Annotated in this window: 48 protein-coding genes (2 of these 48 running past the window's edge); 30 read left to right on the top strand and 18 right to left on the bottom strand. The window is 67.3% G+C overall.

Going from position 1 to position 57250, the window contains the following annotated elements; all coding sequences use genetic code 11:
- Window positions 1–3481: the 5' portion of a transglutaminase family protein gene (locus AC23D4_RS06825; RefSeq protein ID WP_472888099.1), read on the bottom strand. The gene continues 110 nt to the left of window position 1, outside the view; the window shows 3481 of its 3591 coding nt (coding positions 1–3481); its start codon is at window positions 3479–3481; its stop codon lies off the left edge, out of view.
- A gap of 117 nt (window positions 3482–3598) precedes the next feature.
- Here AC23D4_RS06825 and AC23D4_RS06820 point away from each other — a divergent pair, with 117 nt between their 5' ends.
- From AC23D4_RS06820 to AC23D4_RS06805, 4 genes are all read left to right on the top strand, one after another.
- The gene (locus AC23D4_RS06820) at window positions 3599–6124 is read left to right on the top strand and encodes a DNA internalization-related competence protein ComEC/Rec2 (RefSeq protein ID WP_472888100.1); all 2526 of its coding nucleotides are present in this window, start codon (window positions 3599–3601) and stop codon (window positions 6122–6124) included.
- Between the two features lie 78 nt (window positions 6125–6202).
- Window positions 6203–7642, top strand: a complete 1440-nt coding sequence (locus tag AC23D4_RS06815) for a circularly permuted type 2 ATP-grasp protein (RefSeq protein WP_472888101.1) — start codon at window positions 6203–6205, stop codon at window positions 7640–7642.
- Between the two features lie 3 nt (window positions 7643–7645).
- Window positions 7646–8608, top strand: coding sequence for an alpha-E domain-containing protein (locus AC23D4_RS06810; RefSeq protein WP_472888102.1), 963 nt, complete (start codon window positions 7646–7648; stop codon window positions 8606–8608).
- Between the two features lie 45 nt (window positions 8609–8653).
- On the top strand, window positions 8654–9520 hold the full coding sequence (locus AC23D4_RS06805) for a transglutaminase family protein (RefSeq protein ID WP_472888103.1): 867 nt from the start codon (window positions 8654–8656) through the stop codon (window positions 9518–9520).
- Here AC23D4_RS06805 and AC23D4_RS06800 read toward each other — a convergent pair.
- The 5 genes from AC23D4_RS06800 to AC23D4_RS06780 form a co-directional block, all read right to left on the bottom strand.
- Complete coding sequence (locus tag AC23D4_RS06800) at window positions 9511–10104, bottom strand: DUF2062 domain-containing protein (RefSeq protein ID WP_472888104.1); 594 nt, start codon at window positions 10102–10104, stop codon at window positions 9511–9513. The two genes, AC23D4_RS06805 and AC23D4_RS06800, sit on opposite strands and share 10 nt — an antisense overlap.
- Before the next feature lie 111 nt (window positions 10105–10215).
- A complete protein-coding gene (gene mltB, locus AC23D4_RS06795; protein ID WP_472888161.1) occupies window positions 10216–11280 on the bottom strand; it encodes a lytic murein transglycosylase B in 1065 nt (354 codons plus the stop codon).
- Window positions 11281–11327: 47 nt separating this feature from the next.
- Entirely contained in the window at window positions 11328–13334 is a 2007-nt protein-coding gene (locus AC23D4_RS06790; protein WP_472888105.1) for a transglutaminase TgpA family protein, read from the bottom strand.
- 98 nt (window positions 13335–13432) lie between these two features.
- The gene (locus tag AC23D4_RS06785) at window positions 13433–14446 is read right to left on the bottom strand and encodes a DUF58 domain-containing protein (RefSeq protein ID WP_472888106.1); all 1014 of its coding nucleotides are present in this window, start codon (window positions 14444–14446) and stop codon (window positions 13433–13435) included.
- Window positions 14447–14484: 38 nt separating this feature from the next.
- Window positions 14485–15405: an AAA family ATPase gene (locus tag AC23D4_RS06780; protein WP_472888107.1), complete on the bottom strand. Its 921-nt coding sequence runs from the start codon at window positions 15403–15405 to the stop codon at window positions 14485–14487.
- Between the two features lie 26 nt (window positions 15406–15431).
- Between AC23D4_RS06780 and AC23D4_RS06775 the strand changes: the two genes are divergently transcribed.
- The 3 genes from AC23D4_RS06775 (at window position 15432) to AC23D4_RS06765 (ending at window position 18590) form a co-directional block, all read left to right on the top strand.
- Entirely contained in the window at window positions 15432–16385 is a 954-nt protein-coding gene (locus AC23D4_RS06775) for a histone deacetylase family protein (RefSeq protein ID WP_472888108.1), read from the top strand.
- On the top strand, window positions 16378–17163 hold the full coding sequence (locus AC23D4_RS06770; protein WP_472888109.1) for an enoyl-CoA hydratase: 786 nt from the start codon (window positions 16378–16380) through the stop codon (window positions 17161–17163). Before AC23D4_RS06775 ends, AC23D4_RS06770 begins: the two co-directional genes overlap by 8 nt.
- 131 nt (window positions 17164–17294) lie before the next feature.
- Window positions 17295–18590, top strand: a complete 1296-nt coding sequence (locus AC23D4_RS06765; protein ID WP_472888110.1) for a mechanosensitive ion channel family protein — start codon at window positions 17295–17297, stop codon at window positions 18588–18590.
- A gap of 12 nt (window positions 18591–18602) precedes the next feature.
- On the opposite strand, the gene AC23D4_RS06760 is transcribed toward AC23D4_RS06765, so the two are convergent.
- The 3 genes from AC23D4_RS06760 to AC23D4_RS06750 all read right to left on the bottom strand — a co-directional run bounded on the left by AC23D4_RS06760 (window position 18603) and on the right by AC23D4_RS06750 (window position 21521).
- Window positions 18603–19898, bottom strand: coding sequence for a TRAP transporter large permease (locus AC23D4_RS06760; RefSeq protein ID WP_472888111.1), 1296 nt, complete (start codon window positions 19896–19898; stop codon window positions 18603–18605).
- The gene (locus AC23D4_RS06755; RefSeq protein ID WP_472888112.1) at window positions 19895–20404 is read right to left on the bottom strand and encodes a TRAP transporter small permease; all 510 of its coding nucleotides are present in this window, start codon (window positions 20402–20404) and stop codon (window positions 19895–19897) included. Before AC23D4_RS06755 ends, AC23D4_RS06760 begins: the two co-directional genes overlap by 4 nt.
- Before the next feature lie 100 nt (window positions 20405–20504).
- On the bottom strand, window positions 20505–21521 hold the full coding sequence (locus AC23D4_RS06750; protein WP_472888113.1) for a TRAP transporter substrate-binding protein: 1017 nt from the start codon (window positions 21519–21521) through the stop codon (window positions 20505–20507).
- A gap of 364 nt (window positions 21522–21885) precedes the next feature.
- Between AC23D4_RS06750 and AC23D4_RS06745 the strand changes: the two genes are divergently transcribed.
- The 4 genes from AC23D4_RS06745 to AC23D4_RS06730 all read left to right on the top strand — a co-directional run bounded on the left by AC23D4_RS06745 (window position 21886) and on the right by AC23D4_RS06730 (window position 26538).
- Window positions 21886–22635, top strand: a complete 750-nt coding sequence (locus tag AC23D4_RS06745) for an electron transfer flavoprotein subunit beta/FixA family protein (protein ID WP_472888114.1) — start codon at window positions 21886–21888, stop codon at window positions 22633–22635.
- 37 nt (window positions 22636–22672) lie between these two features.
- Window positions 22673–23605 carry an electron transfer flavoprotein subunit alpha/FixB family protein gene (locus AC23D4_RS06740; protein WP_472888115.1) on the top strand — a complete coding sequence of 311 codons (933 nt, stop codon included), beginning with the start codon at window positions 22673–22675 and terminating at the stop codon, window positions 23603–23605.
- 72 nt (window positions 23606–23677) lie between these two features.
- On the top strand, window positions 23678–25468 hold the full coding sequence (locus tag AC23D4_RS06735; protein WP_472888116.1) for an acyl-CoA dehydrogenase: 1791 nt from the start codon (window positions 23678–23680) through the stop codon (window positions 25466–25468).
- An 89-nt stretch (window positions 25469–25557) separates the two neighbouring features.
- Window positions 25558–26538, top strand: coding sequence for an NAD(P)H-dependent flavin oxidoreductase (locus AC23D4_RS06730; RefSeq protein ID WP_472888117.1), 981 nt, complete (start codon window positions 25558–25560; stop codon window positions 26536–26538).
- Window positions 26539–26606: 68 nt separating this feature from the next.
- On the opposite strand, the gene AC23D4_RS06725 is transcribed toward AC23D4_RS06730, so the two are convergent.
- On the bottom strand, window positions 26607–28916 hold the full coding sequence (locus tag AC23D4_RS06725; protein ID WP_472888118.1) for a penicillin-binding protein 1A: 2310 nt from the start codon (window positions 28914–28916) through the stop codon (window positions 26607–26609).
- 134 nt (window positions 28917–29050) lie between these two features.
- On the opposite strand from AC23D4_RS06725, the gene AC23D4_RS06720 reads away from it, so the two are divergent.
- Window positions 29051–32110: a transglycosylase domain-containing protein gene (locus tag AC23D4_RS06720; RefSeq protein WP_472888119.1), complete on the top strand. Its 3060-nt coding sequence runs from the start codon at window positions 29051–29053 to the stop codon at window positions 32108–32110.
- Here the strand turns inward: AC23D4_RS06720 and AC23D4_RS06715 are convergent.
- From AC23D4_RS06715 to AC23D4_RS06695, 5 genes are all read right to left on the bottom strand, one after another.
- Entirely contained in the window at window positions 32062–33873 is a 1812-nt protein-coding gene (locus AC23D4_RS06715) for a 7TM diverse intracellular signaling domain-containing protein (RefSeq protein WP_472888120.1), read from the bottom strand. The two genes, AC23D4_RS06720 and AC23D4_RS06715, sit on opposite strands and share 49 nt — an antisense overlap.
- A gap of 159 nt (window positions 33874–34032) precedes the next feature.
- On the bottom strand, window positions 34033–35334 hold the full coding sequence (locus AC23D4_RS06710) for a TRAP transporter large permease (protein ID WP_472888121.1): 1302 nt from the start codon (window positions 35332–35334) through the stop codon (window positions 34033–34035).
- Complete coding sequence (locus AC23D4_RS06705; protein ID WP_472888122.1) at window positions 35331–35831, bottom strand: TRAP transporter small permease; 501 nt, start codon at window positions 35829–35831, stop codon at window positions 35331–35333. Before AC23D4_RS06705 ends, AC23D4_RS06710 begins: the two co-directional genes overlap by 4 nt.
- Before the next feature lies 1 nt (window position 35832).
- Window positions 35833–36822 carry a TRAP transporter substrate-binding protein DctP gene (gene dctP / locus AC23D4_RS06700; RefSeq protein ID WP_472888123.1) on the bottom strand — a complete coding sequence of 330 codons (990 nt, stop codon included), beginning with the start codon at window positions 36820–36822 and terminating at the stop codon, window positions 35833–35835.
- A gap of 55 nt (window positions 36823–36877) precedes the next feature.
- Window positions 36878–37336, bottom strand: a complete 459-nt coding sequence (locus AC23D4_RS06695; protein ID WP_472888124.1) for a type II 3-dehydroquinate dehydratase — start codon at window positions 37334–37336, stop codon at window positions 36878–36880.
- 174 nt (window positions 37337–37510) lie between these two features.
- Between AC23D4_RS06695 and AC23D4_RS06690 the strand changes: the two genes are divergently transcribed.
- Window positions 37511–38302 carry an IclR family transcriptional regulator gene (locus AC23D4_RS06690; protein WP_472888125.1) on the top strand — a complete coding sequence of 264 codons (792 nt, stop codon included), beginning with the start codon at window positions 37511–37513 and terminating at the stop codon, window positions 38300–38302.
- A gap of 92 nt (window positions 38303–38394) precedes the next feature.
- On the opposite strand, the gene gntR is transcribed toward AC23D4_RS06690, so the two are convergent.
- Window positions 38395–39420: an HTH-type transcriptional regulator GntR gene (gene gntR, locus AC23D4_RS06685; RefSeq protein WP_472888126.1), complete on the bottom strand. Its 1026-nt coding sequence runs from the start codon at window positions 39418–39420 to the stop codon at window positions 38395–38397.
- A 181-nt stretch (window positions 39421–39601) separates the two neighbouring features.
- Here gntR and AC23D4_RS06680 point away from each other — a divergent pair, with 181 nt between their 5' ends.
- The 17 genes from AC23D4_RS06680 (at window position 39602) to AC23D4_RS06600 (ending at window position 56048) form a co-directional block, all read left to right on the top strand.
- Window positions 39602–40135, top strand: coding sequence for a gluconokinase (locus AC23D4_RS06680; protein ID WP_472888127.1), 534 nt, complete (start codon window positions 39602–39604; stop codon window positions 40133–40135).
- Between the two features lie 3 nt (window positions 40136–40138).
- On the top strand, window positions 40139–40645 hold the full coding sequence (locus tag AC23D4_RS06675; RefSeq protein WP_472888128.1) for a TRAP transporter small permease: 507 nt from the start codon (window positions 40139–40141) through the stop codon (window positions 40643–40645).
- Window positions 40642–41919, top strand: coding sequence for a TRAP transporter large permease (locus AC23D4_RS06670; RefSeq protein ID WP_472888129.1), 1278 nt, complete (start codon window positions 40642–40644; stop codon window positions 41917–41919). Before AC23D4_RS06675 ends, AC23D4_RS06670 begins: the two co-directional genes overlap by 4 nt.
- A gap of 73 nt (window positions 41920–41992) precedes the next feature.
- Window positions 41993–43009 carry a TRAP transporter substrate-binding protein gene (locus AC23D4_RS06665; protein ID WP_472888130.1) on the top strand — a complete coding sequence of 339 codons (1017 nt, stop codon included), beginning with the start codon at window positions 41993–41995 and terminating at the stop codon, window positions 43007–43009.
- Window positions 43010–43101: 92 nt separating this feature from the next.
- Window positions 43102–43947: a shikimate dehydrogenase gene (gene aroE, locus AC23D4_RS06660; protein WP_472888131.1), complete on the top strand. Its 846-nt coding sequence runs from the start codon at window positions 43102–43104 to the stop codon at window positions 43945–43947.
- A 172-nt stretch (window positions 43948–44119) separates the two neighbouring features.
- Window positions 44120–45439 (top strand): enoyl ACP reductase FabMG family protein, encoded by a 1320-nt coding sequence (locus AC23D4_RS06655; protein WP_472888132.1) that lies wholly within the window; start codon window positions 44120–44122, stop codon window positions 45437–45439.
- A 176-nt stretch (window positions 45440–45615) separates the two neighbouring features.
- Window positions 45616–46272: a class I SAM-dependent methyltransferase gene (locus tag AC23D4_RS06650; RefSeq protein ID WP_487623713.1), complete on the top strand. Its 657-nt coding sequence runs from the start codon at window positions 45616–45618 to the stop codon at window positions 46270–46272.
- A gap of 36 nt (window positions 46273–46308) precedes the next feature.
- Complete coding sequence (locus AC23D4_RS06645) at window positions 46309–47088, top strand: hypothetical protein (protein WP_472888134.1); 780 nt, start codon at window positions 46309–46311, stop codon at window positions 47086–47088.
- Window positions 47089–47105: 17 nt separating this feature from the next.
- Window positions 47106–48107 carry a diacylglycerol/lipid kinase family protein gene (locus AC23D4_RS06640; RefSeq protein WP_472888135.1) on the top strand — a complete coding sequence of 334 codons (1002 nt, stop codon included), beginning with the start codon at window positions 47106–47108 and terminating at the stop codon, window positions 48105–48107.
- Window positions 48104–48901 (top strand): metallophosphoesterase family protein, encoded by a 798-nt coding sequence (locus AC23D4_RS06635; protein ID WP_472888136.1) that lies wholly within the window; start codon window positions 48104–48106, stop codon window positions 48899–48901. The genes AC23D4_RS06640 and AC23D4_RS06635 overlap by 4 nt, the downstream gene beginning before the upstream one ends.
- 449 nt (window positions 48902–49350) lie before the next feature.
- Entirely contained in the window at window positions 49351–49752 is a 402-nt protein-coding gene (locus AC23D4_RS06630; protein WP_472888137.1) for a GreA/GreB family elongation factor, read from the top strand.
- Between the two features lie 74 nt (window positions 49753–49826).
- On the top strand, window positions 49827–50705 hold the full coding sequence (locus AC23D4_RS06625; RefSeq protein ID WP_472888138.1) for a universal stress protein: 879 nt from the start codon (window positions 49827–49829) through the stop codon (window positions 50703–50705).
- Between the two features lie 7 nt (window positions 50706–50712).
- Window positions 50713–51585 (top strand): hypothetical protein, encoded by an 873-nt coding sequence (locus tag AC23D4_RS06620; RefSeq protein WP_472888139.1) that lies wholly within the window; start codon window positions 50713–50715, stop codon window positions 51583–51585.
- 451 nt (window positions 51586–52036) lie between these two features.
- Window positions 52037–53437 (top strand): DUF2868 domain-containing protein, encoded by a 1401-nt coding sequence (locus tag AC23D4_RS06615; protein ID WP_472888140.1) that lies wholly within the window; start codon window positions 52037–52039, stop codon window positions 53435–53437.
- The gene (locus tag AC23D4_RS06610) at window positions 53430–54863 is read left to right on the top strand and encodes a GTPase/DUF3482 domain-containing protein (RefSeq protein ID WP_472888141.1); all 1434 of its coding nucleotides are present in this window, start codon (window positions 53430–53432) and stop codon (window positions 54861–54863) included. Before AC23D4_RS06615 ends, AC23D4_RS06610 begins: the two co-directional genes overlap by 8 nt.
- Window positions 54864–55087: 224 nt before the next feature.
- Window positions 55088–55633, top strand: a complete 546-nt coding sequence (locus tag AC23D4_RS06605) for a DUF4256 domain-containing protein (RefSeq protein WP_472888142.1) — start codon at window positions 55088–55090, stop codon at window positions 55631–55633.
- 16 nt (window positions 55634–55649) lie between these two features.
- On the top strand, window positions 55650–56048 hold the full coding sequence (locus AC23D4_RS06600; protein WP_472888143.1) for a DUF1801 domain-containing protein: 399 nt from the start codon (window positions 55650–55652) through the stop codon (window positions 56046–56048).
- 4 nt (window positions 56049–56052) lie between these two features.
- Here AC23D4_RS06600 and AC23D4_RS06595 read toward each other — a convergent pair whose 3' ends face one another.
- Together AC23D4_RS06595 and pgi are read right to left on the bottom strand one after the other, a co-directional pair.
- On the bottom strand, window positions 56053–56430 hold the full coding sequence (locus AC23D4_RS06595; protein WP_472888144.1) for a methylglyoxal synthase: 378 nt from the start codon (window positions 56428–56430) through the stop codon (window positions 56053–56055).
- Window positions 56431–56545: 115 nt separating this feature from the next.
- A protein-coding gene (pgi, locus tag AC23D4_RS06590; RefSeq protein ID WP_472888145.1) for a glucose-6-phosphate isomerase crosses the window boundary here: on the bottom strand, window positions 56546–57250 show its end. Its footprint extends 885 nt past the window's final position; the window shows 705 of its 1590 coding nt (coding positions 886–1590); the start codon falls outside the window, past its right edge — the gene reads right to left on this strand; the stop codon is at window positions 56546–56548.

Raw genomic sequence — 57250 nt, 5'->3', positions numbered from 1 at the left:
TTTCGGCCTCGTAGGCGTTGATCGGGAAGGTGTCGTAACTGCGGCCACCGGGGTGGGCCACGTGGTACTGGCAGCCACCCAGCGAGCGCTGCATCCAGGTGTCCACGATGTCGAAGGTGAGCGGCGCGTGCGCGGGAATCGACGGGTGCAGCGCCGACGGCGGGCTCCAGGCCTTGTAACGCACGCCCGCGACGAATTCGCCCACGGTGCCGGTGCTCTGCATCGGAATGGCGCGGCCGTTGCAGGTGATGACATAGCGGCTGTCGTTGTAGCCACTCACGCGCACCTCGATGCGCTCCAGCGACGAATCGACGTAACGCACGGTGCCGCCGGGCGCGCCTTCTTCGCCCATCACGTGCCAGGGCTCCAGCGCGCTGCGCAGCGTGAGCTCGATGCCGCGCGCCGAGACCTCGCCCACGAGCGGGAAGCGGAACTCGAAGTGCGGCTCGAACCAGGCCATGTCCAGCGGGTAGCCGAAGTCGGTCAGGTCGGCCAGCACGTCTTCGAAGTCCATGCGGATGAAGGTCGGCAGCACGAACCGGTCGTGCAGCTCGGTGCCCCAGCGCGTGAGCTTGCCGCTCCAGGGTTTCTGCCAGAAACGCGAGACCAGCGCACGCAGCAGCAGCTGCTGGGCGATGCTCATGCGGGCGTGCGGCGGCATCTCGAACGCGCGCAGTTCCAGCAGGCCCAGGCGGCCGGTGGGCGAGTCGGGTGAGAACAGTTTGTCGATGCAGAACTCGCTGCGGTGCGTGTTGCCGGTGACGTCGATCAGGATGTTGCGCAGCGTTCTATCGACCAGCCACGGCGGCATGAAACTGTCGCCCCCACGCTCCCCCGCTGCGCGAGGTCCGCTGCCCCCCGAGGGGGCTGCCCCGCCTTGGGGCGGCCCGGCGGCGGGTCCTTGCCCGTAGCGGCTGCTTTGTTTGGCGATTTCTTGCAGTGCGATCTCCAGCTCGTACAGCTGGTCGTTGCGCGCCTCGTCCACGCGCGGCGCCTGGCTGGTCGGGCCGATGAACATGCCGCTGAACAGGTAGGAGAGCGACGGGTGGTTGTGCCAGTAGGCGACCAGGCTGCCCAGCAGTTCAGGGCGGCGCAGGAAAGGCGAGTCGGCCGGCGTGGCGCCGCCGAGCACAAAGTGGTTGCCACCGCCGGTGCCGGTGTGGCGGCCATCGGTCATGAACTTCTCGGCGCACAGGCGCGTCTGGTGCGCGGCCTCGTACAGGAACTCGGTGCGTTCGATCAGTTCGTCCCAGCTGCTGCTGGGGTGGATGTTGACTTCGATGACGCCCGGGTCGGGCGTGACCTGCAGCATCTTCAGGCGCGGGTCGCGCGGCGGCGGGTAGCCTTCGAGCACGATGGTCATGCCCAGCTTCTCGGCCGTGTCTTCCACCGCGGAGAGCAGATCCAGGTAGTCTTCGAGCCGCTGCATGGGAGGCATGAACACGTAGAGGTGCTGCGTCTTGCCGCCACCGGCTTTTTCGGCCTTGGGGCCGTTGGCGCGGTGCGGGTCGCGCGACTCGACCACCAGCGCGGTGCGCGTGAGCCAGGCGGCCGATTCGTGGCGCTGCGGGAACCTGGACGACAGCGCCTGCGCGGGCGCGGCGCCCGGGCCGGGCTGGCCAGGACGCAGGCCGTCGATGGCCGGGCCGGGGGCATCAAAGTCCATGCCCTGCATGGACACCATGCCACCTTCGGCAAAACCACCGCCCACCTGGTGCGGCGAGACCTGGTGTTTCACGGTGGCGCCGCGCGGCAGCGGGTCGCGCGCGGTGTGCGGGTCCTGCTCGATGTGGTAGGGGTAGTCGGCCGCCGAAACCCAGGGCAGGGAGTCCAGCGGCAGGCGGTAGCCCATGGGCGAATCGCCGGGCACGAGGTACATGCGCTCGTCGCGGAAGAACCACGGGCCGGTGGACCAGACGGTGCCGGAAACGCGGTGGTAGCTGCTCTTGCCGTTGCTGGAAGGCTGTCCGGTGTCGTTGGCCTGCAGCGGCAGCACGTAGCCCACGGTGGCGTCCAGCCCCTGCGTGAAGACGCGGCGCAGGCGCGCACGCTCCAGCTCGTCGTCGAGCTTGGCGTCGAACGGATCCACGTTCACCGGCAGGCGGCATTCGCGCCAGAGGAAATACCAGGTGTCCTCGTAGCCGGGCGTGATGAATTGTGTGGACACGCCCAGCTTGCGCGCGAGGGCCTGCGTGAAGCGGCGCGCGTCTTCGCTGTCGTATGCCGCCACATCGCGTTCGTCGGCCAGCAGGGCCGGGTTGTTCCAGCAGGGCTGGCCGTCGGCGCGCCAGAAGATCGAGAGCGCCCAGCGCGGCAACTGCTCGCCGGGATACCACTTGCCCTGGCCCATGTGCACGAAGCCGCCGTGGCCGTATTGCTCGCGCAGGCGGCCCAGCAGCTCGGTGGCATAGCCACGTTTGGTGGGGCCGAGCGCGTCGGTGTTCCACTCGGCGGCGTCGCGGTCGGTCACGGCCACGTAGGTGGGTTCGCCGCCCATGGTGAGGCGCACGTCGTGTTTCACCAGGTCGGCATCGACCTTCTGGCCCAGCGTGACCATGCTGGCCCACTGCTCCTCGGTGTAGGGCTTGGTCACGCGCGGCGATTCGTAGACACGTGTCACGCCCATGTGGTGCTCGAAGGTGACTTCGCACTTGTCCATGGCGCCTTCCACCGGCGCCGCGCTGGACGGCTGCGGCGTGCAGGCCAGCGGGATGTGGCCTTCACCGGCCAGCAGGCCGGAGGTGGGATCGAGCCCGATCCAGCCGGCGCCGGGCAGGAAGACCTCGCACCAGGCGTGCAGGTCGGTGAAGTCCTTCTCGGGGCCGCTCGGGCCGTCGATGCTTTTCACATCGGGCGCGAGCTGGATCAGGTAGCCCGAGACGAAGCGCGCCGCTAGGCCGAGGTGGCGCAGCATCTGCACCAGCAGCCAGCCGGTGTCGCGGCAGGAACCGCTCTTGAGCTTGAGCGTTTCTTCGGGTGTCTGCACGCCCGGCTCCATGCGGATGGTGTACGAGATGTCGCGCTGCAGCATCTGGTTCACGTCGACCAGGAAGTCGATGGTGCGGCGCTTCTTCAGGTCCACCTGGGCGAGGTAGGCCTTGAGGTCTTCGGTGAGCGGCGCGGTGGCCAGGTAGGGCGCGAGTTCCTGCAGCTGCGAGGCGTCGTAGCTGAACGGGAATTCTTCGGCGCGCGGCTCCAGGAAAAAGTCAAAGGGGTTGTGCACCGCCATCTCGACCACCAGGTCGATCGTGACCTTGAACTCGGTGGTGGGCTCGGGGAACACCAGGCGGGCCTGGTAGTTGGCAAACGGGTCCTGCTGCCAGTTGATGAAGTGGCCCGCCGGTTCGATCTTCTGCGAGTACGACAGCACCTTGGTGCGGCTGTGCGGTGCGGGGCGCAGGCGTACCACCTGGGGACCGAGTTTGACCAGGCGGTCGTACCGATAATGGGTGATGTGGCTCAGGGCAACATGAATGGCCATGCTGGTGTCTTTCAACAGGGGGAAGAAAACGATGGGTCCGCGGACGAGAAAAGGGTCGTCGCGGCTTGCTGCCATGCTAGCAAGTCTTGCGCCACGGCTGTGTGACAAAGCTGCCCTGTGCGGGCCCAGGGTACCGGGCTGAGCATGGCGGGCCTGGCGTTGGCCTGGTTGCCTGGGTGGGTGTTCGGGGTTGCCTGGCAGTTGCAGCAGGTCGCGCTCTGGCCTTGGCAGGGGTACGGGGGGCAGCTGTTCGCCAGTGGGCTGCTGATGGCCTGGCTGCTGTGGCGGGGCTCACCGGGCGGGCGTCGGTCGGCGTGGGTCCTGGTGCTGGCGATGGCGGCCGGTGCCTGGGCGGGAGCGGGCCTGACCGGCCTGCGCGCAGCGCACTTTGCATCGCAGGCGCTCGACCCGGCCCTGCAGGGCCTTGACATCGAAGTCACCGGGCGCATCGCCTCGATGCCACAGCGACTGGCCGACGGTGCGCGTTTCGAGCTGGCGGTGGAGTCCGCCGCCCGCGACGGCCGGCCGGTGCGCTTGCCCCCTTTGCTGCAACTGGGCTGGTTCAGTCGGGCGGGGTCCAAAGGCGATGGGGCTGCCCCCGGCCCCGACTGGCGCGCGGGGGACCGCTGGCGTTTCAGCGTGCGTTTGCGCAGTCCGCACGGCAACGCCAACCCGCATGGTTTTGACCGCGAGCGCTGGCTATGGGAAAACGGCATCGGCGCCACCGGCTACGTGCGCAACGGACCGCGCGACCCGGTCCCGCAGTATCTGGGGGGCAGCAGCTGGTACCCGCTGGAGGCGGTGCGTCAGACGGTCGGCGAGCGCATCACCGGCCAGGTGGCCGACCCCCGCAGCGCTGGTGTGCTAGCGGCCCTCGTGGTGGGCGATCAGAGCGCCATCGAGCGCGCCGACTGGGACCTCTTTCGCACCACCGGCGTGGCCCACCTCATGAGCATCTCGGGTCTGCACGTCACCATGTTCGCCTGGCTTGCGATCTGGCTGGTGGGTGGCCTCTGGCGCCGTCTGGCGTTTGTCTGGCCGCGAGCCCTGCTGGCGGTGCCGGTGCCGTGGGCCGCCGGCTTCGGTGGCGTGGCGCTGGCGGCGGCGTACGCCCTGTTTTCGGGCTGGGGCGTGCCCTCGCAGCGCACCGTGCTGATGCTGGCCGTTGTGGTGGGCTTGCGCCTGCTGGCCCGTCAATGGCCGTGGCCCGTGGTCTGGCTGGTTGCCATGGCCGCGGTGTTGCTGCTCGATCCCTGGGCGCTGCTGCAGCCCGGTTTCTGGCTCAGTTTCGTGGCCGTGGCGATCCTGTTTGCGACCGACCCGGGGCGGCGAGTGCGCTTTGAAGCGGCGCCGTTGACCGGGCACGAGGCACCCACCCGCACCCGGCGGTTCATGGCTGCGGCGCTGGGCATGCTGCGCGAACAATCGGTGGTGACGGTGGCCCTGGCGCCGCTCTCGCTGTTGCTGTTTGGCCAGTTTTCGCTTGTCAGCCTGGTGGCCAACCTGCTGGCGATCCCGTGGGTGACGCTGGTCATCACGCCGCTGGCGATGCTGGGGGTGGCGGTACCGGCCTTCTGGGATCTGGCCGCGCTGGCGGTGCAGGGGCTGGGCGTCTGGCTGGCCTGGCTGGCGCAATGGCCTTCTGCCGCCGTGTTCCGGCCCATCCCGCCGCTGCCGCTGGCGCTGGCCGGTGTGGTCGGCGGCGCCCTGCTGGTGATGCGCTGGCCCTGGGCCACCCGGCTGGCCGGACTGGTGCTGTTGTGGCCGGTGCTGACCTGGCAGCCGCCGCGCCCGGCGCCGGGGGAGTTTGATGTGATGGCGCTGGACGTGGGGCAGGGCAGTGCGGTGCTGGTGCGCACGGCCGGGCACAGCCTGCTGTACGACACCGGGCCGCGTTATTCACCCACCAGCGACGCCGGGCAGCGCGTCGTGGTGCCGCTGCTGCGCGCCCTGGGTGAGCGGCCCGACACGGTGGTGGTGAGCCACCGCGACAGCGATCACGCGGGCGGCTCTGCCGCGGTGCAGGCCGAATGGCCCGGGACCCGCTGGTTGTCGTCCTTCGATGCCGACCCGGCCCGGCGCTGCACCGCCGGCCAGCGCTGGAGCTGGGACGGGGTGGACTTCGAGATCCTGCACCCGTCCCCCGAAGACTTCGGACCCGACGGCGCCGGGCGCCTGTCGAGCAACGCGATGTCCTGTGTGCTGCGGGTGGGTCATGCACGGCAGAGCGTCTGGCTGAGTGGCGATCTCGACGCCGATCGGGAGACCCGGCTGGCGCTGGCGCGTCCGGACCTGAGGGCGAACCTGCTGCTGGCGCCGCACCACGGCAGCCTCACGTCCAGCAGCCCCGTGCTGCTCAACACGCTGGCGCCGCAATGGGTGCTGGTGCAGGCGGGTTACCGCAACCGATTCAACCATCCCGCGCCCGCCGTGCTGGAGCGCTACCGCCAGCGGGACATGCGCTGGGTGACGACACCCGAATGTGGTGCCGCCACCTGGCGCAGCGACGCGCCCGACACCGTCCATTGCCAGCGCGAATCGGCGCGCCGGTACTGGCACCACCGTGGCGACGCCAGCCCGGCGGCCGAACCGGCGCTGGAGCCGGTGCCCGAAGGCGATCACGCTTCCGTACCCACGCACTGAAAGATGCACCTGTTTGGGGCTGCAAGTGGTGTTTCTGGCCCAGTCCTTGCTAAGCTGTCATCAGGAGAAAAAAAGCCTATGAGCCGACCCATGTTTGACGAAATGAATGCCACGCCCACCGAGGTGCGGACGCACTATGAAAGCTACGCTCGCTGGCTGGCGCAGCAACCCCCGGAGGTGATGGCCGCTCGCCGGGAAGAGGCGGAGATGATCTTTCGCCGCGTCGGCATCACCTTCGCGGTGTACGGCGCCAAGGACGAAGACGGCTCCGGTACCGAACGCCTGATCCCCTTCGACCTGATTCCCCGCATCATTCCCGCGCACGAGTGGCGCAGCATGGAAGAAGGTCTGGTGCAGCGTGTGAGTGCGCTCAACCGCTTCATCCACGACGTCTACCACGAGCAGGAAATCATCAAGGCCGGCATCGTACCGGCCGACCAGATCTTCCAGAACGCGCAGTTCCGCCCGGAGATGATGGGCGTGGACGTGCCCGGCGGCGTGTACTCGCACATTTCCGGCGTGGACATCGTGCGTGCGCCCAACGCTCAAGGTGAGGGCGAGTACTACGTGCTCGAGGACAACCTGCGTGTGCCCAGCGGCGTGAGCTACATGCTCGAAGACCGCAAGATGATGATGCGGCTCTTCCCCGACCTGTTCGGCCAGAACCGTGTGGCGCCGGTCGCGCACTACCCCGACCTCCTGCTCGAAACGCTGCGTGCGGTGAGCCCGGCCACCACGGCCGAACCCACCGTGGTGGTGCTCACGCCCGGCATGTACAACAGCGCCTATTTCGAACACGCCTTCCTCGCCCAGCAGATGGGCGTGGAGCTGGTCGAGGGGCAAGACCTGTTCGTCAAGGACAACTTCGTCTACATGCGCACCACCAAGGGGCCGCGCCGCGTGGACGTGATCTACCGCCGCGTGGACGACGATTTTCTCGATCCGCTGGTGTTCCGCCCCTCGTCCACGCTCGGCTGCGCCGGCCTGCTGGGCGTGTACCGCAGCGGCAACGTGACCATCTGCAATGCCGTGGGCACCGGCATCGCTGATGACAAGTCCATCTACCCCTACGTGCCCAAGATGATCGAGTTCTACCTCGGCCAGAAGCCGATCCTGAACAACGTACCGACCTTCATGGGGCGCAACCCGGATGACCTGAAATACATGCTTGACAACATGGCCGAGCTGGTGGTCAAAGAGGTGCACGGTGCCGGCGGCTACGGCATGTTGGTGGGGCCGGCGTCCACCAAAGCCGAGATCGAAGAATTTCGCGCCGTGGTGAGGGCCCATCCCGGGGGCTACATCGCACAACCCACGCTGAGCCTGTCGACCTGCCCGACCTACGTGGAAAGTGGCGTGGCGCCGCGCCACATCGACCTGCGGCCCTTCGTGCTGAGTGGCAAGGAGGTGCAGATGGTGCCCGGCGGCCTGACCCGCGTGGCGCTGAAAGAAGGCTCGCTGGTCGTCAACTCGTCACAGGGTGGCGGTACAAAAGACACTTGGATACTTGAGGACTGACACATGCTTTCACGCACCGCCGATCATCTGTTCTGGATGTCGCGCTACACCGAGCGCGCCGAAAACACCGCGCGCATGCTCGACATCAACTACCAGACCTCGTTGCTGCCGCAATCCGCTGCCGTGGCGCAGGTGGGCTGGGAAGGCCTGCTGGTCATCAGCGAGCTGATGCCCACCTACACCGCCAAGTACGGCAAGGACATCACGCCGCGAAACGTCATGGACTTCATGGTGCGCGACGAGTCCAATCCGTCGAGCATCGGTTCCTGCCTGCGCGCAGCCCGGGAAAACGCCCGGGCCGTGCGCGGCGCGCTGACCACCGAGCTTTGGGAGACCCAGAACGCCACCTGGCTCAAGCTGGCCGGTTACCTCAAGACCAAGGATTTCGAGCGCGATCCAGGCGCGTTCTTCGAATGGGTCAAGCACCGCTCGCACCTCTCGCGCGGCGTGGCCGTGGGCACCATGCTGCAGGACGAGGCGTTCCACTTCTACCGCATGGGTTCGTTCCTGGAGCGGGCCGACAACACGGCGCGCCTGCTGGACGTGAAGTTCCACGCGGTGCAGAGCGACTTCTTCGGTGCCGCCAGCGAGGAGGATCAGGAGTACGACTTCTACCACTGGAGCGCGATCCTGCGCTCGGTCTCCGGCTTCGAGGTCTACCGCAAGGTCTACCGCGACGTGATCACGCCCGAACGCGTGGCCGAGCTGCTGATCCTGCGCCCCGACATGCCGCGCAGCCTGGCCGCCAGCATGAACGAGGTGGTGAACAACCTGGCCGTGGTGGCCAACGATGCCTCGGGTGAAACGCTGCGCCGCGCCGGCAAGCTCAAGGCCGACCTGCAGTACGCCCGGATCGACGAGATCCTCTCCAACGGGCTGCACGCCTTCCTGACGCAGTTCCTCGACCGCGTGAACGAGCTCGGCGGCCGCATCAGCCAGGACTTCCTCGTTCCAACGGTGCATTGACGTGGACAGGTACCATGCGGGTCCCCGGTTGTATCGGGTGCCCGCATGAAACTCGTCATCCACCACAACACCCGTTACCGCTACAGCCTGCCGCTGCTCTACACGGTGCAGACGCTGCACCTGTGGCCGGTCAGCAGTGCCTGCCAGACCGTGGAGTACTGGGAGATCCGCACGCCCGGCACCCTGCACGGTCAGCCCGACACCGAAGGCAACCGCGTGCACAGCTTCAGCCTGGTGGCCCGGCCCGAGCAGAACCTGCGCGACAACAGCATCTCGGCCATGGGCACGGTGGTGACGCATGGTGTGGCCGAGTTCACCGACCCGCCGGCGCTGCCGCACCCGTCCTTCTACCTGCGCTCCACACCCCTGGCCGAGCCGCACCCGCGCATGGCCATGTGGGCGCTGCAAACGGTGCCTGCGCTGATGGCCGCGCGTGTGCGCGGCGATCTGCCCGGCGTGGCCGATCTCGTGGCACTGGCCAGCGCCGTGGCCGACAAGGTGCAGTACCGCAAGGGCCGCACCGACGTGGAGACCACCGCGCTCGAGGCGTTTGACTGGGAACTCGGTGTGTGCCAGGACCAGGCACACGTGATGGTGGCGGTGTGCCGCAGCATCGGCTTGCCGGCGCGCTACGTGAGCGGCTATTTCTACGCCGCCAACGAACCCGACCTCGCCAGCCACGCCTGGGCCGACGTGTGCCTCGATCCAGCGACCCGCCGCTGGATCAGCCTGGACGTGACCCACCGCTGCCCGACGGATCAACGCCATATCCGCCTGGCCGCCGCCACCGACTACACCGCCTGCCTGCCCGTCAAGGGCCTGCGCCGCGGGGGGGGTGACGAAACCATGACGGTGGACATCCGCATCGGGCCCTGGGCCGACACGGACGACCCGGGCCGGACTCAGGGCTGATCGGTCGACGGGTTCAGCCGGGTGACACGGGCCTTCAGGCGGCGCGAACGGCTCCAGCGCACGCGCAGGATCCAGATCGCGCTGATGATGAAATACACCGCCAGACCGCTCAGGGTGGCCACGATGGCCAGACCCACCACCAGCGGTTTGCCCACCGTGGACAGGCGCCGCATGGCGCCGTCCAGACGGTCCTTCCAGCCTTCGGCCTGCTGTGTCTTCATGGCCCGCTCCAGCAAGGCGCTGGCCTGGACCTCGGTCAATTGCGGCTCACCGAGCACGGCCTTGCCCACACGGTAGGACCCGTAGTACACCGGGCCAAACGTCACCGGGTTGGTCACCAGGGTGCTGGCCACCGCCATCGGCAGATTGGCCCGCAGGATGATGGCGGCTGCAGCCGACAGGGGCATTTGCGCCACGGGTACCAGGAGCCCGAAGAAGATGCCGAGTGCCAGCCCCATGGCAATGCCCTTGCGGCTGAAGTGCCAGAGGCGGGGGTGGTGCAGGGTCGGCCCCATCCAGCGCAACCAGCGGTTGTTGCGGATGCTGTCGGGGGAGGGCAGCCAGGCCTTGAGGCGTTTTTTCATGGGGCAGTACGGGGGGCGAGCCGGCGGGGACAGATCATCTGGTCAGAGCCGGCAATTTCAATATTGTTTCATGCGCCAGCCGTTGGAACGTGCTGCTGCCGGGCCACCCCATCAGCGCCAGGGCAACCCGGCCTCCACCGTCTCACCGAGCTCGATCACCGCCAGGGCGTAGTAGCTGCTCCAGTTGTAGCGGGTGACGGCGTAGAAATTGTCGGTGCCAGCCACGTAGCTGGGCGGATTGGCCCCGTTCTGCAGCTCGACCAGGGCGAGTTTGCCGGTGTGTTCGAGCGCCTCACCTTCGAGCACGGCGCCCTTGGCCGTGAAGCTCGGCACGCTGAAGCTGGGCAGGATGTCGGGCGCGAGCAGGGTGTCCAGATCGGTCGCTTCGCCCGCGAGCCTGACGGGGTAGTGGGTGGGCACGCCGGGCAGCCAGCCGAAGGACTTGAAGTAGTTGGCCACGGACCCGATCACGTCGCTCGTGCTGTTGAACAGGTCGATCCGGTCGTCTCGGTCGTAGTCGATGGCGTATTTGGCCCAGCTGCTGGGCATGAACTGGGGCCAGCCCATGGCCCCGGCGTAGCTGCCGCGCGTGGTCTGCGGGTCCATGCCGGTGCGGTGCGCCAGGCTGAGGAATTGCTCCAGCTCGGCGCGGAAAAACTCGGTGCGGGCCTGGGCGCGGGGGTGGCTGGACGGAAAGTCGAAAGCCAGCGTGGTCAGGCTGTCGATCACGCGGAAGGTGCCGGTGTGGCGGCCGTAGAGCGTTTCCACGCCGATCACGCCGACGATCAGGCTGGCCGGCACGCCGAATTCGGCCTCGGCCCGCTCCAGCGCCGCGCGGTTGTCTTGCCAGAACCGCCGGCCGGCTTCGATGCGGGTCGGTTCGATGAAACGGGCACGGTAGCCGGCCCAGTTTTTTGGGGTGCCGCTGGGCGCGGGGGTCATCAGACGCACCACTTGGGGCAGGTGCTGGGCCTGACCGATCTGCTGCCGGACCCAGTCGGGGTCGAGGTCGCGCCGCTGCGCCAGGTCGGTGGCAAAAACCATCGCGGCTTCGTGGTCCGCGTAATAAACGCTGGGCGCGACCACCGGGGCCGAGGATGCCGGGCGCCGTTTGGCGGTGCTGGAAGCCGACGCCCCTGCCGGCAGCAGGAGCAGGCTCAGCGCGAGCCCGGTCAGGGCACCGTTGCCGAAACCACCAGACACCGAAAACACAGACTTGAAGATCAACAGGAGTCCTTATTGGGCCAGGCAAGCTGGCGGAATTCGCGTTGCAGTGTAGCCAGCGTTGCGGCGGGCTGGCTGCTGTAGCGCTGGGCTTCCAGTCGCAACAGCCACTGGCACACACCGCGGGCAAATTCCGCATCGCCAAAATGACGCTCCACCAGCCGGGCGAGTTCACGCGGTGGTGTGTGGTCGCCGCTGTCCAGCCCCAGGCGGCGCAGGCGCTGGCGGCTGCGCTGCAGCAGGCGCAGCCAGGGGTCGTGTTGCTGGCGCTCCCAGAGCGTCCAGCCCGCGCCGGCCAGGCTCACCAGCACCACCACGCCGATCAGCACGTAGGCCAGATCGGACCAGCTCGGGTTGTTGAAGCCCAGGTTTTTCAGCAGGTCGAGCTGCTTGCCCTGGGTGTAGTTCAGCACCCACTGGTTCCAGCGGTTGTTCACCGCTTCCCAGAAGGCGCGCATCTGGGCCGTGAGCGTGGGGCTGAGGTTGCGGATGGCCCCTGCGATGGCACCTTCGGGCGCACGCAGGCGCTCCAACGAGCCGATGCGGCCCGGCGATACGGCCGAGGTCGGATCCACCCGCACCCAGCCCTGGCCCTGCAGCCAGACCTCGGCCCAGGCGTGGGCGTCGCGCTGGCGCACCGTCCAGTAGCCGTCCACGGCATTGAGTTCACCACCCTGGTAGCCGGTGACGATGCGCGCGGGAATGTCCATCGCGCGCATCAGGATCACGAAGCTGCTGGCGATGTGCTCGCAAAAGCCTTCGCGTCTGTCGAACCAGAATTCGTCGGCGGTGTGCTGGCCGTAGACGCCGGGATCGAGGGTGTAGGTGTAGCCGCCGGTGCGCAGGCGCTCCATCACGGCGTCGATCAGCGCGGCGCTGGACTGCGGCCCGGTGCCGTGCTCGCGGCGCAGCGCCTGTGCCAGTGCCAGCGTGCGCGGGTTGTACCGGCCCGGCAGTTCGATGTGGTCTTGCAGGGCCACCACCGGGGTGAGCGGGCCGTGGCGGAAGTTCACGTAGCTCTCGGCCCGGTAGCGCAGCAGCGTGTCCACGGGCCGCAGGGTGAGCCACTGCAGGTCGCTGTTCATGCGCGCGCGCGTGCCCGGCACCTCGGGGATCTGCGTGGCGGCTTCCAGCACGAACAGCCAGGGGCGGCGGTTCGGTTCCATGGTGACTTCGTAGCGCACCGGCGCGCCTGAAACGCTGAGGTCGCTCGGCAGCGCCATCGAGGCCGGAAATCCCGAACGCAGCGCGCGCCATTCGATACCGTCGAAGTCGCTGAGCACCGGGCCGCGGAAATACATCTGGCCCTGGGGCGGTGGTGCGTCGTCGAACCGGACACGCAGCGCGATGCCCTCGTCCAGCACCAGTTCGGTGAACTGGCCCACCCGCATGCTGCTGGAGAGGCCGCTGCGGCCGGTCTCGTCCTGTCCGGGCATGCCCCACAGTGGCGACAGCCGGGGGAACAGCAGGAACAGCACCAGCATGATGGGCGCGCCCATGGCCGCCATGCCCGCGGCGATGCGGGCCGCCTGGGCCAGGGGCGGGCGGCCCACCGGCATGTGGGCGTTGACCAGCGCGGTCAGCAGACCCAGCAGCGCGATCAGGATGCCGGCGGCGGTGAGCAGCGACTGCGAATAGAAAAAATGCGTGAGCAGGGTGAAGAAAGCCAGAAAGAACACCACGAAGGCGTCGCGCCGTGCTCGCAGCTCCAGCGTCTTGAGCGCCAGCAGCACCACGATGAGCGTCACGCCCGCATCACGCCCCAAAAGGGTGCGGTGTGTTGCCCAGGTTGCACCCAAAGTCAGGGCCAGCAGGCCCACGCGCCAGATCCAGCCGGGCAGGGGCAGGCCGCGCAGGGCCAACGTGGTGCGCCAGGCCAGCACGCCGGCCGTGAGGGCCGTGCACCACCAGGGGATGTGGCCCACCTGCATGGCCACCACCCATGCGATGACGGCGAGCAGGAACAGCGTGTCGCGCGTGTCCCGGGGCAGAGACGATGCCCCCACGCTCCACCGTTGCGCGGGTCGCTGCCCCCCGAGCGGGCGGGTTTCGCCTTGGGGCGGCCCGGCAGCGAAACCCTTTGCTTCGTCGTTGCGAGTCGTCTTCAGCACAGCGCCAGGGCCTCCAGGCAACGGGCTTTGTGAACCGGGCCCTGGTCCGGCGCCATCTCGCGCCCGGGCAGGCGCAGGCCGTAGTCCAGCTCCAGGTGATCGGCCATCAGCACCCAGGCCGTCAGGCGCGAGAGGCGCGCTTCCAGGTCGACGGCGCCGGTGTGCGCGACATCCAGCCAGAGCTGCTGGCGCTGGGTGGACAGGGCGTCGCGGCTCACTAGATCGTCGCGCCCTGCCGCGAAGGCCTGGGCGGCCTTCTTCCAGACCACGGTTTTCTGCGGGTCACCGCGCCGGTAGGCGCGCACGCCGTCGAACTCACCGGTGCTTTGCACGCGCGCGCTGCCCGAGCTGCCGGCCTGCGGTTCGCCGGGAGGGAGCGGCGGCGGGTGGATCTCGGTGGCCGGGTACACCAGCACTTGCGCGGCCGGGCGCCAGACGGTCCAGACGCGGAAGGTGCCGAGCGGGAAAAGGGTGAGCGCGGTGAGCGGTGGCAGCTCGTGCAGGCCGCGGCGGGATGTCGCCCACGCCACCTGCAGCACCGCGCTGCCCCGGGCGGGCACGTCGGTCCAGGCCAGGTGGGTGTCTCCCGGTCGGCTGTCGGCGATCACCCCCAGGCCGATGCCGTAGCGCGTCCGCGGGCGTTCGCTGACGAGGCGGATGTCCAGCGCCACCGCCTGGCCGGCGTGCACCGGTGCGGGTGCAGCCAGGTGCAGCGTGAGTCCGCGCAGGTTGCTGTGGCACACGTGCATGCCCACCACGGCGCTGCCGGCGAGCAGGAAGGTGAGCAGGTAACCCAGATTGAGCTGGTAGTTGATGCTGCCGACCAGCAGCACCAGCAGCGTGATCCCCAGCATCCAGCCCGCGCGCGTGGGCAGGATGTAGACGTTGCGCTGGGTCAGCGTGAGCGTGTCGGTGCGTGGCGCGCGGCTGTGAAACCAGCGCTGGAAGCGGCTGCCCAAGTGGCGCAGCGGGTGGCGCCACGCGGGTGCGGTCCCCGACGGGGGCATGGGTGGCGATGTGGTGTTCACTGGCCGATGCCGTGCAGTCAGGGCAAAGGGGTGGCTTCCACCATGGCGCGGACTTGTTCGACCGCGCCTCGGCCAGCGTCGCTCACCGGTATGAGCCGGTGCGCCACTGTCTGCGGCAGGATGGCGGCGATGTCGTCGGGCGCCACATAGTCGCGGCCGTTCAGGAAAGCCTGGGCCTTGGCCGAACGCACGACCGCCAGAGCCGCGCGGGGGGACAGGCCCTGCGCAAACCAGCGGCCCGAGCGCGTGGCGGCGACCAGGTCCTGCAGGTATTCCAGTACCGGTTCGGCGGTGTGCACGCTGGCCACCGCCTGCTGCAGCCGCGCCAGATCGGCTGGCGTCAGCACCGGCTGCAGTTTCTCCAGCATGCCGCGCCGGTCCTGGCCGCGCAGCAGCTCGCGTTCGGCGGCCCGGTCCGGGTAGCCCAGCGAGAGCCGCATGTGGAAACGGTCGAGCTGCGACTCGGGCAGGGCGTAGGTGCCGAGCTGGTCGTGCGGGTTCTGGGTGGCGATCACGAAGAAAGGTTGGGGCAGGGGACGCGTGGCGCCTTCCACCGTGACCTGCTTCTCTTCCATGGCTTCGAGCAGGGCGCTCTGGGTCTTGGGGCTGGCGCGGTTGATCTCGTCGGCCAGCAGCACCTGCGCGAACACCGGACCGGGGTGGAACACGAAGCCCTCGCGGCCGCGTTCATAGATCGACACGCCCACCAGGTCGCTCGGCATCAGGTCGGCGGTGAACTGCACGCGCGAAAACTGCAGGCCGAAGGAGCGCGAGAGCGCCTGCGCCAGCGTGGTTTTGCCGACGCCGGGCACGTCTTCGATGAGCAGGTGGCCACCGGCCAGAAGGCAGGCCACGCAGTCGGAAATTTGGGGAGCTTTTCCCACGATCACCGTGTTAAGCTGATTCAGAAGTTGGTGGATTTTTTCGTCGGCGTGCATGCCGTGAACCTTAACGTAAAAATGTGATGAGCCAGGCAACAGGTTATTTCACCCACAAGGATTGCTGGAGACACGAAATGGGCGCGGGACACCCCGAGTGTCCGGCGCGGCTCGACGCCATCGAAGACCGTCTGCTCATCACCGGGCTCGACGCCGCGCTCGATCGGCGCGAGGCCACCGCCGCGTCGCTGGCCGATCTGGAACTCGCGCATGGTCGCATGCACCTCGCGGCCCTCCGGGGCCTGTCGGACGGCCTTCGTGACGAAATTGCCGCGGGCGGTCCCTCGCATGCGCAGGTCGATCCCGATACGTCCATCAACATCCACTCGTGGGACGCGATCCTGATGGCCGCAGGCGCTGCCATCGACGCCACCGACGCGGTGATGGCCGGCGAACTGGCCAATGCCTTTTGTGCCGTGCGCCCGCCAGGCCACCACGCCACGCGCAACCAGGCCATGGGCTTCTGCTTCGTCAACAACGTGGCCGTGGCCGCCAAATACGCGCTGGAGCGCCACGGCCTGAAACGCGTGGCCATCATTGATTTCGACGTGCACCACGGCAACGGCACCGAAGACATCGTGGCCGGTGATCAGCGCATCCTCATGTGCAGCTTCTACCAGCACCCGTTCTATCCGGTCTGGGAGCATTCGACGGCCGCCAATCTGGTGAACCTGCCGGTGCCGGCCTACACCAAGGGCATGGACGTGCGCGAGCTGGTCGACATGATGTGGCTGCCCCGGCTGGACGCCCACAAGCCGCAGATGATCTTCATCAGCGCCGGCTTCGACGCCCACCGCGAGGACGACATGGGCCAGATGGGTCTGGTGGAAAACGACTACGCCTGGATCACCCAGCGCATCAAGGAAGTGGCGCAGCGCCACAGCAAAGGCCGCATCGTGAGCTGCCTCGAAGGCGGGTACGACCTGAGCGCGCTGGCGCGCAGCGTGGAAGCGCATCTGAGGGTGCTGGCCGATGTCTGAAACCATGTCCCCCGAGCTGCTGTTGACGCACCGTGATGCGCGCGGCGTGCACACGCTCACATTGAACGCACCGCGCAGCTTCAACGTGTTGAGCGAAGCCATGATGGGCGCGATGCAGGCCGCACTGGACGCGGTGGCGGCCGACCCAGGTGCGCGCGCCGTGGTGATCGCTGCCAACGGCCGCGCCTTCTGCGCCGGGCACGACCTGAAGGAAATGAAGGCCAGGCCCGAGCTGGCGTATTACCAGGCGCTGTTCGCCACCTGCTCGAAGCTGATGATGGGCATCCGCAAGCTGGAGGTGCCGGTGATCGCGCGGGTGCAGGGCCTGGCCACGGCGGCGGGCTGCCAGATGGTGGCGCAATGCGACCTGGCGGTGGCCGTGCAGGAAGCCACGTTTGGCGTCAACGGCATCGACGTCGGCCTGTTCTGCGCCACGCCCAGCGTGGCGCTCTCGCGCAACATGCTGCCCAAGCAGGCCATGGAAATGCTGCTCACCGGCGACTTCATTTCGGCCGACGAAGCGAAGGCGCGTGGCCTGGTGAACCGGGTGGTGGTGGCCGACGCGCTCGACGCCGGCGTGGCCACGCTGGTCGACCGCATCGTGGCGAAACCGCGCGAGGCCATCGCCATGGGCAAGGCGCTGTTCTACCGCCAGCTGGAAACCGGCATGGAGTCGGCCTACCAGCTCGCGGGTCAGACCATGGCCTGCAACATGGCGCACGACGTGGCGCAAGAGGGTGTGCAGGCCTTCATCGAGAAGCGCTCGCCGAACTGGTAGGCCAACGTTGCTCGCTCGCTGTGCGCAGCCGCACAACCCCCCGTAAGCAACACCCGCGGCCCGTCCTGAACCTGTCGACGGGCGGTTCCGCGGTGTTCTGGGAAAAGACTTTTCTTTTTCAGTGACAACGCATGACATCGACTGTTCCGCTCTCCCCCACGCCACCCCCCATTGATGACATGCAGGCCTGGCTCGCCGGCTTCACCCAGTTCACGGTGTGGTTCGAGTTTGCCGCGCTGGTGATCTGTGTGCTCCTGGCCTGGGCCTTCACGGCGGTGTTGCGCCGGGCGCTGGGCATGCGCGAGGAGCGCTCGTCGGTGATGTTTGGTCGCAGCCTGATCGATGGCGTGATGTTCCCGTTGCTGTTGTTGACACTGGGTTACATCGCGCGTTCGCTCTTGCTGGTCTACATGCCTCTGGCGGTGTTCAAGGTGGCCATTCCGGTGCTGGTTTCGCTGGTGGTCATCCGTGTGGGCGTGAAGGTGTTGCAGGTGGCTTTTGCCAGCGCGCCCTGGGTGCGCGTGCTGGAGCGCACGATTTCATGGGTGGCCTGGCTGGCCATGGTGCTGTGGGTCAGCGGACTGTTGCCACTGGTGCTCCACGAACTGGATCAGATCACCTGGACGCTCGGCTCCAGTCCCATGAGTCTGCGCACCATGATCGAAGGCGCGCTCACGGCCGGCGCGGTGCTGATCGTTGCGCTCTGGGTGTCGTCCGTCATCGAGTCGCGGCTGCTCAGATCCGCCGTGGGCGACCAGTTGTCATTGCGAAAGGCACTGAGCAATGCGACGCGTGCGCTGCTCATGTTCGTCGGTCTCATGCTGGCACTCAGTGCAGTGGGTATCGATCTGACGGCGCTGTCGGTGCTCGGCGGCGCCGTCGGCGTGGGCATCGGTTTCGGCCTGCAGAAGCTGGCCGCCAACTACGTCAGCGGCTTCGTCATCCTGGCCGAGCGCAGCATGCGCATCGGGGACAACGTGCGGGTGGACAACTTCGAAGGGCGCATCACCGACATCACGGCGCGCTACACCCTGATCCGCTCGCCCGCGGGGAGCGAGTCCATCGTGCCCAACGAAATCCTGATCACCAGCCGGGTGGAGAACCTCTCCCTGGCCGATCCACGGGTGTGGCTGTCGACTGTCGTGTCGGTCGCCTACGACTGCGATGTGGATCTGGTGCGGCGCCTGCTGGTGGAGGCCGCACTGGCGCAGGAGCGCGTGCTCAAGGAGCCTGCACCCCATGCCGCACTCTCGGCGTTTGGCGCCGATGGCCTGGAGTTCACACTGGGCTACTGGATCGCCGACCCGGAAAACGGTCAGCTCGGACTGCGCTCCGACATCAATCTGGCGATCCTGCGCGCCTTGCGCGAGCACGGGATCGAGATCCCCTACCCGCAACGCGTGGTGCACATGAAAGCCGGGCAGTGACGGCGTGCGGCGTCAACGCGTCATCAGCCCGGGCAGCCACAGTGCAATGACCGGGAACGCGATCAGGATGCCCAGCCGCACAATGTCGGCCATCACGAAGGGCCAGACGCCGCGGTAAATCGTGCCCAGGTTCACCTTGGGCAGCAGCGAGCTGATCACGAACAGGTTGAGGCCCACCGGTGGCGAGATCATGCCGATCTCGACAATGGTCACGATCAGGATGCCGAACCAGATCGGGTCGAAGCCCAGTCCGGTGATCACCGGGAAAAACACGGGAATGGTCAGCAGCACGATGGCCAGCTCTTCCATCACCATGCCCAGCATCAGGTAGATGCCCATCATCATCACCACCACCATGATCGGATGGGGGCTGAACTGCAGCACGAAGTCGCGCAGGTCGCCCGGCATGCTGGTGAAGTTGATGAAGTTGGTGAAGATCATCGCGCCGATCAGGATCATGAACAGCATGGCGGTGGTGCGGGTGCTCTCCACCAGGATCTCCAGCAGCACGCGCGGGCGCAGCGTGCCGCGCAGCAAAGCGAACACGAAGGCGCCTGCCGCCCCCACGCCGGCGCCTTCGGTGGCGGTGAACACGCCGCCGTAGATGCCGCCAATGACCAGCGCAAACAGGATGGCCACGCCCCAGATGCCGCGGATGGCGGCGAAGCGCTGGGCCCAGGTGAAGCGTTCGGCCGGTGGGCCAGCGGACGGATCGCGCCAGGTCACGAACACCACCGCCATGCACAGGCAGGTGATGGCCACGATGCCGGGCAGGATGCCGGCGACGAACAGCTTGCCGATGTCGGTCTCGGTGATGATCCCGTAGATCACGAGGATGGTGGACGGCGGGATCAGGATGCCCAGCGTGCCGCCGGAGGCGATGGCGCCGGTGGCCAGCGTGTCCTTGTAACCGTGGGCTTTCATCTCCGGGTAGGCCACGCGGGTCATGGTGGCGGCGGTGGCGATGGACGAGCCGCAGATGGAACCGAAACCGCCCGAGGCGATGATGCTGGCCATGGCGAGGCCGCCGCGCTTGTGGCCCACAAAGGCGTTGGCGGCGGTGAACAGCTCCTTGGCCATGCCGGCGCGGGCGACGAAGTTGCCCATCAGCACGAACAGCGGGATCACCGACAGCACATAGTGGAAGCCGGTTTCGAAAATCACCTGGCTGGTGCTGGCGTAGGCCGGCTGCCAGCCGCGCATCAGGCCCAGACCCACCAGGCCGGCGATGGACATGGCCACGGCCAGCGGTACGCGCAGGAAGGCGAGGCCGAAGACGGCCAGAAAACCCAGCAGCGCTTCAATCATGTGGACGCTCCCTGGGTTTCGACCAGCACGTGGCCGCTGGTGGGGGCACGCACGAACACCAGCAGCAGATGGGCCAGCCCGGTGAGCATGAGCAGGCCTGCCATCAGCCAGGCCACCGGGGCGATGGACATCGCGAGGTGCACCGTGGTGTCGCCGTATTCGGCAAAGCGCTCGGCCCGCATCACCATGAGGCGGCCGAGAAAGGCAAAGGTGCCGGCGCAGATCAGGTGGATCACGCGGGCCTGAATCGAGCGCAGCCAGTCGGGAATCAGCGCGTCCAGCGTGTCAAAAACCACGTGCTCGCCGCGCCACGACACCAGGGGCAGCGCCGCGAAGATCACCACCACCATGAGCATCTCGGTGAGCTCCAGCCCGCCGGGTATCGAGTTGTTGAAAAACTTGCGACCGATCACGTCAAACACGGTGAGCCACATGAGCGAAAACAACGCCATGGCGGCCATGACGCCGGTGGACCAGTACAGCAGCCGGTCAAGTGTTTTGTGCATGTTGTGCTTTCTGCATGTGAAGTGGGCCGATGGGCAGCAGGGTTGCTGTTCCATCGGCCCACGGGGGCTGGCCGGCCATTGTCGGCCGGTTGACCGGGATTTACTTCACCTTGGCGATTTCAGCACGGAACTCGGCCAGAACCGCCTTCGGATCCTTCAGACCCTTGACCTGTGCGCTCGCGGCCCATTTGGTTTCCAGGTAGTCCTGTTTTTCCATCACGGCCTTGACGAAGGCCTGGTCGGCCTTGATGCGGTTCACGCCCTGGGCCTTCTGGGCGCCGTCGCGGCTGGCGGCGTCCACCTTGTCCCAGCCCTCGCCGAACATGCGCGCGGCCACTTCGCCCGAAAGCTTGTCGACCACGGCCTTGTCCTGCGGCGACAGCGCCTTGTATTTGCCCTCGTTCATCATGAACACGAAGCTGGTGTTGTACAGGCCGCCGGGGAAGGTGGTGGCGTGCTTGACCATGCTGAGCTTGAACGAGGCGATGGACTCGTCGGGGAAGAAGGTGCCGTCCATCACGCCCGTGGACATCAACTCGAACGACTCGGGCGCGGCCTTCAGCGTGGTGTTCCAGCCCATGGCTTTGGAGAGTTCGTTGATGTTGCCGCCACCGATGCGGAACTTGAGCGATGCGGCGTCCGCGGCCGAGGTCACCGGCTTCTTGCTGTTGAAAATGATGCCAGGGCCATGGGTGAACACCGCCAGCGCCTTGACACCGCGGTGCTCGCCCAGGGGCGCGAAGTACTTGCTGTAGATGCGCTGGTAGGCCACCGAGGTGACGGAAGCGCTGTCGCCCAGGAAAGGAAACTCTGCGACCTGGGTCATGACGAAGCGACCCGGCGTGTAGCCGTCCACCGTGTAGGAAATGTCGGCCAGGCCATCGCGCACCGCGTCAAAGGTGCCCGGCGCAGCCGCCACGCCCTTGGGCAGGATGTTGCACTTCATGCGGCCGGCACTTTCTTTTTCCAGCAGGTCGCACCAGTTCTTCTGAACCGTCGACGCTGTGTGGGTGGGTGGCAGCCAGCTGGAGACGGTGAACACCGTCTGGGCGGACACCAGGCCGCTGGACAGCACCGTGGTGGACAGGGCGGCGGCAAAAACGTGGCGAAGTTTCATGAAGCGTATCCTCGGGACGGTGGTTGAATATGGTTTCTAAACATAAGTAAATCAGTCAGAATTCACTATAGGCGAATACCCGGCTTTTTCTTCTCCAGACTTACCCGAATTAGCCGACCATTTGGTTGGTTAATCGCCCGGGCGGCGGTGCCGGGCAGTTTGTGGAGGATAGGAGTAGGCGCATCCGGAAGCCTCGCCTATAATCTACAAAAAGCACGACCGTTCGTTTTTTTGGTTGCTGTGTTCTTTTGTGCATCCAGGCGGTCTGTCTATGGGAGCGGGCATACAATCCGCAGATTGACGTATACGTCAATTCGAATCCCGTTTTTCCTTTCGTTCTCACAACCCTCAGGAGCAACCGAATATGAAGGTCATCGTCCCCGTCAAACGCGTGGTGGACTACAACGTCAAGGTGCGCGTCAAGGCCGACCAGTCCGGCATGGACCTGGCCAACGTCAAGATGAGCATGAACCCGTTTGACGAGATCGCGGTCGAAGAAGCCGTGCGCCTGAAAGAGAAGGGTGTCGTCACCGAGGTCATCGCCGTGTCCTGCGGCGTGACCCAATGCCAGGAAACGCTGCGCACCGCCATGGCCATCGGCGCCGACCGCGCCATCCTGGTGGAAACGGCTGAAGAACTGCAGCCCCTGGCCGTGGCCAAGCTGCTCAAGGCCCTGATGGACAAGGAACAACCCGGCCTCGTGATCCTGGGCAAACAGGCCATCGACGACGACTGCAACCAGACCGGCCAGATGCTGGCGGCTCTCGCTGATTTGCCGCAAGGCACCTTCGCCAGCAAGGTCGAGGTGGTCGATGGCAAGGTCAACGTGACCCGCGAAGTCGACGGTGGCCTGGAAACCCTGAGCCTCAGCCTGCCGGCCATCGTCACCACCGACCTGCGCCTGAACGAGCCGCGCTACGTGACGCTGCCCAACATCATGAAGGCCAAGAAGAAGCAGATGGACATCGTCAAACCCGAAGACCTCGGTGTGGACGTGAGCCCGCGCCTCAAGACCCTGAAGGTCAGCGAGCCGCCCAAGCGCGGTGCGGGCATCAAGGTGCCGGACGTCGCAACGCTCGTCGAAAAACTCAAGAACGAAGCCAAGGTCATCTGAAGACCGCTGACATCAACGATCCAGAGGAACACAGAACATGACCGCACTCGTCATTGCCGAACACGACAACGCCAGCATCAAAGGCGCCACGCTCAACACCGTCACCGCCGCCGCCCAGTGCGGGGGTGAGGTGCACGTGCTCATCGCCGGCCACAACGCCGGCCCAGCCGCTGCAGCAGCTGCCCAGATCGCTGGCGTCGCCAAGGTCATCCATGCCGACGCCGAGTACCTGGCCCACGGCCTGGCCGAGAACATGGCCGCCCAGGTGCTGGCCATTGCAGCCAACTACAGCCACATCCTGTTCCCGGCCACCGCCAGCGGCAAGAACATCGCTCCGCGCGTGGCCGCCAAGCTTGACGTGGGCCAGATCAGCGACATCACCAAGGTGATCGCCGCCGACACCTTCGAGCGTCCGATCTACGCCGGCAACGCGATTGCCACCGTGCAGAGCGCCGACGCCACCAAGGTCATCACCGTGCGCACCACCGGTTTCGACCCGGCGGCCGCCACTGGTGGCAGCGCAGCCGTGGAAACCCAGGCAGCCCAGGCCGACAGCGGCAAGAGCACCTTCATGGGCAGCGAGATCGCCAAGAGCGACCGCCCCGAACTGACCGCCGCCAAGATCATCGTCAGCGGTGGCCGGGCGCTGGGCAGCGCCGAGAAGTTCAACGAGGTCATGACGCCGCTGGCCGACAAGCTGGGTGCCGCGCTGGGCGCCAGCCGCGCCGCGGTGGACGCGGGCTACGCGCCGAACGACTGGCAGGTCGGCCAGACCGGCAAGATCGTCGCGCCCCAGCTGTACGTGGCCTGCGGCATTTCGGGCGCCATCCAGCACCTGGCAGGCATGAAGGACAGCAAGGTGATCGTGGCGATCAACAAGGACCCCGAGGCACCGATCTTTTCGGTGGCCGACTACGGGCTGGAGGCCGATCTGTTCACCGCTGTGCCTGAGCTGATCAAGGCGCTGTAAGACACACACGTCTGCCGAGGGCATCGTTCGCGATGCCCTTTTTGTATCCAAATTCGAAGACAGGAGACCTTCATGAGCTATACCGCACCCCTCAAGGACATGCTGTTCAACATCGAACACCTGGCGCGCATCGACCAGGTGTCCGCGTTGCCCGGTTTTGAAGATGCTGGCCTGGACACCGCGCAGGCCGTGCTGGAGGAGTGCGCCAAGCTCAACGAAGGTGTGATCGCTCCGCTGAACTGGGAGGGCGACAAGTACCCGTCTTCCTTCCACGACGGCAAGGTCACCACGACGCCCGGTTTCAAGGAAGCCTTCAAACAGTACGCCGAAGGCGGCTGGCAGGGCCTGCAGCACCCGGTGGACTTCGGCGGTCAGGGCCTGCCCAAGACCATCGGTGCGGCCTGCGGGGAAATCCTCAACAGCGCCAACATGAGCTTCGCGCTCTGCCCGCTGCTGACCGACGGTGCCATCGAAGCGCTGATCACCGCCGGCAGCGACGAGCTCAAAGCCGTTTACCTGGAGAAGCTGGTGAGCGGCGAATGGACCGGCACCATGAACCTGACCGAGCCGCAGGCCGGCAGCGATCTGGCGGCGGTGCGCAGCCGTGCCGAGCCCCAGCCCGACGGCAGCTACAAGGTGTTCGGCACCAAGATCTTCATCACCTACGGTGAACACGACATGGCCGAGAACATCGTGCACCTCGTGCTGGCCCGCGTGACCGGCGCGCCCGAAGGCGTGAAGGGCATCAGCCTGTTCGTGGTGCCGAAGTTCATGGTGAACGCCGATGGCTCGCTCGGCGCACGCAACGACGTGCATTGCGTGAGCATCGAACACAAGATGGGCATCAAGGCATCGCCCACCGCCGTGCTGCAGTACGGCGATCACGGTGGTGCCGTGGGCTACCTGGTGGGCCAGGAAAACCGGGGCCTCGAATACATGTTCATCATGATGAACGCCGCGCGCTACGCCGTGGGCGTGCAGGGCATCGCGATCGCCGAGCGCGCCTACCAGAAGGCCGTGGGCTACGCGAAGGACCGCGTGCAGAGCCGCCCGGTCGACGGCTCGCTGAGCGCCGCCGCGCCCATCATCCACCACCCCGATGTGAAGCGCATGCTCATGACCATGCGCGCCAGCACCGAAGGCTGCCGCGCCATGGCTGCAGTGGCCGCCGCCGCCTACGACGCGGCCCACCACCACCCCGACGCCGATGCGCGCAAGGACAACGCGGCGTTCTACGAATACCTGGTGCCACTGGTCAAGGGCTACAGCACCGAGATGAGCCTGGAAGTGACCTCGCTGGGCGTGCAGGTGCACGGCGGCATGGGCTTCATCGAAGAAACCGGCGCGGCGCAGTACTACCGCGACGCCAAGATCCTGACCATCTACGAAGGCACGACCGCGATCCAGGCCAACGATCTTGTGGGCCGCAAGACTTCGAGAGACGGTGGCAGCAACGCCAAGGCCATCGCGGCGCAGATTGAAAAGACCGAAGCCGAGCTGGTGCAGCGCGGCAGCGTGAATGCGCTGGCCGTGGCCAAGCGCCTCACCGCCGCGCGCCAGGCCTTTGTGGACGTGGTCGAGTTCATCGCCGCCAACACCCGGAGCAACCCCAACGCCGCCTTCGCCGGCAGCGTGCCCTACCTGATGCTCGCGGGCAACGTGGTAGCGGGCTGGCAGCTGGCGCGCGCGCTGCTGGTGGCCGAAGACCAGCTGGCCGCCGGCACCGACGCGGCCTTCATGCAGGCCAAGATCACCACCGCGCGCTTCTACGCCGACCACATCCTGAGCCGCGTGCCTGGCGTGCGCGACAGCATCTGCGAAGGTGCCGACGCGGTCACGGCCATGGCGGTCGAGGCTTTCTGAAACCGCTGCACCCTGTTGCTGCGGCGACAGGGTGTCCACGCTGGCTGACCCAGAATCCAGCCAGCTTCTCGAACACATTCGGAGACAACATGACCATCCGCCAACGCTACCTGCCCCCGGTGCTGAAGAACATCCGGTTCCCGGTGATCGGCTCGCCGCTGTTCATCATCAGCAACCCCCAGCTCGTCATTGCCCAGTGCAAGGCCGGCGTGGTCGGCGCCATGCCCGCGCTCAACGCGCGCCCGGCCGCGCAGCTGGAAGACTGGCTGGCCGAGATCACCGAGGCGCTGGCTGCGCACGACGCTGCGAACCCGGACAACAAGGCCGCACCGTTTGCCATCAACCAGATCGTGCACAAGAGCAACGACCGGCTGGAGCACGACATGGGCCTGTGCGCCAAGTACAAGGTGCCGATCGTCATCACCAGCCTCGGCGCGCGCGAAGACGTGAACCAGGCCGTGCACAGCTGGGGCGGCGTGGTGCTGCACGACGTGATCAACAACGTGTTCGCACACAAGGCGATCGAGAAGGGCGCCGACGGCCTGATCCCTGTGGCTGCCGGTGCCGGTGGCCACGCCAGCGTGAAGAGCCCGTTTGCCATGGTGCAGGAGATCCGCGAGTGGTTCGACGGCCCGGTGGCGCTCTCGGGTTCCATCGCTTCGGGCGGCGCGATCCTGGCCGCGCAGGCCATGGGCGCCGACTTCGCCTACATCGGTTCGGCCTTCATCGCCACCGAAGAAGCGCGCGCGGTGGACGGCTACAAGCAGATGATCACCGAGAGCAATTCGGACGACATCGTCTACAGCAACTTCTACACCGGCATCCATGGCAATTACCTGAAGGGCAGCATCCAGAACGCCGGCATGGACCCGGACAACCTGCCTGTGAGCGACCCGAGCAAGATGAATTTTTCCACCGGCGAAGGCGCCAACGCGGCCAAGGCCTGGAAAGACATCTGGGGTTGCGGCCAGGGCATCGGCGCCATCCGCGAGGTGCTGCCGGCGGCCGATCTGGTGGCCCGCTTCAAGCGCGAATACGCCGAGGCCAAGGCCCGCATCTGCATGGGTTGAGCCCCTGCACCCACAAAAAAGGCCGACTGCAGAGTCGGCCTTTTGCATGGAGCGATCACGTGACCGGATCAGGGTCTGATCGCGTTCTGGATCAGCTCCAGCAAGGACGATGGGCGGAACGATTCGAGCAAACCCGGTGGCTGTGCGTATTGCACACCCGTGTCGTCGGCGATGCGTTCGGCCCAGCCGCCGTTGGTCCATTCGCTGTAGAGCCAGTCGCCGTTGGCGTACGCCAGCCCGGCGGGGGTCTCGCCCGGCGCAGTCTCCGGCACACCCTTGAGCGCGGCGCCCATGTAGTCCATCCAGATCGGCAGGGCGGCCCGGCCGCCCGATTCGCGGCCACCCAGGCTGCGCGGTTTGTCGTAGCCCATCCAGACGGCCGTGGCCAGCGTGGGGTGGTAGCCGGTGAACCAGGCGTCCACCGCGTCGTCGGTGGTGCCGGTCTTGCCGTAGACGTCGTTGCGTTTCAGCTGCGCCTGGGCACGGGCGGCGGTGCCGGTGCGCGTCACGTCGTTCAGCAGGCTGCTCATCACGAAGGCGTTGCGCCCGGGGATCGCGCGGCTTTCGTCCGTCAGTGGTGCCGGGGGCGGCGCTTCAAACAGCACCTTGCCGTGCGCGTCGGTGATCTTCTCCACCACCACCGGTTCCACGCGCCAGCCGCCGTTGGCCAGTGTGGCGTAGGCCCGTGCCATCTGCAGCGGCGTCACGAGGCCGGTGCCCAGTGCCAGTGTCAGGTTGTCGGGCTGGCGGTTGGCGTCGAGGCCGAAGCGGGTGGTCCAGTCGCGTGCACGCTGGGTGCCCACATGCTGCAACACGCGCACGCTCACCAGGTTGCTTGATTTCGCCAGGCCTTCGCGCAGCGTGATCGGGCCGCTGTAGTCGCCGCTGCTGTTGTCCGGGCTCCAGCCGTTGGCTGCGGTGAAGGGCAGGTCGTCCACGATGGTGGCGGGCATCACGCGCTCTTCGAGCGCGGCCGACACCAACAGCGGCTTGATCGCCGATCCCGGCTGGCGCCAGCCTTGGGTGACGTGGTTGAAGGGTTGGCGCGTGAAGTCGAAACCACCGACCAGCGCGCGCACGCGGCCGGTGCGGGTGTCCAGTGCCACCAGCGCCGCCTCGGCTTCGGGCCATTGTGAGATCGCCCAGTTCTTGCCGTTCTTGACCACCCGCACCACCGAGCCCCGCTGCAGCTTCAGCGGGGCCTTGGCCGCGGGCTGGAGCGCGCGCTGCGCCCAGCGCAGGCCTTCGCCCTGGAGGGTGATGCGCTCGCCCGTGGCCAGCTGGGCACGCAGCTCTTTCGCGCTGGCCGTCACAACGATGGCCACGCGCAGCGTTTCGTCGTCGTGGTGGTCCTTCAGTGCTTCAGCCGCGGCACGTTCCAGCTCGGCGCCGTTGCCGGACGGCAGGGTTTCCTGGCCTTCCGGTCCGCGCCAGCTGCCGCGCCGGTCGAACGCCAGCACGCCGCGCTGCACCGCGTCGTGCGCCGCGCGCTGGTCGGCCGCACGCAGCGAGGTCGTGACCCGCAGACCGGTGGAATAGGCCTCGGTGCCAAAGCGCTCCACCACCACGCGGCGCGCCATTTCGGCCACGTGGGCGGCGTGCACGCTGCGTTGCCCGGGCGACCGCAAGCTCAGTTTTTCGGCGCGGGCGGCGGCCAGTTGTTGCTCGGTGATGGCGCCCACCGCGAGCATGCGCTGCAGTACCACGCGCTGGCGCTGCACGGCGCGTTCGAAGTTGGCCACCGGGTTCGCGTAATAAGGGTTCTGGGGCAGGCCCGCGAGCATCGCGGTTTCGGCCAGCGAGAGCTGGTCCATGGACTTGCCGAAGTAGGTCTGCGCGGCGGCCGCGAAACCATAGGCGCGCTGGCCCAGGAAGATCTCATTGAGGTAGATCTCCAGGATGCGGTCTTTCGAGAGCGCGTCTTCCACCTTGAAGGCGAGCACGATTTCCTTGGCCTTGCGCTCGACCGAAAACTCGCGCGTCAGCAGCATGGTGCGCACGAGCTGCTGCGTGATGGTGCTCGCACCCTGCCGGCGACCCCCGGTCAGCGCCGCCACCACCGCCCGCGCCATGCCCTTCGGGTCAACGCCCGAGTGTTCGCGAAAACGCGCGTCCTCCACCGCCAGCACGGCGTCCTGCAGCCGCTTGGGCGTGCGCGAGAGCGGCACGTATTCGCGCCGTTCGGCACCGAACTGCGCCAGCTCCACGCCGTCGGCGGTGAACACCTGCAGCGGCAGTTTGGGCTGGTAATTGACGATGCGGTCGATCGGTGGCAGATCGAAAGTGGATGCTTGAACCACGGACGCGGTCAGCAGCAGCGGGGCAGGGATGATGAGCGCCAGGCTGAGAAACAGGCGGCGCGAATGACGCAATGACATGGGTAGGGATTATCCGGTGCCCGGGTATGCCGCAGATGAACGGGGCGTAACCGAATGTGCCATCATGGTTCTCGACACACTCGTTTCTCGCTTGACGGCCCACAATTGCTGCGACGCAGCAGATAGAGCCCCCCATGACAGAAAAACCCTTCAGGGAGAACGACCCCACGGTCTCCAGCGGCCAAGCCTCCGAGCCCGGGCGCCGCGGGCGCTTTCGCCTGTGGTGGCTGGGTGTCGCCGCGTTGCTCTTGCTGGGCACTGCAGCCGCGGTCCTGCTGCGCTACGAGGCACGCACGTCCCGCCTGCAGACCTGGGCGCTGGGCCGCTATGCCGCACCGCTCGGTTTTGAGGTGGCTCCCGGGCCCAGCGAGCACATCCGTTTCCCGAAGCACGGCCCGTTCGATGAACGCCTGGGTTACACCCATATCCCCGCCTTCGTTGCCAGCCTGCAATCCCGCGGCTACGAGGTCACGGCGCAGGCCCGGCACAGCGAGGCCCTGCTCGTGCACCTGGACCGCGGCCTGTCCGCCCCTTACGCCGAAAAGGCCCAGGCCGGCCTGACCGTGTTCGATTGCCGCCGCGCGCCGATCCACAGCTTCAGCTACCCCCACCGCCAGTTCGACCGCCTGGGGAGCGTGCCCCCGGTGGTCGCTCAGGCGCTGCTGTTCATCGAAAACCGCGACCTGCTCGACCCCGACCGGCCGCACCTGAACCCGGCCGTTGACTGGGTGCGCTTCACCCGCGCCGTGCTCGGGCAGATCGGCAGCCGGATCAATGACGGGTTCGACACCCCCGGTGGCAGCACCCTGGCCACCCAGATTGAAAAATTCCGCCATTCACCCGGGGGCATCACCCACAACGAGCGCGAGAAGTTGCGCCAGATGGTGTCGGCCGCCGTGCGCGCCTACCAGCAGGGCGAGGACACGCTGCCGGTGCGCCGCCAGATCCTGCTCGACTACCTCAACACCGTTCCGCTGTCGGCCGCGCCGCGGCACGGCGAGGTTCACGGGCTGGCCGATGGTTTGTGGGTGTGGTTCGGGACCGAGCTCGACCGCGCCCGCTTCCTGCTCACGCCGGGGGAGAGCCTGAACGAGAACCAGACCGAGCGCGGCCAGGTCCTGCGCCAGGTGGTGGCCCTCATGGTGGCGCACCGCCGCCCCTCGTGGTACCTCGCCCAGGGTCGCAAAGACCTCGACGAAACCACCGACGCCTACCTGCGCCTGCTGGCCACGGAGGGCATCATTGACACCGGCTGGCGCGATGCCGCCCTGCGGCAGCGGCTGGCGTTCCGGGACATGGTCCGCTACCCGCCGCTGGAGCCGACCAGCCATGGCAAAGGCAGCACCGCCGCGCGCAGCCGCCTGGCCGGGTGGCTGGGCACCTCGCTCTACAGCCTCGACCGGCTCGATGCCAGTGTCGACACCACGCTGCACGGTGAGCTGCAGGACACCGTCAGCGACTACCTCGGTCGCCTCGCCGATCCGGCCTTTGCCCGCTCGCAGCGCCTCATCGGCGAGCGCCTGCTGCAGCCCGCCTCGCTCGACAAGGTGAGTTACAGCTTCACCCTGCTGGAGCGCACGCCCCTGGGCAACCTGGTGCGCGTGCAGACCGACACCACCACGCAGCCGCTGGACATCAACGAAGGCAGCAAGCTCGAACTCGGTTCCACCGCCAAGCTGCGCGTCCTGGCGACCTATCTGGAGCTGGTCGCCGAGCTGCATGCGCGACTTGCCCCGCTGGAGCCGAAAGCCCTGCGCGCCACCGCCTTCGACCGGCAGGACACGCTCACGCGCTGGGCCGTACAGCACCTTGCCAGCGCCAAAGACCGCAGCCTCGACACCATGCTGCTCGCCGCCCTGGAGCGCCGGTTTTCGGCCGATCCCGGCGAGCGCTTCTTCACCGGCGGCGGTGTGCACAGCTTCAACAACTTCAACGACAGCGACAACGGCCGCTCGCCCACCGTGCGCGAAGCCATGCAGGCTTCCATCAACCTGCCGTTCGTGCGCGTGCTGCGCGAAGTCGTGCGCCACACCATGTACCAGGTGCCCGGCAGCACCGCGCGCCTGCTTGAAGACGACAGCGACCCGCGCCGCGAGGCCTACCTTGCCCGCTTCGCCGACCGCGAGGGCCAGGCTTTCCTGCGACGCTTCTGGCGCAAGACCGATCGGCGCAGCACCGACGAGTTGCGTTCGGTGCTGCTTGAAGGCCTGCGCCCCACACCCGAGCGCCTCACCGCCGTGTTTCGCTACCTCGAACCAGCGGCAACGCCCGAAGCGCTGGGCCGGTTTCTGCGCGAGCGCATCGGCGAGAAAGCGCCCGACACGGCCCGCGTGCAGAGCCTCTACAGCCGCTACGCGCCAGACGCCCTCGACCTGCCCGACCGCGGCTATGTGGCCGGCGTACACCCGCTCGAACTCTGGCTTGTCGCCTTTCGCCTGCAGCACCCGAAGGCAACCCTGGGCGAGGCCATCAGCGCCAGCCAGAGCGAGCGGCAGGCGGTCTACGGCTGGCTCTTCCGCACGCGCGTCAAGAGCGCGCAAGACATCCGCATCTACACCCTGCTGGAAGTCGAAGCCTTCCTGGACATCCACCAGCGCTGGGCCCGGCTGGGCTACCCGTTTGGCCACCTCGTGCCCTCGCTGGCCACCGCACTGGGCAGCTCCGGCGACCGGCCCGCGGCGCTCGCCGAGCTGATGGGCATCATCCTCAACGACGGTGTGCGACTGCCCACCCGCCTCCTCACGGGCGTGCAGTTCGCCAGCGACACACCCTGGGCCACCGCGCTGGGGAACACGCCCGTGAAGGGCGAGCGGGTCATGGCGCCCGAGGTGGCGCGGGCGCTGCAACAAGCCTTGTCCGAAGTGGTGGAGCGCGGCACCGCGCGCCGCCTGGCCGGCAGTTTCCGCACCCCGGGTGGCGAAGACCTGTCGCCCGGTGGCAAGACCGGCACCGGCGACAACCGCGTGGTCGTGCGCGGACGCGCCACGCTGGCGCTCAACCGCACCGCCACCTTTGTCTTTCACCTCGGTCCGCGCTATTTCGGCAGCCTCACCGCCTATGTGGTCGGTCCCGATGCCGCGCGCTACCGTTTCACGTCGGGCCTGCCGGTGCAGATCCTGGGATCGATGGGGCCGACCCTGATGCCTTATCTGGGGGCCGCGCCCGGCAGCGGCTGCCCGACCGCACCGCCCTGACCCGGGGTGCCGGCCAGCGCCGGGTTCACCGGCTGCTCACGCGGCAGGTGCCACACCGCTTTGCGGGGTTCGTCGGCCAGCTGGTCCAGCGCGCGGTGCAGGCGTTGCAGTGCGCGCCGGGACTCCACGCGTTCCTCTTCTTCGGCGGCGATCTCGCGGTCGGCCGGCAGCAGGGTGGAGACCAGGCGAAACCGCAGCGTGGCGTCGTCGGGCAGGATGGACGCCGGCTCCAGCCCCTTGGCCACAATGTGCTGCGCCAGCAGCTTGAGGTGTTCCGGTCGCTGGGGTCCTTCCACCAGGATCGCAAAACGCGTGTCGGTCACCCGGCACACCGTGTCCACATCGCGCACCACGCGCGTGAGCCGCGCCGCCGCCAGCACCAGCGCGCGGTCACCCGTGTCCTGCCCCAGGCGCAGGCGAAGGTCGGCGTGGTTGGACAGTTCCACCAGCAGCAGAGCGCAGTGGTGGCCGTAGCGCCGCGCGCGGCGGATCGCATCGCGCAGCCGCAGGTCCAGCACCGGCACGATGGTCAGACCGGTCAGCGGATCGGTGGAATCGAGCGCCCGCAGGCGCGCCCGGTTTTCGCTGAAGTGCTTGGCACGGCGGTGCAGGATGTAGAGCAGCAGCGGGATCTCGATCGCCGAGCCGATCAGCACCGCGTACTGCGCGCCCCAGCTGTCGGACAACACGCCGGCCGCGCGCAGCGCCGGAAACGGGTAACCCAGGTGCACCGGCAGAAAACCCAGCACCATCCAGCCCGCATAACGCTCCCCCTGGCGCCAGGCCCACAGGCACAGGCCGATGCTCAACAGCACCGAGAGCAGGCCGTACAGGTTGAGCACCGCCAGCGCCGCAGCGCTCTGCAGCGTGAGGTAGGCCACCGGATACAGCAGGCCGAACACCGACCACGCCAGCGCAAAACGGTCGAGCCCGCGGTGGTGGCGCGAAATGGCGCACACCTCGCGCACGAACCAGATGCCCGAGCCCGTGAGCCAGAGCATGAAAACCGCGGGTGCCGCGCTGTTCCACCACGCCCAGTCGGGCCAGAAAAACAGGCCCCCGATACCGGTGAACGCCACCTGGAAACCCAGCATGCAGCTCACGTACACCACATAGGCCACAAAGGCGCGGTCGCCGTACAGGCGCGCATGCACCCAGCCAAGGAACAGCACCAGCAGGCCGAAGCCGAGGTAGACACCCACCAGCAGGTGTGTCCACGAGCGCTTCTGCTGCAGATCTGCTGCACTCAGCAGGGTGGTGCGCGGGCTCAGCGGCGCGGGTTTGTTGTCCAGCCGCAGCCACACGCTGAGCGGTGCCGAGGTGTCGTCCAGTGCAAACACCGGCGAGCGGTCGGGATTGGACCACTGCGACACCGCCAGGTGGTCGCCCGCGCGCTGCTCTCGCCAGCCACCACCGGGGCGGGGCTGGAAAAAGCTTGCGTGGTCGGTGAAGGCGGAGCTGTCGAGCATGAGGAACCAGCGCTGGGCCGGGTCCATGGCGGGCAGATCCAGCCGCATCCAGAGTGCGCCATCGCCCAGCTTGAAGGTTCGGTGACCCTCCATGGGCTGAAACTGGGTGGCCGGCGCCTGCGCCACCGTGTCAATGCCGGCCTCGCCGGTCGGGTCCACCCAGTAGTGGGCCCGCAGCGTCACGTCCTGCTCGCCGCTGGAAGCCTGCGCCCCGCCGTGCCACGCCACGAAAGCCAGTGCCAGCAGCAGGACGGTGCGGGCGAGCAGGCGGTGGAGGGCGTAAGCGGGTGGCATTGGCGCTATGTTAGCGGGCGGCTGGCGCGGGCCCGGATGACCGCCTCAGCGAGCCCAGGTGTTGCAGCACCCTGCACAGGGGATACCGGTGGCAGACGCGCTGGCCGCGAGCACGCAACATGCTGCGTCGGGCACGGTGCACTCAGCCAGCGGAATCGCTCAGCCCGAGTAGCCCGCCAGGCGCGGCAGGAACAGCACCAGGTCGGGCCAGAGCGTGATCAGCACCAGTGCGCCCAGCATGACCCCGAGGAAAGGCATCACCTCGCGCACCAGTTCCACGAGCGACACGTCGGCGATCCTGGTCATCATGAACAGCAGCAGGCCGTAGGGCGGGGTCACGAGCCCGATCATGATGTTGAGCACCGCCACCACGCCAAAGTGCACCGGGTCGATGCCGAGCGCCGTCGCCGTGGGCAGCAGCACCGGCAGGATCACCAGAATGATGGTGGAGCCTTCCAGAAAACAGCCCAGCACCAGCAGCATGAGGTTGACCAGCAACAGGAAACCCTGTGGCGACAGGTCCAGGGTCTTGAGGATCTCGCTGAGCGATGCGGGAATGTTCTCCGCCGTGATGACGAAGTTGAAGACCAGGGCGCCAGCGATCAGCATGCCGATGGAGATGCTGGTGCGCGCGCTGGTGAGCAGGGCGTCGTACATGTCGCGCCAGCCGATGCTGCGGTAGAGCAGCACCGAGATCAGCAGGGCATAGGCCGCCGCCAGGCCCGCGGCCTCGGTCGGCGTGGTGATGCCGCTGTAGAGGCAGCCCAGCAAAATCACCGGCAACATCAGGGCCGGAAACGCCGCGCGCGTGATGGCCGGCATCTCCCGCAGGGCCACCCTGGCCTCGACCGGATAGTTCCGGCGCTTGGCCAGGAAATAGATCAGGCCCATCTGTACGGCGCCCAGCAGCAGCCCGGGCAACACGCCCGCGATGAACAGGTAACCGATGGAGGCGCCCGACACCAGGGCATACAGCACCAGCGGGATCGAGGGCGGAAGAATGGGACCGATGACGGCCGAGACGGCGGTCAGCGCGGCGGCAAAGCCGCGCGTGTACTGGCCGTTGCGCGTCATCATGGCCAGCATCATCTTGCCCGAGCCGGCCGCGTCGGCCAGGGCGGAGCCCGACATGCTGGCAAACACAATGCTCTGCAGCACGTTGACCTGCGCCAGTCCGCCGGGGAAGCGCCCGACGATGGCGTTGCAGAAGCGCAGCAGGCGGTCCAGGATGCTGCCGGTGCTCATGATGGTGGCCGCCAGGATGAACAGCGGGATCGCCAGCAGCAGGAAGCTGGAGTAGGTGCCGTTGAGCAACTGCTCGGCCGCGGTGCCCATGTCCATGCCCTTGAGGTACAGGTACAGCACCGAGCCACCGATCATGGCCTGGCCGATCGGCACGCCGAGCAGGCTGAGAACGACGATGGCGCCGAGGGCCAGCGAGAAGGGACTGGTGAAGTTCATGGGGCGGGCTGGGCTTCGACGTTGGCGGGATCTTTGCCGCGCAGGAGCTGGCCGAGGGTCCAGAGGTGGCGGGCGATCACGGCCACCGAAAACAGGATGTAGATCGAGAACAGCACATCGAACCGGATGTTCATGTACGAGCTTTTCTCGACCTTCATGAAGCTCACGTAGTCCCAGGCCGCGGGCAGCGATATGCCGAACAGCACCACCATGCTGGCCGAGCCCACAATGCCCATGGCGATGCGGGCCCGCCGCCCGGCGTGCACCGACACGAAGTCGATGCGGATCTCCTCGTGGTCCTTGAGCACAAAGGCCGCCCCCCAGAGCACGAGCCAGAGCCAGGCCGCCACGGACAGTTCGGCGGTCCAGCCCACGGGCCAGTTGAAGACGTAGCGCAGGACGATCTGGAGGATGAAGGCGACGAAGATGATGGCCAGCAGGCCGGCGGCCACCGCCTCGGCCACGCGGTGCAGGGAAGACAGGCGGGTTCTGGGCATCTCACTTCATGGCGTTGATCTTGTCGAGCATGCCGGTCGGCCAGTTCCTGGCTTCGTCCGATGCCAGATAAACCTTTTGTGCATGTTCGCGGAAGGCGGCCACGTTGGGCGTGTACACGTCCAGTCCCTTGCTCTTGAAGCCGTTGGCGAGCTCCGCCTCGCGTTTGAGGTGCTCCGCCGTGCTCCAGGCGATGGCCTTGCTGGCGGCGGCCTGGAAGGCCTGCTGCCTGGCCGGCGTCATGCTGTCCCAGGTTTTCATGTTGACGGCGAGCAGGTCGTAGCCCACCAGGTGCGAGGTCAGCACGATCTGCGACATCACCTCGTCGAACTTCATGTTCTGCACGTTGGGCAGCGGGTTGTCCTGCCCGTCGATGGCGCCGGTCTGCAGGCCGGTGTAGGTTTCGGCGTAGGCCATGGGTGTGGGGTTGGCACCGATGGAACGGCCCAGCAGCTGCCAGCTGTCGCCCGGCGGCATGCGCAGTTTCACGCCCGCCAGATCGGCGGGCACGTTGATCTTCTTCTTGCTCTTGAGACCGACCTGGCGCGTGCCGAAGAAGGTCGGGCCGAGGATCTTCACCTTGAGCTGGTCCTCGACCATCTTCTTCATCTGCGCGCCCATGTCGCTGGCGAAGAAGTTGTTGAGGTGGTTGGCGTCGCGGAACAGGTAGGCCGAGGTGAGCAGCGACCAGGCCGGGATCTGCTTGGAGATGTCCTGCGGTCCGATGTTGCCCATTTCGAGGTTGTTCCGCTGCAGGGCCACCAGCTCGGTGCCCTGTTTGAACAGGGTGGAGTTGAGGAACACCTCGACCTTGAAGTCGGCCTCGATGTCCTTGGCGAACATCTTCATCATGTCGGCGCGGATGTCCTTGTCGGAGAACACGGCGGCGAAGCGCAGGGTGGGCTGGGCCTGTGCCCAGGCCGGCATCATCGCGGCGGCGGCGAGCGAGGCGCCGGCACAGAGCGCGGCGCGGCGGTTGGTGGGAAAGTTCATGGGGATGTCTCCTGTTGTGGGGTGAGGTGAAAACGCCGGGGAATGGGTTGACCGGTCACGCGGGTGCATGCGCCGCCGTGGCCAGTTGCTGCGCCACCGCGCGGATCGCCAGCTCGTAGCCGAAGGGGCCGAAGCCGCAGATCACGCCGGTGGCTGCGAGCGAAACCAGCGAGTGCTGGTAGAGCGCATCGCGGCGGTGGATGTTGGTGACATGGACTTCCGCGATCGGCCGCTCCAGGGTCTTGAGTGCGTCGAGCAGGGGAATCGAGCGGAACGACAGGCCCGCCGGGTTGATGACGACCGCAGCACCGCGCTCGCGCGCCTCCTGCACCCAGTCCACCAGCACGCCTTCGTGGTTGGACTGGCGAAACTCGCACGCCAGGCCCAGTTCACCGGCCACGCGCCGGCACATCTGCTCGACCTGCGCCAGCGTGGTGCTGCCGTACAGGTGGGGCTCACGCACCCCGAGCAGGTTCAGGTTGGGTCCGTTGAGGATGTAGACGGTGTCGCTCATGGCCGGTGCTCCAGCCATCGGCCTATCCCTTTCAGGCTGCTGCGCATACATTTCCTTCCTCAGGTGTTCCGGCGGGTCCATGGAACGGACCCTCCCATGTGCCGATTCTTGGGTCACCATGAGAAAGTCTTTCCAGATTGGAAATCAATTTCTTGATATGAAAAATTATCTGCCATGAGCCTTGCATTGGACCGCGGACTTTCGCTGCTGGAACACCTGGCCGCTCACCCCGGTGGCTTGCCCCTGGCGCTGATGGCCTCGGAGCTGGACATTCCGCTGAGCGCCTGCCACCGCCTGCTGGGCGACCTGCAGCGGCGCGGCTATGTGCGCCAGGCACGCAAGCAGGGGGACTACGTGCTCACCACCAAGGTGGTGTCGATGGGGCTGGGGTACCTCAGCAACGCGGGCATCGTGGACATCGCCGAACCGCTGCTGGAGCGGCTGGCCCAGAAGTCCGGCGAACTGGTGCGGCTGTCCATCGTCGACGAAGACCGGCTGACCTGGATCGCCAAGGCCCAGGGCATGCGCCAGGGTCTGCGTTACGACCCCGACATGGGCATGGACGCGCGCCTGTCCTGCACCGCTTCGGGCCATGCCTGGCTGCTGACCATGAGTGATGAAAAGGCGATGGAACGGGTCGCCCGGCAGGGCTTCGGTTCACCCGCAGACTATGGCCCCAAGGCCCCGACCACCGTCAAGGCCTTGCTGGGATACCTGCACGCGGCGCGGGTGCGCGGCTACGCGATGATCGACGAGGTGTTCGCGCCCGGCATGAGCGCCATGGCCGCGCCCGTGCTGCGGCGCAAGGACGCCATCGGTGTCATCAGCATCGCCGGGCCACGCATCCGCCTGACATCGGCGCGCATGCACGAACTCGCGCCGGCCCTGCTGGCCGCGGCCGCCGAACTGGGCCCGATCAGCAACGCGTCGAGCCTGTTTGGCCGGCCGCCGCTGGGCAAGGGCTGAGCGCCCGAGCGTCCTTCGCCCGCCCGCACGCCACAATCCGAGGTTCACGGTGCGCGATCATGCGTTCGGTGGCCGCGTTGGGCCGGCGGGGCTCAGCTGCTGTCGCGCACCATCAGCTCGAAGCCGAGATCGATGGCGTTGCGGGCCGGCGTTTCGCCCCGCATGAGGCCCAGCAGCATCTGCGCGCTGGCCTCACCGATGGCCCGGCGCGGGGTGCGCACCGTGGTCAGCGCCGGCACCATCTGGTCGCTGCCCGAGAGGTCGTTGAAGCCGGCCACGGCGATGCGCCCGGGCACGGCTATTTTCAGGCGCAGCGCGGCCAGCAGCCCACCTTGCGCGAGGTCGTCGTTGCAGAAGAACACGGCGTCCACCTCGGGGCGGGTGCGCAGCAGGTCTTCGAGCAGTTCGCCACCGAGCCGCATCGAGGAGGGCTGCGGGCTCAGCAGCTCCAGCCGCGCGTCGTAGACGCCGTGCTGGCGCAGGCAGCGGCGGTAGCCTTCGGCCCGCTGCATGGTGCGCGGATCCAGCTGCGCAGCCACGAAGGCGATGCGACGGTGTCCGCGCTGCAGCAGGTGTTCGGTGATGGCGCTGCCGGCGTCGATCTGCGAGAAGCCCACGCAGTGCACGCCGGGCGCGCTGGTCAGTTCCATCAGGTGCACGCAGGGCACGCCGCTGGCCGCGATCAGGGCGCGCGCGGCTTCGGTGCGGTCAAAGCCGGTGAGCAGCAGGCCGGCCGGCCGGTGAGCCAGGTAGCTGCGCAGCAACTGCTCTTCTTCCTCGGGCTCGTAGTGCGTCACGCCGATCAGCGTCTGGTAACCGTGCGGGAGCAGGGTGCGGTGCACCGCTTCGAGCACATCGACAAACAGCGCGTTCGACAGCAGCGGCACCAGCACCGGCACCTGCGTGCTGCGCTGCGAAGCCAGCGCCCGGGCGGCCGGGTCGGGCACATAGCCCAACTGGTCGGCCGCCTGCTTCACGCGCTCCACCAGATCGGCGGCCACGCCCCGTTCGCCGCGCAGGGCGCGCGAGGCGGTGATGGGGCTGACGCCGGCGGCCTGGGCGACGGTGCTGAGGGTGACTCGGCCGCTGTGGCGGCGCTTGCGTTCGATGGGTTCCAAGGGTTTTCCCTGTATCTGCATGGGTTTTGTTGCCGTTAGGATAGCGCTGTCCATAGCCTGTCGACACCCGAATTTACCCTGATTCTCCCGCTGCCCTTGCGCTGCAACAAGGCATTTTCAAACGGGTACCGATTCGAAGTCGAAGGTCTTTTTTTGTTTTGTTTGGGATAGCGCTATCCATATGCCTGAAACACCTGAAAATGCCTCGCTGGTCGTGATGGGCGTTGCCGGTTGCGGCAAGTCCAGCCTCGGCCAGCGTTGTGCCCTGGCGCTGGGGATCCCCCTGCTGGAAGGCGACGATTTCCACTCCGATGCCAACGTGGGCAAGATGCGCAGCGGCACGCCCCTGAGCGACGACGACCGCGCCGCCTGGCTTGACACGCTGGCGGCCCATCTGCAGGCCCATCCGCAAGGCGTGGTGCTGACCTGTTCGGCGCTCAAGCAGCGTTACCGCGACCGCCTGCGCGCCGCAGCACCGGGCCTGCGGTTCGTGTTTCTCGACCTGACGCAGGCCCAGGCCCGCGAGCGTGTGGCGGCCCGTTCGGCGCACCTGTTTCCGGTGAGCCTGGTGGCGAGCCAGTTCGCCACGCTCGAAGACCCGAGCGCCGAGCCCGGCGTGTTGCGGCTCGATGCCACCCGCGCGCTTGACGCGCTGACGAACGACGTGGTGCGCTGGGTGCGCGGCACGGCACCCGTTTCATCTGCGGAGGCCTGAATCATGAAAACCATGGGACAAGCGCTCAAACACCTGGTCGAAGGCCTGATGGCCCTGTGCCTGTTCGGCATGGTGGTCGCCGTGTTCGGCAACGTGCTGCTGCGTTACTTCTGGGGCACCGGCTGGGTGGTGTCGGAAGAACTCTCGCGCCTGCTGTTCGTGTGGCTGGTGTGCCTGTCGGCCACGCTCGCGTTCGGTGAAGGCAAACACCTGGGCTTCGACCTCGTGACCGCGCGCCTGACCGGCGTCAAGGCGCTGGTGTTCCGCTGGCTCACGCGCGCGCTGATCGCCGTCGCGCTGTATTACCTGATCACCGGCTCCTGGGCGCAGGTGCTGGTGGGCATGGACAGCCGCAGCCCGGTGATGAACTACCCGCTGGCCGTGGCGGCGGCGGGCACGCTGGTCATGGGCGGCTGCATGGCGGTGCTGCTCTTGCTGCAGAGCTGGAACGAGCTGCGTGGCCACACGCCGCCAGGCCAGGACCACCACGCCGAAGGAGCCGAAGCATGACCGTCGCCATCTTCCTGCTGGTGCTCTTCGCCACCATGACGGTGGGCGTGCCCATTGCCTTCGCGCTCATGCTGACCGCGCTGGCGCTGATGGTGCACCTGGACTTCTTCGACGCGCAGCTGCTGGCGCAGAACGTGCAGGCCGGGTTTGACAGCTTCCCGCTGCTGGCCGTGCCTTTCTTCATCCTGGCCGGCGAGCTGATGAACGCCGGTGGCCTGAGCCGCCGCATCATCGACCTGGCGCGCTCGCTGGTGGGGCACATCCCCGGCGGCCTGGGTTACGTGGCCATTGCAGCGTCGCTGATGCTGGCGTCCATGAGCGGCTCGGCCATCGCCGACACCGCCGCCCTGGCCACGCTGCTGCTGCCCATGATGCGCAAGCAGAACTACCCCGACGGGTCGAGCGCCGGCCTGATCGCTTCGGGCGGCATCATCGCGCCCATCGTGCCGCCGTCCATGCCGATGGTGATCTACGGCGTGACGACCAACACCTCGATCAGCAAGCTGTTCCTGGCCGGCATCGTGCCCGGCATCCTGATGGCCGTGGCGCTGGTGATGGTGTGGCGCGGCATTGCGCGCAAGAAGCAGCTGCCGGTGGCCCAGAAGAGCAGCTGGACCGAGCGCCGCGGCGTGCTGGGCGAGAGCGCCTGGGCGCTGATGATGCCGGTGATCATCATCGGCGGACTGCGCTTCGGCCTGTTCACGCCCACCGAGGCGGCCGTGGTCGCCGCGGTGTACGCGCTGCTGGTGGCCACCTTCATCTACCGCGAGCTGAACCTGCAGCGCCTGTACCGCGTGATGGTGGACGCCGCGCGCACCACCGGCGTGGTGATGTTCCTCTGCGGCGCGGCCACGGCAGCGTCCTACATGATCACCCTGGCCGACCTGCCCAGCCAGCTCGCCGAGAGCATGGGCCCGCTGCTGCAGAGCCCCATGCTGTTCATGGCCGTGGTCTGCCTGTTCCTGCTGGCCGTGGGCATGGTGATGGACCTCACGCCCACCATCCTGATCCTGGCGCCGGTGCTGGCGCCGCTGGCCGCCAAAGCCGGCATCGACCCGGTCTATTTCGGCTTCGTCTTCATCTTCGTTGGCTGCCTGGGCCTGCTCACGCCGCCGGTGGGCACGGTGCTCAACGTGGTGGCCGGCGTGGGCCGGCTGCGCATGGAGCCCGTGATCAAGGGAGTGATGCCGTTCCTGGCGGTGTATTTCGCCATGCTGGCCCTGCTGATCATCTTCCCGTCGATCGTGCTGGGCCCGCTCAAGCTGATGTTCTGAGCCGCGCCCGTTCCCGTTTGTTTTCCGTTCACCCCCGAGGCCTTGTGCCCATCCACCCAGAAGGAGATCCCCCATGAAATTCAGACAACTCGCGCTCACGGCTGCCCTCACGCTGGCCACGCTCGGTGCCGGCATCGCGCAGGCGCAAGACATCAAGCCGCGCCTGATCCGCTTCGGCTACGGCCTCAACGAAGTGTCCAACCAGGGCCGCGCCGCCAAGGTGTTCACCGACGAAGTGGCCAAGGCCTCGGGCAACAAGATGAAGGTGCGCGCCATCGGCGCCGCCGCGCTGGGCTCGGACGTGCAGATGCAGCAGGCCCTGATCGGCGGCGCGCAGGAAATGATGGTTGGCTCCACCGCCACGCTGGTCGGCATCACCAAGGAGATGGCGATCTGGGACACCCCCTTCCTGTTCAACAACGCCAAGGAAGCAGATGCCGTGCTCGATGGCCCGGTCGGCCAGAAGGTGATGGACAAGCTGCAGGAAAAAGGCCTGGTGGGTCTGGTGTACTGGGAAAACGGTTTCCGCAACCTCACCAACAACAAGCGCGCCGTCACCAAGCTCGAAGACATGGACGGCATCAAGCTGCGCGTGATGCAGAACACCGTGTTCATCGACAGCTTCAAGACCCTCGGCGCCAACGCCGTGCCGCTGCCGTTCTCGGAGCTGTTCACCGCGCTGGAGACCAAGACGGTCGACGGCCAGGAGAACCCCTACAACACCATCCTGTCGAGCAAGTTCTACGAGGTGCAGAAGTACCTGACCGTGACCAACCACGTCTACAGCCCGTGGATCGTGCTGGTGAGCAAGAAGTGGTGGGACGGCCTGTCGAAAGACGAGCAGAAGGTCCTGCTCGACGCCGCGAAGAAGAGCCGCGACTTCGAACGCCAGGACACGCGCGCCGAAGCCGACAAGGCCCTGGCCGACCTGCGCGGCAAGGGCATGCAGGTCAACGAGCTCTCGCCAGCCGAAGCCGGCCGCATGCGTGACAAGCTGGGCGCCATCAACGCCAGCATTTCGGCGAACGTGGGCGAAGGCCTGTGGAAAGAGGTGCAGGGCGCTGTGGCCCAGGCGCGCGCCGGCAAATAAGCCCTTGCCCACCACCCCGGGAAAGCCGGCCTTGCCCAAGGCCGGCTTTTTTGTTGTGATGGGGCGCCTTTTCGCCCACCCGAGGATCCGCCATGAACTTCCTGCACGCGCTCACCGGCTCCTTTGCCCAGCCCGCCGCCGAGAACCCGACCGTGGCCATGATCGAAGCCGCCTACCGGCACCACGGCCTCGAATGGCGCTACGTCAACTGCGAGGTGGCGCCCGAGCACCTGGCCGCGGCCGTGCGCGGCGCGCGCGCCATGGGCTGGGCCGGGTTCAACTGCTCGCTGCCGCACAAGCTGACGGTGATCGAGCACCTGGACGGGCTGGCGCCATCGGCCGAGATCATCGGCGCGGTCAACACCGTGGTGATGCGCGACGGCCTGTGGATCGGCGAGAACACCGATGGCCAGGGTTTCGTGGAGGCGCTGCGCCCGGTGTGTGAGCTCGAAGGCCAGCGCGTGACGCTGTTCGGCGCCGGCGGTGCGGCGCGCGCCGTGGCCGTGGAGCTGGCGCTGGCCGGCGCTGCGCACATCACCGTGATCAACCGCTCGCGTCCACGCGGGCAGGAACTGGCCGATCTCATCGCCTCCAAAACAGGCGCCTCCGCCGAATACACCCACTGGAGCCCGGCCATGCCCATCCCCCCGGGTACCGGCATCGTGGTCAACGCCACGGCCATCGGCCTGTACCCGGCGGTGGACGACCAGCTCGACGTGGACTGGTCCACGCTGCGCCCCGGCATGGTGGTGGCCGACGCCATCCCCAACCCGCCCCGCACCCACCTGATCCGAACCGCCGAGGCGGCGGGCTGCACCGTGCTCGACGGCCTGGGCATGCTGGTGAACCAGGGCGCGATTGCGATCCGGCTCTGGACCGGGGTGGATGTGGACCGCGGCGTGATGCGGCGCGAGCTGGAACGGGTGCTCAGCGCCTGAGCGTCCTCTGCCGATGGGCCGGTAACCGGCCGGAAACGGCGGCGCCCGCTCTCCGGTAGAGTACGCCCCTTGAACGGTCCTCATTCGGGCAGCGGCTCCGGCCGCTCCCGGCTGCCATGACCGACCCGGCCCCGGCCGCGGTGCTCCCTCTTCACACACCCTCAGAATCGACATGAACGGTCCTATTGCCCTGACCCAACTCCCCCAGAAAAACATCTTCAGCGCCGGCGACGTGTTCGTGCTGTTCGGTGAACTGTTTGGCCGCGGTTACGCCAACGGCCTTGTCGCCGAAGCCCGCCAGGCGGGCATGCGCATCATCGGCATCACCGTGGGCCGCCGCGAGGCCGACGGCACGCTGCGCCCGCTCAACGACGAAGAACTCGCCGCCGCCGAAGAGAACCTGGGCGGCAAGATCATCAACGTGCCCCTGATGGCCGGTTTTGACATGGACGCGCCCGCCGGCACGCCCACGCCCACCGAGATGCTGGGCAAGCTCACCCTCAAGTCCTGGACCGAAGACAAGCTCGACTGGGACCACATCGCAAAATGCCGCGAGATCGGTGTTCAGCGTTTCAAGACCTCCCTGGCCCAGGTCATGGCCACGCTCGACGGCATGATCCCCGACGGCCGCAACGTGTTCTTCGCCCACACCATGGCCGGCGGCATCCCCAAGGCCAAGGTCTTCCTCGCCATCGCCAACCGCGTCTACAAAGGCCGTGGCGAGCGCCACCAGTCTTCGCAGGTGCTGCTCGACAGCGACCTGGGCAAGCTCATCCTGCAGAACTTCGACGAAGTTTCGGCCAACACCTTTGGCCACCTCATCGAAGCCAGTGCCGCCATCCGCGAGCGCGCCGAGCGCAGCGGCGGCCAGGTGCGTTACAGCGCCTACGGCTACCACGGCACCGGCATCCTCATCGGCGATGAATACCAGTGGCAGACCTACAGCAACTACACCCAGGGCTACGCCAAGATGCGCCTGGAGCGCATCGCCCAGGCCGCCTGGGAGCAGGGCGTTCGCGCCACCGTCTTCAACTGCCCCGAGATCCGCACCAACTCGTCGGACATCTTTGCCGGCGTGGAGCTGCCCCTGTTCTCGCTGCTGCGCGCCCTGCGCAAGGAAAACGGCGGCGCCTGGGCCGAAGCCCAGTGGGCAGCCTGTGCCGGTTTGCTGAACGACGGCGAAGCCGGCCTGGCCGTGGTGATGCAGCGCATCGCCGACTTCTACGCCAGCGATGTGATGCAGGGTTATGGCGACTTCGCTGCCTGGCCCATGCCCAACAGCCAGGGCCTGGCCGACCTGATGATCGGGGCCTCCGACGATCTGGTGGCCATGCACAAGGACCGCAGCGCGCTCATCACCGACCTGCTCAGTGCACTCGTGATCGAAGCCTCGGGCGCCATGATGTTCCGCGAATGTTCGGAACCCGGCGGCCCGGTGCTCTGGCTCAACCACGACATCATCGCCCGCCAGCTCAACCAGACGCACGGCTGACCTTCACTTTCAGGCCTCTGCAATAGGTTCTTGCACAGAGTTGCTTCGGCGCAACTTTCAAAGGATCCGTTCCTTCCGAATGTGACAATCGGCGCCTTCTGGCGTGGGATTCAGTTCCGGTTTCCCTCGCGGTATCATTCGTATCAACCGAACACACAGGGCGAAGAGCGGTATCCATGAGCACTCGTATGAACCGTTGGAAACGGCTCCTCAAATGCACCTTGGCTGCCTACGCCCCGAACTGGGTGGTGGATCGGTTGCCCTATCGGATTCAAGTGCACAGCCAGGCAGACTGGAACCAGGGATACACCGAAGGGCATTGGGCGTATCTCAACCGCTCCAGTGAACTGGCCCGATACGGCACCATCGCCAGTTTCTGCCATTTTTTTTCACTCGGTGGCCCTGTGCTGGACCACGGCTGCGGTGAAGGCATCCTGAAACAACATCTCAACGCGGCCCGTTACTCCCAATACCTTGGCGTGGACCTCTCGCATGATGCGATTGCTTTGGCGGTGAGCAGCAAAGCAGACGATAAGAGCCAATTCGAGCAAGGTGATGTCGAGACCTTTGAGCCCAAAGAGAGCTACGACGTCATCCTTTTCAACGAAGTTCTCTACTACTTGAAGGATCCGCTGGCAACGGTGATGCGATACGAACCCTACCTCAACGGGGAGGGCGTGATTGTGGTCTCCATGTTCGACATGATGAAGTCGCGCAAGATCTGGCGCCAGCTCGACAGCCGCTACACCCTGGCAGAGGCCTCCCGTGCGGTCAACCATGGCGGACACTCCTGGTCCATACGGGTCTACCGGCGCTCTGGCGCTGTTGCTTAGCCCGGTGCTGCGCTGAACGGCGGGTAACATGCCCGCATGACCCGCCTGCAAACCGAATACCTGCGCCTCTACCTGCCCCCCGGAGCCGGCGCAGACAGCGCCGAAGCCCCGGGCCTGATCGGCGCCGACGGGCGCGTCCGGGCCCTGGTGCTTGCGCTCAGCCGCCCGGCCGACTGGGACGCGCTTTCGCCCGTGTGGCGCGGCGTGCAGGCCGACCTGGAGCTGCCGGCTCCGGCCATCGCCGTCAACGGCGTCGACGCCTACGAACTCTGGTTCTCGCTGGCCGAACCGGTGCCGCTGGCCGAGGCGGCCACCTTCCTGCAGGGCCTGCGCCAGCGTTACCTGGCCGAGGTGAAGCCCGCGCGTCTGCGGCTCTGGCCCGACACGGCTGTTCCATCGGCATCGCCGGTTCCTTCGCAGATTCCCGCACTGCAGCCCGCCACCGGCCGCTGGTCCGCCTTTGTGGCGCCCGACCTGCCGGCGGTCTTCGGCGACGACCCTTCGCTCGATTTCCAGCCGGTGGACGACGCGCAGGCCGAGCAGCTCAGCCGCCTCAAAAGCATCCCGCCGGAGGCGTGGCAGGCGGCGCTGGTGCACCTGCAGCCGGTGGCGCCCGCTGCCTCGGGTGCCGCGCCGGTGCCCGCTGCCTTGCCGGTGCAGCCAACCGCCGCCAGCCCCTCCCACACCGCGCTGAACGGCCCTTACCAGGACCCGCGCTGCTTCCTGCTCGACGTGATGAACGACCCCTCGGTGGCGCTGGCCCTGCGCATCGACGCGGCCAGGGCCCTGCTGGCCCCTGGCGGTGCTCCCGTTTGACCCCAGACCGGTCCCCCATGCCCGACCTCCCGGTCATCGACCCGGGCTCGGCGCTCCAGTTCGTGGTGAATGCGGCGGCGGGCAGCAGCGACGCAGATGCCCTGCGCGACACCATCGAGGCCGCGCTGCATGCGGGCGGGCGCCGAGGCGATCTGCACTTTTGCCAGGCGGGCCAGCTGGCCCGCCTGGCGCGACAGGCCGCCGACACGGCGCACGCCACGCGCACCGCCGTGGTGGCCGTCGGCGGCGACGGCACCATCAACACCGTGGCCCAGGCTGCGCACACGGTGGGCTGCGCGATGGGTGTGGTGCCGCAGGGCACCTTCAACTACTTTGCGCGCACGTACGGCCTCCCCGCCGATCCGGCCGAGGCCGTGGCGGTGTTGCTGTCTGCCCAGGCGCTGCCGGTGCGCGTGGCGGCCATCAACGAACGCGTGTTCCTGGTCAACGCCAGCCTGGGCCTGTACCCCGATCTGCTGGAGGACCGGGAGGCCTTCAAGGCCCGTTTCGGCCGCAGCCGCTGGGTCGCACTGGGGGCGGGTGCCGTCACGCTGCTGCGCGCGCAGCGGCCGCTGCGCCTGCGCATTGAGGAGGGCGACCGCGTCCGCGAACTGCGCACGCTGACCCTGTTCGTCGGCAACAACCGGCTGCAGCTGGAACAGCTGGGTGTGGCCCCGCCATCGGCGGTTGAATGCGGCGCACCCGAAGCCGAGCTCGACGAGCGCATCACCGCCGTGGTGCTCAAGCCCCTCGGCACGCTGGCAATGCTGCGCCTCATGCTGCACGGCGCCATGGGCACGCTCGGCGAGGCACACAGCGTGGAACGCTTCGACTTCCGGCGCCTGGTGGTTCGCCCGGGCATCACGGGCCTGCGCCGGGGTGTCAAGGTGGCCTTTGATGGCGAGGTCACGCGCATGCGCGCACCGCTGAACTTCCGGGTGCTGGAGCAGCCGCTGTACCTTATGAAGCCGCAGCCGGCCGAGACCGCAGCCGTCGCAGACGGGGAGGGGGACCGGTGAGCGTCGTCCTCCACATTTCAGACACGCACTTCGGCACCGAAGTCCCGGCTGTGGTCGAGGCATTGGTGAAGCTGGCAGAGCAACAGCGGCCCGATCTGGTGGTGCTGTCGGGCGACATCACGCAGCGCGCGCGGCCGGCGCAGTTCAGCGCCGCCCGTGCCTTCGTGGACCGGCTGGGCGCGCCGGTTCTGGCCATTCCCGGCAACCACGACATTCCGCTGTTCGATCTCTGGGCGCGCTTGAGTGCGCCCTATGCCCGTTATGCCGCGGCCTTCGGCGCCGAACTCGAACCGGTGCGCCGCTCGGCCGGGCTGCTGGTGGTGGGGGTCAACACCACCCGCGCCTGGCGCCACAAACACGGCGAAGTGTCGGGCCCGCAGATTCAGCGCGTGGCCCGCGAGCTGGCGGGTGCGAGCGCTGCTCAGTTGCGCGTGGTGGTGGTGCACCAGCCCGTGGCGGTGGTGCGCGCCGAAGACGCCGTGCACCGGTTGCGCGGACACACCGAGGCGCTGCAGTGCTGGGCCAGTGCCGGCGCCGACCTGGTGCTGGGTGGTCACATCCATCTGCCCTATGTGACGCCGCTTCAGGGCCTGGCGCGGCCCCTGTGGGCCGTGCAGGCGGGCACGGCGGTCTCGTCGCGGGTGCGCCCGGCGGTGCCCCAGTCGGTGAACCTGCTGCGCTGGGATGCTGGCACCAGGCCCGGGTGCTGCCTCATCGAGCGCTGGGACCACTCGGCCCCTGCAGGGCGGTTTGTCCGTTCCACCATCACCGAAGTCCGTCCAGCCCGGGCGTGAACCCGAGGCGGAGCGGTGGCGGTGGCGACAGCCCGGTGTCGGGCGGCACCATCCGCCCCGGTCCAGCAATTTCTGCCCAGCCAACCGTGCCTGCCAGGCGAAAAACAGCTGGCAAACCCCTCTGGAGATCCCGCGTCCGGGCGGCAACCCACGCTGCGCAAAAGTAGGGGCATGCTGGCTTCCCGCCGCACCTCGCCTTACAATGCAGAGATGGCTATCTCCCTGACCATCACTGCCCACCCGGCAGCTTGCTTGCCCCTCGTGGCAGGTGACGCCGTGGCCGGTCGCAAGCTGATGGGTTCGGCGGGACTGCGCCAGCCGGCCGCACATTCCTGAGCCCGGCGATACCCCTTCCTTCTTTCTGCGCATCCATCTATCGCCGGGCCCCAAGCCCAGCGCGATAGCGGGCGTCGCCTTTTGCGGCACGTCTGCACCAGTTGGAGTGCCACATGCACAAGACCTTTGGTGGTGAGCGGCTGCTCACCGAGATCGATTTCGCCCGCCTGAACAACCTGAGCGGCACACAATTCCCGCCCGAGCTGGTCGACACGCTCGATTCGCTGGACCTTGTTCCCTCGCGCGAGATCCCGCCCGACGTGGTCACGATGTATTCGCAGGTCATCGTGGAAGACCTGGCCTCGGGAAAACGACAGAGGCTCACCCTTTGTTACCCCGCTGACGCCGAGCCGCACCTGGGCTTCATCTCCGTGCTCTCGCCGGTGGGTGCCAGCCTGCTCGGGCAGCGCGTGGGCGCCACCGCCCGCTGGCGAACACCCAATGGAGATGAATGCGCGGCCGAGATCGCCGCGCTGCTGTTCCAGCCCGAAGCCAGCGGCGACTACACCACCTAGCCGCTTCGTCACATCCGATCACGCCCCGCATGCCCTGTGCTGCGGGGCGGGCTTTCGTTCGTCCAGGAATTGCCATGAAATTCGACTCCATCCTCGCCGTCTCCGACTTCACGGCGCAGTCAACGCACGTGTTGGAACGCGCGGCCCTGCTTGCCCGGCAACACCAGATCACGCTGCGGCTGATCCACCTCGCCGAGGGTTCGCACACCTTCCTTGCCGACCCCCTCGCGCGCCTGGGACTGCGGGCGCGCCAGTTGGCCAGGCGCCACGAGATCGCGGTGCATGCGATGGAGCAGTCGGCTTCGCTGGAGGCGGTGCTGGCCGAGGCCCGTGCCTCCACCCTGCTGGTGATGGGGCCGCTGTCGCAGCGCAGCTGGAAGCGGTTTCACCGCGGCACGACGCTCGACCAGGCGGTGCACGGCAGCGTCAGTCCGCTGCTGGTGGTCAAGCAGGCACCGGTCAGGCCGTATGAGCGGGTGCTGGTGGCCATCGACCTGTCGCCACGATCGAAGCCGTTGATCGACTTCGCGGGCCGGTTTTCAACGCCCACGGTGCTGAAGCTGTTTCACGCCGTCGACACGATCGAAGACACCAGGCTGCGTTCGGTCAATGTCTCGCCTGAAGCGATTCAGGCCCACCGGTTCGGCTCACGCCGGCAGGCCAGGGACCGCCTGGCACAGCTCATCGACGCGCTCGACACGCCCCCATCTGGATCACAGGGCCACCCGCTGGCTTACGACGTCGGCAATGGCGACCCGGCCTACTCGGCGGCACTGCACCAGCAGGCCACACAAGCCGAGCTGGTCGTGGTGGGCCAGCGACGCCGTTCGCCCTGGGCGCAGTTTTTCACCGGCAGCGTGGCCCAGCGCCTTGCCCGGTGGTCTGCCGGCGATGTGCTGATCGCTCCACTCGACCCACCGCGCGGTGCCACGAACACAGAAAACGAGCATTGAGAACGCCATGGACCTCACCAAACATTTCATCAAGACCAAACAGCCCTGTGCCGATGGCTTCCGCTGGTTCTTGCGCCACTGCCAGGATGGCAGCAACTACCAGGACCTGCTGGACGCCCTGGTCGACGCGGGCCGCGTCAACGACGCTTGCTGGCTGCTCGAACAGTTCGGCCCCACCAACGAGACCCTGACCGTCGACCATGTTTCCGCCGCCGCCATCGTGTTCGCGGGTTCACTGCGCGTGCGCGGCAACATCGACGTCGACTCGGTCGTCCGGGTCGGACAGCGCATCCATTCAGGCGGCAGCATCCTCGTGGGCGAGGCATTGGTCTCGGGCGACGACATTCGCTGCGACGGGAACATCCGCAGCCATGGCACGCTGGCTTCAGGCGGGCGCCTCAAGGCCGGCTGGGGCATCGAGACGGGCGGAGACCTCACCGTCAAGGCGGATCTTCAGGCCGCCTGGGATGTTCGCTGCGGGGGGCGCCTGAGCCTGGGCGGCCATGCCTCGGTCGGTCGCGACGTGTTCGTTCAAGGACCTGTCGAATGCGGGAAGGGCCTGGTGGCCGGAGGCAGCCTGGTGGCCGTCGACAGCGTCCGTGCCAGCGGCGGCATCTCGGCCGGCGCGGAGATCGATTGCGGCATGCACCTGGAGGCGGGTTGGGGCATCAAGGCCGCAGGGGCCATCCAGGCGCGGGGTGCCATCCGCTCTGGCGAAAGCCTGAGCACGTTCGAGACCATCCGGGCGGGCGCCGGGTATGGCGTCTTTGCCGGCCTGAATGTGCAGATGGAGGCATGGGAATCCAGCGCCCGGGTGTGCGCCCGAGAGAAGCCCGAGGGGTTGATGAGCGGCTGGTGGGCGGGAGTTCGCGATGTTTGAACCTTGGCTGTGGGCCTTGCTGGCGCTGCCCCTTCTCCACCCAGTCAGTGCAACGCCACGAGAGACGCGCTCCCGACGGCTGTGTCCGAGTGGGCGCTTGGCCAGGGGTTCTGCCTGATCAGCGGCTTCCTGCGATGCGGAACCATCGCTGACAACGGGTCAGACCAGAGCCCGTCGGGCCCCCAGCGGCGTGCGCCGGATGAAGAACTTCTCCCGCTCCACGACGCCGAACACGGGCCTGCCGGCGGCCAGGATCTCAGGCACACGAGCGCATCCAGATCGGTTGCCCTGAAGTTGTCCTGCATCTCTGGCGTGATTGCAGGCCTATGGGTAGCAAACTGCCGGGTAGCATAGGCTTTGCGCCACCCCGGCAAGGCTGGCGCCTTCCCCAGCCCACCGCACTGGCCTATTGTTGACGGCGCGGATAACAACACACAGCCAGCAAACCCTGATGTCGTCCCCCGCTTCCTTCCGCGATGTCACTCTCGCCCACACCCTGCGACTGATGGAGGAGGCCGGCGCGCTCGACGATGCCGGCGAGATGACGCTGGCCCATGTGCGGCAGCACAACGAGCAGGACCGCATCCTGGAGCGCGCCCGGTTGCTGGGGCGCCGCCTGGGCTTGCTGGACGACTGGGCGCGCCTGAAATCGGGGCTGTGGATCGCGGCCGGTCTGCTGGTGCTGCTGGCCTATCTGCTGGCCGGTGGCCTGCTCACCCGCGCGGTGGGCAGCGGGCAGACGCTGAACGCCGCGTGGGCCTTCGTCGCCATGCTGGGGGTGCCGTTGCTGGCGTTGCTGGTCTGGCTGCTGTGGGCGCTGGGTTCAGCGATGTCCGGTCAGGGCGCGGCACCTTGGTCGCTGGGCCAGATGATGCTGGCGCTGGCCGCCCGCATGCCCTGGCTGCACGGACCCCACTCGCTGGCCCTGCTGCGCGGCGCCAATGCCGTGCTGCGCCAGCAGCGGCTCTCCCTCTGTGTCTTCGGGGCGATCAGCCACGGGGTTTGGGCGCTGGCGTTTGCCTTGACGCTGGTTACGCTGATGGTGCTGTTCTCGTTTCAGGCCTACCAGCTGACCTGGGAAACCACCATCCTGAGTCCGGCTTTCTTCGACGGTTTTCTGCGCGTCACCGGCTGGCTGCCGCGCGCGCTGGGCTTTTCGGTGCCGGCGCAGGCGGTCGTGCACGCCACGCCCAGCGCAGCGGACTCTCAGGCCATTGCATGGTGGCTGCTCGCCAGCGCCTTGCTCTACGGTCTGCTGCCCCGGCTGATTGCGCTGGTGGTCTGTGCCGCCGTCTGGCGGCGGCGCGCCCGCCATCTGGGTCTAGACACGCGCGACCCGTACTTTCGCCAGATCGCCACCCGCTTTGCGTCGATGGCTGCCGCCTCGGTGGTGGACGCCGAACACGCTGCACCGCACCAGAAGACCCCGCTCTTTCGACCCCACACACCCGGCCGGGCCTCGCCGGTGGTGTTGATCGGGTTTGAGCTGCCCGACAGCCTGCGTTGGCCACCGGATGGCTTGTCTGCGCTGGCCGATCAGGTGCACACCATTCGAGGAACCATGGCCGAACGGCTGAGTTTGCTGACCGCGCTGGCTGCTGCGCCCGGCGTGCGCGCCTTGGTGGTCTGTTCGGCGGCGGCAAGCCCGGATCGGGGTGCCGGACGTTTTCTGCGCCAGGTCTGCGCCGAGTCGGTTGGCTGCGCGCTGCTGCCCCTTGGCAGCGAGGGAAACAGTGCCGCGGACAAGCCGCAGCGCTGGGCCGACTGGCTGGCCGAGAGCGATCTGCAGGCGGTGACTTTCTGTGCCACCGCGACCGATGCGCGGCAGTGGATGGAGCATCACCGTGGTTGAACGCAACGGATCGCCTGGCCCGATCGACATCGCCGTTGTAGGCCACACCAATGCAGGCAAGACCTCGCTGCTGCGCACGCTGACGCGGCAGGTGCACTTTGGCCAGGTGTCCGACCGGCCCGGCACCACCCGGCATGTCGAGGCGATTGGCCTCGACATCGGTGGGCGGACGGTGCTGCGCTATTTCGACACACCGGGTCTGGAAGATTCGGTCGCACTGCAGTACCACCTCAAGCAGATGCCCGAGACGCTCACGCCGCCCGAGCGTGTGCGCGCCCTGCTCAGCGGGCCGGAGGCGCGCGGCGTGTTCGAGCAGGAGGCCAAAGTGCTGCGTCAGATGCTGGCCTCCAGCGCAGCCATCTACGTGATCGACTGCCGCGAACCCCTGTTGCCGAAATACCGCAGCGAGATCGAGGTGCTCAACACCTGTGCCCGGCCCATCATGCCGGTGCTCAACTTCGTGCGCAGCGAGCACAGCCGCGAACCCGAGTGGCGCGAGTTGCTGGCCGCCTATGGCCTGCACGCCGCGGTGCTGTTCGACGCGGTAGCGCCCTTTGTCGGGGCTGAGCGCCAGCTCTACGAGGACCTGAGCGTGCTCATGCGTCAGCACAAGACCACGCTGCAGGCGGTGCTGCTTGATCTGGATCGGCAGGCAGCCGAGCGCCGCACCGCCTGCGCGCAGCGCGTGGCCGACACACTGATCTCCGCCGCGGCCATGCGGCGCGAGATCCCGCCTGAAACACAGGCCGACCCGCGGGCCAGGCAAGCCTTTGTCGAAGCCTTCCGGGGCGAACTGGTGGATGGCGTGCGCCGTTGCGTGCACGATCTGCTGCAGATGCACGGCTTTGAGCGAGATGACGCGAGGCTGGAGGTGTTGCCGTGGACCCATGACCGCTGGGCCTCGGACCTGTTCAACCCGGAGACCCTGGCCACGGTCGGGCGCCTGCTGGGAAAAGGCGCAGCCGCTGGCGCGGCTGTGGGTTTGACGCTCGACCTCGCGCTGGCCGGCCTGTCGCTGGGCGCGGCCACAGCGCTGGGCGCGGCCATCGGCGGGGCGGTGGGGCAGGGCTGGGGCCAGGCGCCGCGAATGGTGTTCAACCGAATTCGGGGGGTCGAGGAGCTGACGCTCGACAACGACGTGCTTGTGGTGCTGGCCGACCGCCTGACGCATCTGTGCCAGGTGCTGCAGGTTCGCGGCCATGCCGCCCAGGACACCATCGAGCTGCGCCTGGCACCGTCCAGTTCGTACCGCCAGGCCTTGCTCGGCCTGCTGGGCGCGCTGCAGCAGGCGCGTGCCCACCCGGAGTGGGAACACCGTTCAGGACAATTCCGCGATCACAGCCGTCGGCGCGAAGCGCTGGGCCACGCGCTGGCGCAAGAGGTTCAGGCCTTTCTGGCGAGCAACAGCCACCGCGAACCGGGATGAGGGCCCTCCAGCGCCAAGCGGGTTCGGATTTCAGTCGTCGCGCACGGCACCTGGTGCACGCCGAAGGTCCGCACCAGCGCGCTGGTGTTGGGCTCGCGGGGTTGCGCGGCCAAGGGCTCCCGTAGGAAGATGCCGCCGTTCACCTCGCCCACGGCCGGGCGCCTCGCCGGTGCTGCCGGGGGCCATGAGGGTGTGTTGCCGAAGATCGAGAAAGCAGGGTGACCATGAAGACCACAGAACGCGAAGCGTTGATCCAGGTGCTCAAGATCCGCTTCGAGAAGCACATGCATCGGCATGCCGGGACGGTTTGGTCGGACGTGATCGCCCGACTCGAAGACCATCCTGATGCGCTGAAGGCGCTGCAAGCGATGGAGGCCACGGGGGGTGAGCCGGACGTCATCGGTGAGGCCCAGGAGTCCGGCCACGTCATCTTCTGTGACTGCTCCCTGGAAAGCCCCACAGGGCGCAGATGCACCTGCTACGACGGCGAGGCGCGTGCCGCCCGAAAAGAGCACAGGCCCGAGAACAGCGCGGGCGAGATGGCGGCCGCGATGGGCATCGAGCTGCTGACGGAAGCGCAGTACCGGGCGTTGCAGGTGCACGGTGAGTTTGATCTGAAGACCTCCAGCTGGCTCCAGACACCGCCCGAGGTCAGGGCGCTCGGTGGCGCCCTCTTCGGTGACCGTCGCTATGGCCGGGTGTTCGTCTATCACAACGGCGTGCAGTCGTACTACGCGGCCAGGGGCTTCCGGGGTTTGATTCGGGTGTGAGGTCTGGGAAGACAAGATGAAGATGTTCCTGACGCCGGCGACGGATCCCGATGAATACATCGCCTGTCTGAGCGGCTGGCAACAGCGCTGTGCGCAGGCCTTGCGCGGTGTGGTCCGCCACGCCGCGCCCGAACTGGAAGAGCGGCTGAAGTGGGGCCACCTCGTCTACTTCGCCGATGGCCCGGTGCTGCTCATTCGGGCGGAACCCTCCCGCGTCTTGTTCGGCTTCTGGCAGGGGCAGCGCCTGCGGCACATCGAGCCCCGCCTGAGGCCTGGCGGGAAATACCAGATGGCCACCCTGGAGCTGGAGGAGGGCACGCCCTTCCTCCAGGAGACCGCCATTCGCCTCGTCTCGGAAGCGGCCCAACTCAGCCGGGCGGCCGGTCGTTCAACCAACGTTCAACGCCAGGCGTGAGCCTTCAGCGCCGCGCCAGATCGTCCAGCAGCAGCCGAGCCGTCGCCACGTTCGTCGCACACGGCACGTTGTGCACATCGCAGGCGCGCAGCAGCGCGCTGATGTCGGGTTCGTGGGGCTGGGCGGTCATGGGGTCGCGCAGGAAGATCACGATGTCCACCTCGCCCATGGCGAGGCGCGAGCCGATCTGCAGGTCGCCGCCGAGCGGGCCGCTGAGCAGGCGTTCCACGTTCAACCCCACTTCGGATTGAAGGCGCCCGCCGGTGGTGCCGGTGGCCATGAGCGTGTGCTGCCGCAGCAGGGCCGCGAACCCGCTGGCCAGGGCGACGATGGCGTCTTTCTTCTTGTCGTGGGCGATGAGGGCGATGCGCATGTGATTCATCCTGCGGCGATCCGGCGCCGGGCCGCCCCAAGCCGGATCAGCCCCCTCGGGGGGCAGCGACCCGCGCAGCGGCGGAGCCCCGGTTCCACGCCGAAGGCGGGGAGACGCTTGGGGGTCACTGTTTTTCCATTTGTTTCGCCATCGTCTTGCCCAGCTCCACGCCCCACTGGTCGTAGGCGTTGATGCCCCAGATGGCGGCTTGCGTGAACACCTTGTGTTCGTACAGCGCGATCAGCGCGCCCAGGCTGTGCGGGGTGAGGGCGTCGAGCCATATGGTGCTGCTGGGCACGTCGCCCTTGAAGCTGCGCTGGCTCACGAACACCTCGGCCTGCTCGGCGCTCATGCCCTCGGCCATGAGCGCCTGCAGGGTGGAGGCTTCGTCGCGGCCAACGGCCAGGGCCTGTGCCTGCGCGCGCAGGTTGAGGTTGACCACGCGGTGGTGTTCGGCGGCCAGAGGCAGTGGCGTGTCTTCGTTCAGCACGCCGACGAATTCCACCGGCACGCGGTGTGTGCCCTGGTGCAGCAGCTGGAAGTAGGCGTGCTGGCCGTCGATGCCGAGGCCGCCCCAGATGATGGGGCCGGTGTGTGTGTTGCAGGGCTGGCCGTCCTTGCGGGTGCGCTTGCCGTTGCTTTCCATGTCCATCTGCTGCACGAAGGGCGCGAAGCGCACCAGGCGGCTGGGGTAGGTGGAGAGCAGCTGGGTGGGGCAGAGCAGGAAGTTGCGGTTCCACACGCCGCTCATGGCGAGGATGATGGGCAGGTTCTTGCCCAGCGGGGCCGAGCGGAAGTGTGCGTCCATGGCCTGGCCGCCAGCGAGGAA

It is taken from the genome of Hydrogenophaga sp. L76, from assembly GCF_057654755.1.
The sequence above is the reverse complement of the archived record's forward strand: the minus strand, read 5'-3'. Positions and strand labels throughout refer to the sequence as shown.

Excerpts from the sequence above, each read along its gene's own strand:
- AC23D4_RS06625 (WP_472888138.1), top strand. The coding sequence starts at position 49,827 with ATGAAATTCGACTCCATCCTCGCCGTCTCCGACTTCACGGCGCAGTCA.
- AC23D4_RS06775 (WP_472888108.1), top strand. The coding sequence starts at position 15,432 with ATGAGCCAGGCAACAGGTTATTTCACCCACAAGGATTGCTGGAGACAC.
- AC23D4_RS06600 (WP_472888143.1), top strand. The coding sequence starts at position 55,650 with ATGAAGATGTTCCTGACGCCGGCGACGGATCCCGATGAATACATCGCC.
- AC23D4_RS06690 (WP_472888125.1), top strand. The coding sequence starts at position 37,511 with ATGAGCCTTGCATTGGACCGCGGACTTTCGCTGCTGGAACACCTGGCC.
- AC23D4_RS06745 (WP_472888114.1), top strand. The coding sequence starts at position 21,886 with ATGAAGGTCATCGTCCCCGTCAAACGCGTGGTGGACTACAACGTCAAG.
- AC23D4_RS06650 (WP_487623713.1), top strand. The coding sequence starts at position 45,616 with ATGAGCACTCGTATGAACCGTTGGAAACGGCTCCTCAAATGCACCTTG.
- AC23D4_RS06670 (WP_472888129.1), top strand. The coding sequence starts at position 40,642 with ATGACCGTCGCCATCTTCCTGCTGGTGCTCTTCGCCACCATGACGGTG.
- AC23D4_RS06785 (WP_472888106.1), bottom strand. The coding sequence starts at position 14,446 with ATGCCCCCGTCGGGGACCGCACCCGCGTGGCGCCACCCGCTGCGCCAC.
- AC23D4_RS06615 (WP_472888140.1), top strand. The coding sequence starts at position 52,037 with ATGTCGTCCCCCGCTTCCTTCCGCGATGTCACTCTCGCCCACACCCTG.
- AC23D4_RS06755 (WP_472888112.1), bottom strand. The coding sequence starts at position 20,404 with ATGCACAAAACACTTGACCGGCTGCTGTACTGGTCCACCGGCGTCATG.
- aroE (WP_472888131.1), top strand. The coding sequence starts at position 43,102 with ATGAACTTCCTGCACGCGCTCACCGGCTCCTTTGCCCAGCCCGCCGCC.
- AC23D4_RS06695 (WP_472888124.1), bottom strand. The coding sequence starts at position 37,336 with ATGAGCGACACCGTCTACATCCTCAACGGACCCAACCTGAACCTGCTC.
- AC23D4_RS06640 (WP_472888135.1), top strand. The coding sequence starts at position 47,106 with ATGCCCGACCTCCCGGTCATCGACCCGGGCTCGGCGCTCCAGTTCGTG.
- AC23D4_RS06780 (WP_472888107.1), bottom strand. The coding sequence starts at position 15,405 with ATGCACGCCGACGAAAAAATCCACCAACTTCTGAATCAGCTTAACACG.
- AC23D4_RS06730 (WP_472888117.1), top strand. The coding sequence starts at position 25,558 with ATGACCATCCGCCAACGCTACCTGCCCCCGGTGCTGAAGAACATCCGG.
- AC23D4_RS06770 (WP_472888109.1), top strand. The coding sequence starts at position 16,378 with ATGTCTGAAACCATGTCCCCCGAGCTGCTGTTGACGCACCGTGATGCG.
- AC23D4_RS06800 (WP_472888104.1), bottom strand. The coding sequence starts at position 10,104 with ATGAAAAAACGCCTCAAGGCCTGGCTGCCCTCCCCCGACAGCATCCGC.
- dctP (WP_472888123.1), bottom strand. The coding sequence starts at position 36,822 with ATGAACTTTCCCACCAACCGCCGCGCCGCGCTCTGTGCCGGCGCCTCG.
- AC23D4_RS06675 (WP_472888128.1), top strand. The coding sequence starts at position 40,139 with ATGAAAACCATGGGACAAGCGCTCAAACACCTGGTCGAAGGCCTGATG.
- AC23D4_RS06710 (WP_472888121.1), bottom strand. The coding sequence starts at position 35,334 with ATGAACTTCACCAGTCCCTTCTCGCTGGCCCTCGGCGCCATCGTCGTT.
- AC23D4_RS06645 (WP_472888134.1), top strand. The coding sequence starts at position 46,309 with ATGACCCGCCTGCAAACCGAATACCTGCGCCTCTACCTGCCCCCCGGA.
- AC23D4_RS06630 (WP_472888137.1), top strand. The coding sequence starts at position 49,351 with ATGCACAAGACCTTTGGTGGTGAGCGGCTGCTCACCGAGATCGATTTC.
- AC23D4_RS06805 (WP_472888103.1), top strand. The coding sequence starts at position 8,654 with ATGAAACTCGTCATCCACCACAACACCCGTTACCGCTACAGCCTGCCG.
- AC23D4_RS06620 (WP_472888139.1), top strand. The coding sequence starts at position 50,713 with ATGGACCTCACCAAACATTTCATCAAGACCAAACAGCCCTGTGCCGAT.
- AC23D4_RS06750 (WP_472888113.1), bottom strand. The coding sequence starts at position 21,521 with ATGAAACTTCGCCACGTTTTTGCCGCCGCCCTGTCCACCACGGTGCTG.
- AC23D4_RS06680 (WP_472888127.1), top strand. The coding sequence starts at position 39,602 with ATGCCTGAAACACCTGAAAATGCCTCGCTGGTCGTGATGGGCGTTGCC.
- AC23D4_RS06740 (WP_472888115.1), top strand. The coding sequence starts at position 22,673 with ATGACCGCACTCGTCATTGCCGAACACGACAACGCCAGCATCAAAGGC.
- AC23D4_RS06715 (WP_472888120.1), bottom strand. The coding sequence starts at position 33,873 with ATGCCACCCGCTTACGCCCTCCACCGCCTGCTCGCCCGCACCGTCCTG.
- AC23D4_RS06765 (WP_472888110.1), top strand. The coding sequence starts at position 17,295 with ATGACATCGACTGTTCCGCTCTCCCCCACGCCACCCCCCATTGATGAC.
- AC23D4_RS06720 (WP_472888119.1), top strand. The coding sequence starts at position 29,051 with ATGACAGAAAAACCCTTCAGGGAGAACGACCCCACGGTCTCCAGCGGC.
- AC23D4_RS06655 (WP_472888132.1), top strand. The coding sequence starts at position 44,120 with ATGAACGGTCCTATTGCCCTGACCCAACTCCCCCAGAAAAACATCTTC.
- AC23D4_RS06735 (WP_472888116.1), top strand. The coding sequence starts at position 23,678 with ATGAGCTATACCGCACCCCTCAAGGACATGCTGTTCAACATCGAACAC.
- AC23D4_RS06665 (WP_472888130.1), top strand. The coding sequence starts at position 41,993 with ATGAAATTCAGACAACTCGCGCTCACGGCTGCCCTCACGCTGGCCACG.
- AC23D4_RS06815 (WP_472888101.1), top strand. The coding sequence starts at position 6,203 with ATGAGCCGACCCATGTTTGACGAAATGAATGCCACGCCCACCGAGGTG.
- AC23D4_RS06725 (WP_472888118.1), bottom strand. The coding sequence starts at position 28,916 with ATGTCATTGCGTCATTCGCGCCGCCTGTTTCTCAGCCTGGCGCTCATC.
- AC23D4_RS06595 (WP_472888144.1), bottom strand. The coding sequence starts at position 56,430 with ATGAATCACATGCGCATCGCCCTCATCGCCCACGACAAGAAGAAAGAC.
- AC23D4_RS06810 (WP_472888102.1), top strand. The coding sequence starts at position 7,646 with ATGCTTTCACGCACCGCCGATCATCTGTTCTGGATGTCGCGCTACACC.
- AC23D4_RS06705 (WP_472888122.1), bottom strand. The coding sequence starts at position 35,831 with ATGCCCAGAACCCGCCTGTCTTCCCTGCACCGCGTGGCCGAGGCGGTG.
- AC23D4_RS06760 (WP_472888111.1), bottom strand. The coding sequence starts at position 19,898 with ATGATTGAAGCGCTGCTGGGTTTTCTGGCCGTCTTCGGCCTCGCCTTC.
- AC23D4_RS06605 (WP_472888142.1), top strand. The coding sequence starts at position 55,088 with ATGAAGACCACAGAACGCGAAGCGTTGATCCAGGTGCTCAAGATCCGC.